The sequence below is a fragment of the Microcoleus sp. SVA1B4 genome, from assembly GCF_036700545.1.
Taxonomy (GTDB): domain Bacteria; phylum Cyanobacteriota; class Cyanobacteriia; order Cyanobacteriales; family Microcoleaceae; genus Microcoleus.
The window spans coordinates 1-47,700 of record NZ_JAUBPB010000039.1; the positions used below are offsets into that span (position 1 = coordinate 1).

Sequence of the window (47,700 nt, forward strand, 5' to 3'; positions counted from 1 at the left end):
CCTACCCCAACCAAGGCGGGGCAACCACGGGGGGTTTGCCCCTACAAGAATTACACGAATCATTTAGGATTGCTATATATCTCCTTTTAAATTGCTATTAATTCCGATAGTTAAATATTTTAGCACCCTCATTTAGGCACTATACAAAACTAGATTATTGGGAATTAGGCTAAAAAAAAATACGTAGAATATCCGGCTTTTGTCTGGCTAGGGAGCTTTCTACTGAGAGCAGTTGGTTTCAAAACAGCGAATTAAGCTGTCGCGCATTTAAATTGTAGGTTCAGGGCGGGCGGGACGCCCAACCCCTACTCCCCACAATAGTTTGATTATTTTTTGACATCCAATTTAAATGCAGAACAGCTTACCACGAATCAATTACTAATTGCCGATTAATTTATTCAGAGCGATTCTGTTAGTCAAGTAAATTTTTATCGTTTTTTATCGCTGACAGCTAACCTTCAGCCCTAGGATCGGCTATATAATGTATTTGGAAGTACATTAATTTGTCCGCAAAGCGGTATAGTCCCATCGCCGCCGATCGCGTCAGCTTCTAAATAAACATAGTCCGCTGTCAATAACAGCAAGGAAGTGGGGAATCATGTCCAAAATTTTAGTAGTGGACGACGTTAAGAGCGAACTAGAAATTATCTGCCGCATTCTTCAAGATGCCGGATTGGATGTGATGCGGGCAGGTGACGGCGAAGAAGCGATCGCCCTGATCCGCAAAACCCCTCCGGCTTTGGTCGTTTTAGATGTAGTGATGCCACGAATGAACGGGTTTGAAGTGATCAGAGAATTGCGGGGCGATCGCACAACTGCCAAATTGCCCGTAGTATTTTGTACTCATAAAAACACCGAGATCGATAAAGCTTGGGGAACTGATTTAGGGGCCGACGCTTACGTCAGCAAACCCTTTGAACCTCAACAACTCGTCCACATAGTGCAGCGCCTGCTTTCAGCGTAAACCGAATATAAAGCGATCGGCCGCTTCCCAAAAAACATTATACCGACAAACCCCGTTTTTTTTAATAAACTGGGTTTTTGAATTCCATAAAACTTTATGTTTAATGATAAAAACCTGCTTATTTGCCCAACCGCGATTTATTTAACGGAAACATTTGAGGCGCCCAAAGTGATGCTGAAAAACTCGATGGGCGATCGGCTTTAGGGTCAAAGCAACACTCTAATTTGTAAGCTACACTAGAAACTAAAAATAAGCCATGAAAATAACGGCTCCCCCCGCTGGGGGGAATCAGACAAGTGCAACAAAGCAATTTCTCCTGTTCGGTCAAGGAGGCAGTCTGTTCGGCATAGAATTAGAGGCAGTGCGGGAAGTCCTTTCCCTCAAGGAACAACCGATTTCCCTGGTTCCCAATACCCAGCCATTTTTGCTGGGATTAACCAACTTGCGGGGCGAAATCTTAGCAGCGGCAGACTTTGGACTGTTTGTAGGTATTGAGTCGGTTGACACCTACCACCCAAACAGTCGCATCTTAGTGGTAGAAGCGCCCGATCCACGAGACGTGAGATTGTTGTCGAAAATGCGCCTGGGATTAGCCGTCTCCCGCGTCGAAGGAGTTTTACCTCTCAATCCTGATCGCATTGTCTCAGCACTAGATGTGAGTCCCGACCTAGCTCCATTCTTAAAAGGTCTGTACAATTCCGAAGGACGCTTGCTAATGATTGTCGATGTAGAAGCGATCGCCCATTCCGAACGCTGGTAAAAATCAACAATACAGATAAGTCTGCAACGGCTGTGCATGAATAAATTTAACTAACGATCGCCCGCATCCGATTTGCCCATCCTTAATCTTATGATCGAAATTCTCTATACCTGGATCGCAACGACTTTCACCCTGACGTTGCCTGACTTCTCCCAATCGGTGGTAACTGGAGCTGCTAATTGCATCATTTGTGTGTGTTACTTTGCCATCGCCTGGATAATCAGCTTAGGTTTGTGGCGAAACCGTCAATTCGGGTTCGACATCTTCGCCACAGCCACAGCAGGCATATTTTGGAGCTGCGCTTTCGGCCACAGCGGCCACGCCGCCGAATACCTAGGGCTGCCCCACTCTCAGGTGGCACAAAGTGTGTTCGATTGGATAACTGTAATGGTGGCGCTCGTTTTTTTGAGTTTGTCCAACCGTTACGGATTCTTAGTAGGTTCCAAGCAAATCTTGAGCTCTAAAAAAGAAACAGAACAAGCACTGAGCGAAACTACCCAGCGATTTCACGCAATCTTCGACCAAGCTTTTCAAGCGATCGCAGTATTAGATCCAGACGGTACTCTGATCGAAGCAAATCAGACAGCGCTAGAATTGGGCGATTTCCAAGCATCAGAAGTGCTGGGGCTGAAATTTTGGCTGACACCAGGGTGGGCATCATCTCCAACCAACCAGCAGCGCCTAAAAATGAACATTAAACAAGTCTCTGCAGGCAAGTTTGTCCGGGAAGAATACGAAATCACCGGCCCCAACAACCATGTGACAGTAATTGACGTGTCCTTTAAGCCCCTGTTAAATGAAACAGGAGAAGTATTTCAAATCCTCGCCGAAGGCCGCGACATTACCCAGCGCAAACAGACAGAAGCGACCTTGCAGCAGCTAACGGCAGAACTAGAGCAGCGAGTGAATGAAAGAACCGAGCAGCTCCTGCAAACTAATGCACAATTGGAACAGGAAATTCGCGATCGCACCGCAGTACAAGAGCAATTAAAAGCCTCAGAAAAATTTTTAAACAACATCCTTAACAGCATCCCCGACCCGATTTACGTCAAAGACAAACAGCACCGCTGGTTAATATTAAACGATGCTTTTTGTCAACACCTAGGTCACAGCAGAGAAGAACTAATTGGCAAATCCTACGACCAGTTTTTGCCCAAACAGGAAGCAGAGACATATCGAGAAAAAGACGAATTAGTTTTCTTGACAAATACCAGCACCGAAATCCAAAAAACTATCACAGACCAAGCAGGAAACACCCGCTTTGTCTCCGCCAAAAAATCTACCTTTGTAGATGCCGACGGTAGACAATTTCTCGTTTGCGCGATTAGAGATATCACCAATCGCGTGCAAATGGAAGAACAACTGCGGCAGACACTGGCAGAAGTAGAAAGCTCCCAAAACTTGCTGCGAACAGTCATTGACGCTACGCCAGACTGCATTTTTGTCAAAGATCGAAACTTGCGCTACACCCTAGTCAATGCAGGTTTCGCCGCCGCCTTCGGCAAAACCCAAGCAGAAATTATTGGCAAAGACGACGCAGAAATTGGTATATCGGTCGATCGAATCTTCGCCAACTTCCACGCCGAAACCGATTCCGAGAACCAAATCCAAAACTTCCGGGCCGGCAACCACCGGGAGCATCCCGGTTACAACGACTTAGCCACCTTAGCCGACGGCAAAGTACACAGCTTCGACACCCAGAAATTCTCCCTCAAAGATGCAGAAGGCAACATTTTAGGAATGCTCGGCTTGGCGCGCGACATCACAGATCGTCGCAAATCTGAACAAGAACTATTGCGGTTCAAAGCAATTTTAGAAACCACAACAGACTGGGTAGGCATCGCCGACACCCAACAGCGCACCATTTATATCAACCGCGCAGCCAGAGAAATGTTGGGAGTTGGCTCTGACGCCGATTTAACCGGAATCCGCATTTCTGACCTGACATCCCCCAAAAGTATCGACACTCTTGTGAACGTCGGCATCCCCGCAGCTTGCCGGGACGGGGTGTGGAGTGGCGAGACAGTTTGGCAGAGTTTAGACGGCGAAGAAATACCAGTTTCTCAAGTAATTGTTGCCCACAAATCCGAGAATTCAGAAGTTGAATTTATCTCAACGATCGCCCGCAACATTACAGAACGCAAGCGCGTAGAAGAAGCCTTGCAGCAGAACTTGCAAATGCTCGACCTTGCCAGCGATGGCTTGATCGTTCGGGATATGGACGGCACGATTAATTATTGGAGTCAGGGAGCCGAACGGATGTACGGCTGGACAAAAAAAGAAGCCTTGGGGAAAATCACCCATACTCTATTGCACACCATTTTCCCCCAGCCTTTAGCCGCTATTTCGGCACAGTTAGAAGAGCAGGATTATTGGGAAGGAGAAGTAATTCACACCACCAATTATGCTACCAAAATTACCGTATTCAGTCGCTGGAATTTGCAGCGAGATGAACAGGGAAAACCGAAAGCAATTTTAGAAACTAACAACGACATCACGGAGCGCAAGCAAGCAGAAATCGAAAAGCAAAGATTGATTTCGCTCGTAGAAAGCAGCTCGGATTTTATCGGCACTGCCACCATGGAGGGAGAGGCAACATACCTGAATGTCGCGGGAATGAAACTAGCAGGATTGCCAAATATTGAAGAAGTCAAAAGCAAAAGTATGTATGACTTCTTCTCAGTAGAAAATGGTAAGATTTTCCAAGAAGAAATCGTGCCTGCTACTGTGCGAGACGGTTTTTGGCAGGGCGAATTCCGCTTGAGGAACTTTCAAACCGGCGAAGACTTTCCCGTTGACTTCACCCTATTTACAGTCAAACACCCAGAAACCGGCGAGCCGATGGGGTTCGCAACAGTTACTCGCGACATCACCGATCGCAAACGTGCAGAAGAGATGCTGCGCGATCGCGAAAGACTGTTCCGAGCCATTTTTGACCAATCGTTTCAATTAGTGGGGCTGCTCAAACCAGACGGAACCGTTTTGGAAGCCAACCAAACAGCCCTCGACATCGCCGGAATGGAGCGCGAAGACTTCGTAGGCACGCAGTTTGTAGATAATTTGTGGTGGCAAATTTCCCCAGAAGCCAAGCAAAAAGTGCAAGCAGCGCTCACAAAAGCCGCCGCCGGCGAGGTTGTCCGCTACGAAGCCGACGTACTCGTTGCTGGGGGTGCTGTGATAACTGTGGACTTCTCCCTCAAGCCGATCGTAGACGACAGCGGCAAAGTCGTGCTGCTGATTCCCGAAGCTCGCGACATCACCGATCGCAAAGCCCTAGAACGAGAATTAGTTTTGCGTCAAACCCGGTTTGACGCATTTTTCACAGCCGCCCCGGCCTCAATGTTTATTTTTGACGAGCAGTTGCGCTTCGTCCAAGTTAACGAGAAATTAGCGGAAACCACAGGCGTCTCAGTTGCCGAACACCTCGGCAAGACGGTGAGGGAAGTTGTACCCCAAATGGTCGATACCCTACAGCCGATGTTGCAGCAGATTCTCGCCACCAACCAACCGTTTTTAAACGTTGAGGTGTCGGGTACAACCGTCAACGAACCGGGCATCGTGCGAGATTGGCTGGCGTCATATTTTCCTTTGCCCGGAGCTGACGGCAAACCCATCGGTGTCGGCGGTGTGGCGATCGAAATTACCGATCGCAAAAAAGCAGAAGAAGAGCGCGATCGATTTTTTACCCTTTCCCTAGACTTGGTTTGTATTATAAGTTTTGAAGGCAAATTCAAGCGTATCAATCCCTCTTGGGAAAACACACTCGGCTACAAGGCGCATGAACTCGAAGACAACTATTATATCGATTTAGTCCATCCAGACGATCGCGAATCAACCCGAAAACAAGCGGAAAAAGTAGCTAGTGGCGCCGAATTAAAATCTTTTGAAAATCGCTACCGCTGCAAAGACGGTTCCTACAAGTGGCTGTCGTGGAAAGTGCGACCTGAAACCGAACAACAGCTCATGTATGCAGTCGCTCGCGACGTTACTGAAAGCAAACAGGCGATGGTGCAACTGGAAAAAACAACAGCCCAATTAGCCCGTTCCGAAGACCAATTTCGGCAACAAACCAATCTCTTGCAACTGCTAATAAATAGCATTGGCGACGGCATAATTGCTGCCGACGAAAAAGGCAATTTTGTGTTGTTCAATCCCGCCGCCGCAGATATCTTTGGCACGGGTTCGACAGATACTCTTCCCGACGAATGGTCGGCAAGATACGGTTTATTCTTGCCCGATACGGTAACTCCCTATCCCACAGCCGAGATCCCCTTAACACGGGCAATTAGAGGAGAATCTCCTGAGAACGTAGAGGTTTTCACCCGCCACGCAGGGAATCCAGAGGGCCTGTGGGTGAAAATTACCGGCCGGCCGCTCAAAGACGAAACGGGCGCACTCAAAGGCGGCGTAGTAGTTTGCCGCAACGTCACCCAGGAAAGATCGTCCCAGCAGCAAATGCAGCAGTTGGCCGAGACACAGGAACGCTTGCTGCAAGAACTCAAAACGCGGCAAAATGCCCTAGACGAATCGGCGATCGTCAGCGAGACTGATCTGCAAGGCATGATTACCTACGTCAACGACGGATTCATTGAAATATCGGGTTACAGCATGGGAGAACTCCTGCACCGCAACCACCGCCTCGTCAATTCCGGCTACCATCCCAAATCATTTTTTGAAGAAATGTGGGTGACACTTTCTCGCGGTTTGGTGTGGAAAGGGGAAATCAAAAACCGACGTAAAGATGGCTCGTTTTACTGGGTAGATTCGACGATCTCCCCCATCTTTGATACCAGCGGCACAATAGTCAAATATATCGCCATTCGCTTTGACATTACCGAGCGCAAAGAGGCAGAAGAACGACTAGGAAAATTAGCAGCAGAACGTAAAGCTGAAGCTGATTCTCTGACGCAGCAAGTCCTTAAATTGTTGGGAGAAATTAAAGGCGCGGCTCAAGGCGACTTGACAGTCAGGGCGGAAGTGACTAACGATGTTTTAGGTGCTGTCGCCGACTCTTTCAACTTCTTAATCGGTTCTCTGCGGAAAGTAGTAACGGGAATTCAAACTTTAGCCGAACAGGTAACATCTGCCACCGACGAGTCAATTAACAATACCAGTCAACTCACCCAACAGGCAGAAATTCAAGCAGCAAAAATATCTGCCATCATGCGCGAAATAGAGCGGATTGTGAATTCGATCCGCGACGTGCGAGATGTTTCGGTGCGGGCCGAAACAGTGGCTCAGCAGTCTTCTCAAACGGCTGAAGTCGGCGGTATGGCGGTCGATCGAGCTGTCGAAGGCATTAACGGGCTCCGGTTGACGATCGCCTCTACCTCGAAAATGATGAAGCGTTTGGGCGAATCTTCGCAGCAAATTGGCAAAATTGTGACTTCGATTTCTCAACTTGCTTCGCAAACTAATTTATTAGCTCTGAATGCTACTATTGAGGCGGCGCGAGCCGGCGAACAAGGTTTAGGCTTTGCAGTTGTTGCCGAAGAAGTGCGGAAATTAGCAGAAAGATCCGCCGGCGCTACGGAGGAAATCTCGGAAATTGTCGGTACAATTCAAGAAGAAATCAGCCGCGTGATGAAGGCAATGGAATCGGGGACGCTGGAGGTAGTGGAAGGCACTAAGCTAGCAAGCGAAGCTAAAACCCACCTCAATGCCATCATCGAAGTTAGTCGAGAAATGAATGCTTTGGTGCAGAATATTACTATTGCATCTGCCAAGCAAACTGTTTCGGCTGAGGGAATTGCTAACAGTATGCAGCAAGTCAACGAGATTGCGAATACGACCGCACAAAAAGGTGCGGATGTCAAAGCATCTTTGGACGAGTTGTCTGGTTCTCTGGGCCAATTGCAAAAGTCCGTGGCGAATTTCCGTTCGTAATTTTAGAACCCCGACTTATTGAAGAAGTCGGGGTTCTAGGTATTGTGGCAGTGTGCGATGATGAATGGTAAGATGGCTGAGTATTTGAAATATTTTTAGGTTGTGGCGATCGTGTTTGAGATTGAGTTTACAGACCAAGCGATTGAGGATTTGCAGTGGTTTAAGAAACACGAACAGAATGTAATTGTTGACGGTATTGAGGCTAACCTTTGTTATGAACCCACTACCGAGACGCGCAACCGGAAAGCCCTGCGTCCAAATAATACAGCAGAATGGGAATTGAGATTGGGCGTATATCGCGTTTTGTACAACGTTGACAAGCAAGTTAAAATTGTCAGTATAGAGCGCATCGCTGGCAAGCAGGGGAATAGATACATATTTCAAGGAGAAGAGGAAGAACTATGATGAACTGGGATTATCGAGTATTTTTTGAGGAGGGCGGGTACACAATTCGCACGGTGTATTATGACGATAAGGGTGCGATCGCAGCCTGCTCTGAAAAAGAAACCGCACCTTTTGGAGAATCAGTGGAAGAACTTCAAGAAGAATTAAACCAACTCCTTGCTGCTCTAAAAAAACCAGTTATTTCGGCTGACGATGTGCCGCCTCCAAGCGATCGCCCGAAGGCAAAAAGAGGAAAATCATTGCAAGCAGTGCGGCAACAACTTGGCTTGGGATCGGAAATAACGAAAGAAAATTCCTTAGAAAATTCCTTGAGTTCAAACGATTAGCAAAGAACCGAGGTTATCGGTAAGAGTTCAAAACTACTGGCCGCTTATCTTGGCCGCTCATATGAATGATGACGATTTAAACGAATTAATAGATGCTTTTACCGCAGAATGCGAAGAGTTTCTTCAGTCAATGGAGACGAATCTGCTGGGGATGGAAGCTGCGGGTTTGAAAGAGCGACAAGCGGCAGTTAAAGAAATGTTTCGGGCCGCTCACTCGATTAAAGGTGCGGGTTCGATGTTGGGCTTTCAAAACGTATCGGCGGCGGCTCACACGCTGGAGGACTGTTTTGTCATTTTGCGCGATCGCACAGACTTGGCGGCCCTGGAACCGACTACTGTGAGTGTTTTGCTGCAGGGGGTGGATGCTCTCAAAAAGATTACGATCGAATCAGTTCAACACTCCGATGTCACAACTCCGGATCAAACGGAAAACTTGGAGGCGATCGCCCAAATTTTCGATCAGTTCCAGGCCAAGTACGGCAACTCAGAACCGTCGCCAGTCCCCACAGTCAGCCAATCGACCGCCCCGGAAACCCTGAAACAGATTTTTGAACACCAAGTGCCGGCACTCTTCAATCGCCTAGAAACCGAGCTTTCCCAAGCTCCCGAGGCAGATTTGGCAACAAGCGTCACCGCCCTCAACCAGGTTTACTACCAACTCTCCGGTTTGGCTGGAATGCTGCAATTGCCGGATTTTGGGAAAGTCGCCGCAGCCCTCAGAGATTTGATCGACTCTCCAAACTTGACTCTACAACGGTTGCAATCCGAGGGTTGGGCGATCGCCCAAAACTTGCAAACCGCACGCCAACAAATATTGGAAGGAAGGGCGATCGACATCCCCGACATCTCCCCCTCTCCCACTCTCCCACTCTCCCCCACTCCCACTCCCCCCGAAATCTCCCCCTCCTCCACTCTCCCCGAAATCTCCCCCTCTCTCCCAGTCCCCAACCCGCAAAGGCCGACAATCCGGGTAGACTTAGAACGCTTAACTGAATTGGTGAATCTAGTCGGGGAATTAGTCATCAACCGTACAAATTTAGAACTTCAAGAATCCGAACTGCGGGGCGAAGTCAAGCGCATCCGCCGCAACATCGTAGATTTGAACCAATTCGGCGGTCAGTTGCGAGAAGAATACGACAGACTGAGCTTTGCAGAGTGGAGAGGGGGAAACGGGAACTCTGGATTGGGAAAACTTGCAGCCGCAGAAACAGAATTCCCCATGATTGCTAACGGCAAATCCTCTCCGGCCCATGCTCACTTCGATATCTTAGAGATGGATCGTTATACAGAGTTCCACTCGACAGCCGCCGAAGTCATCGAAACTGCCCAAGCAATTTCTCACTCCGCCACCAAATTAGACACTTTAGCCATGAAATTCGAGCGCAGTACCGACCAACTGCGCCGCATTACCGAACAACTACGCAGCCGCGTCATGCAGTTGCGAGTCGTGAGTTTCAGTCGCGCCGTCGATCACTTGCCCAGAGCCCTGCGGGAGATGTGTATCACATACGATAAAGATGTCAACCTGCTGCTAGTGGGAAGAGATACCAAAATAGACGAAAGTTTGCTCGATGCTTTGCGCGATCCCTTAATACACTTAGTGAGAAACGCTTTCGACCACGGCATCGAAATTCCCGAAGTTCGGAAAGCAAGCGGCAAGCCGGCCAGCGGTCAAATAGAAATAGAAGCCCGCCACCAAGGCGGCCAAACTATTATTACTGTCGCCGATGACGGCAAAGGCATTGACCCGGAAATGATTCGCCGTAAAATTGTCACAAAGGGTTTGGCTACGGAGGAACAAGCTCAAGAATTTTCCATTGCCGAACTCTACGATTTTCTGTTTTGGCCGGGTTTCAGCACTACAGAAGGGGTCAGCGACCTTTCGGGGCGGGGAGTCGGGCTCGACGTGGTGCGAACAAATTTGCGGACTGTGCGGGGGACTGTGAAGGTAGACTCTCGCCTGGGAAAAGGTACGAGTTTTATCATTAAACTGCCACTGCTGCTGTCGATTACTGATGCTTTGATGGTGAAGACAGATCACAATAAAATAGCAGTGCCGCTGGATGCAGTCGAGGAAATTCTGCACATTAAAGCCTCGGAAGTTCACATTGCCGGCAATCAGCCGATGCTGTGGTGGCGGGAGGAATTTATTCGTTTGGTGAGAATGCAAGATTTGCTCGAATACAGCGTCGTCGGGCCGGATGCCCCCTCTCCCGACCCTTTGACCCAAGAGGAAATTCCTGTCCTGGTTTTGGCTTCTACCGAAGGAATGCTGGCGGTGGCCGTGGAACGGCTAATCGGTCAGCAGGAAATTGTGGTTAAACCTTTGCCACCGCCTCTATCCAAGCCTCGCGGCGTTTTGGGGACTACGATTTTGGGGGACGGGCGCGTGGTGAATATTCTGGATGTGGACGATTTGGTGGGTCAACCTGTGGTAAATAGTTCGATCGCCGCTGTCTCCGGTAAAGTGCAGGAGATGCCGGCGAGTGCGAGTCAGTCACCGCAGATTTTGGTAGTGGATGATTCCTATACAATTCGCCAGTTGTTGTCTCTGACGCTGACTCGTGCTCGCTACCGGGTGGTACAGGCTAAAGATGGTGTGGATGCCCTGGAAAAGTTGCAAAATGGTCTTGATTGCAGTTTGGCGATCGTGGATATTGAAATGCCTCGGATGGATGGATTTGAATTGTTGCGATCGATCAGATCGACCCAGCGGTTTGCTAAGATTCCCGTAGCCATGCTGACATCCCGTAGCGGGGCCAAACATCGGCAAATGGCAATGGAATTAGGCGCAAATCAATACTTCACCAAACCTTACAGCGAAGCCCAACTTTTACAAGCTATCCCCAAATTAATCCACCACTCAATAATTTAATCCACAATCTCAAATTTCTAATCAAATAATTGCTAACCTCAAACGAAACTTAGACCAAAAGTAATTGCACCCGCTAATTATAGTTAAAAGCTACGCAGCCGACTCACCTACTAAAATCCCATAATCTTCTATTTAAAACCTAATATCTATTCTGGTTGTATCGGAATGATTTAACCGCAGAGGACGCAGAGGATACAGAGAAAGGGAAGAGAGAGATGAATAATTCAGATCCCAAGGGAGTTGATATAAAATGAATAATCTTCAATCTAAAATCAAATAATCCTCAATCTAAAATCTAAAATCTAAAATCTAAAATCGAATGACTCACGCCAATTACAATCGCCGCTTTCGGAGCAAGAAACACGCCACTGTTAGAATTGCTCCTCATAAGTTTGTTTCCTTTGAACTAGGAAATATTTACTATGCTGTTCCTATTGAGCGAGTGGAACGCATTGTTAAAAACTTTAATGCCTACGGTCTTTTACCTAACGGTAATAGTTTACTGCGGCATCAAGAAGAACTGATTACCATAATTAATTTATCCACAATATTTCCCAGCAGTCCGATCATTGCTGAGTGCAAATACCTGATTATTTGTACTTTAAATAAAAGCGATCGGTTGGGAATTCCCCTTCCTGATATGCCAAAAATTTTGGAAATTACCGAAGAAAGCTTCTGCGAGATTCCCGAATTGTACCGTCAACAGCAACTGCCTCCGGTAATAGAAAAGTTAATTCGCGCACCTGATGGTTCCGAAGTTTTTTATCTGAATTTCGATTTATTTACCGAAATGTAGGGAATTCACTTTTCGAGGTATTATACCATATAAATGGTATTTTTGCAAACAAAAAGTTATTGATTTATGAAAAAACTCACAATAATGTCGATCGCCCTACTAATTTTTGCAGCAACTCTCGATTTGCCGAAGGTGGGGCTGCAACTAAGTGCGATCGGGCAAATAGAAACACCCCAACCAATCCCAACACCCCAACCAATCCCAACACCCCAACCAATCCCAACACCCCAACCACAAACACCCCAACAAATCCAAACACCCCAACAAATCCAAACACCCCCAATCCAAACACCCCAACCAAAAGCAAACGACCCCAAAAAGCTCGGCTACGTCTCCCCACAATTTGCCGAAAATTTCTCCCAGCAACAAATCGACCAAATCAACGCCAACGTCGAAACGCTGCTGCTAACTCAAAGCTGCTCCCGCTGCGACCTCCGAGCCGTAAAATTAGTTAACCTTAACTTAAAAAATCCCATCCTGACAGGATCGGATTTATCAGATGCCAACCTCAGCGGTAGTCGCTTCGAGATATCAGATTTTGTCAACACCAATCTAGCTCGCACAAACTTAAGCGGAGCCGAATTAGTAGGAGCGAGAATCAGCAACGCTAACCTTAGAAAAGCTAACTTGACAAAGACAAATCTAGACGGTGCAGACTTGCGATTTTCCGACTTGAGAGATGCCAATCTTTCCGATGCCAACCTCCGCAATGCTAATATAGATGGCGCTACTATCGATCGAGCAAGTATGGCCGGCACCACAATGCCCGACGGCAGAAAAAATAATTAATAATAGAGGTAGTCTTATGTCGCCGATTAAACAACGCCTTCTCGAAGCGATCGAACGGACTCCTGAGCCACTTTTAGAGCAAACGCTGGCATTTCTGGAATTTTTGACCAGTCGGACACAATCCGCGATCGCCCCAGACTTCGACTCAGATTTTGACTCAGATACCGACTCCAACGAGCAAATCCTCGCCGATCTGAAAGCCTCCCTCCACCAAGCCAAAGCGGGACAAACCTTTCCCATATCGGAACTCTGGGACGGTATCAATGTCTGATATGTCAGTTCTAGTCACATTCACGGTACTTTTCAAACGTCGCCTCAAAGGACTCGCTAAAAAGTATCGCCAAATTCAAACCGATATTCAGCCAGTCCTTGATGAGCTTATCCAAGGAAACTTCATAGGAAACCAGATTACAGGGACTCAATACACCGTTTACAAAGTCCGGGCTAAAAACAGTGATTCCCAAGTTGGTAAAAGCGGCGGTTATCGCTTGATTTATCAAGTTGAATCACCGACTCAAGTTGTTTTACACCTGATTTACTCGAAATCAGAACAAGCAAATGTCTCCGCCGAGGAAATCCAAACTGCGATCGCAGAATACCAAGCGAACCCAGACGAATAAGCCATTTTTCAAATCTAAACGCTTGCCCTTCTTGCTCTTTGAGTCGCTCGCTGTCATCGTCAAAATCCGTGTCGTGCCTTCCTTCAATTCTATTCAAACAGCCAAAAACCTCTGAATCACCTCATCACTTAACTCGCTAGTGCTTCCAGAAGCCACAATCCCGCCTTTTTGCATAGCATAATACCAGTCAGCTTGCCGCACAAAATGCAAATGTTGCTCCACCAACAAAACAGAAATTCCCCTAGTCGCAACCACACGGCGCACCGCAGCTTCTATGTCTAAAATAATAGACGGCTGAATCCCCTCCGTCGGTTCATCCAAAACCAGCAATTTCGGCTCTCCCATCAAAGCCCTAGCAATAGCTAACTGCTGCTGCTGTCCCCCGCTCAAATCACCTCCCAGGCGATCGAGCATAGTTTTCAAAACCGGAAATAACTCAAAAATTTCATCAGGAACTTCAGGATTTTTGGTTTTGGTTGGTTTCGCTTCCAAACCTAACAAAAGATTTTCTTTTACAGTCAAACGTGGAATAATTTCACGCCCTTGAGGCACATAACCAATGCCTAATCTAGCCCGCTGGTAAGTCAACTTAGAAGCAATAGATTCTCCGCCAAAAGCAATAGTGCCACTGCGCGGTTGCAACAACCCCATAATCGTTTTTAGCATAGTAGTTTTGCCCACACCATTGCGGCCGATCAAGCAAACCATTTGCCCAGCATTTACGCTTAAATCGACATCGCGCAAAATGTGACTTTCGCCGTAATAAACATTCAAATTAGAGACTTGTAGCATATTCTTTGGAGTAGTAATGAATAATTGGTAATTGGCAATCGGTAATCGACAACAGTCAACTAACTAATGACTAATGACTAATGACTAATGACTAATGACTTCTTACTCTTCAGGTTTTCCCAAATATACCTCAATTACTCGATCGTCATTTTGCACCTCATCCATAGTCCCCTCACACAAAACCGTACCCTGATGCAACACCGTCACCTGCCGCGCAATTTGCCGCACAAACTCCATATCGTGTTCAATTACCAACACCGAATGACTTTCGGCCAACGAAATCAGCAACTCCCCAGTTAACATCGTTTCCTCATCCGTCAAACCCGCCACAGGTTCATCTACCAACAACAAATCAGGAGATTGAGCCACCAACATTCCAATTTCCAACCATTGCTTTTCCCCGTGAGAAAGCAAACCAGCCGAAATATCAGCCTTAGCAACTAAACCAATGGTTTCTAACAAACCGGAAACCGTGCGTTTTTCAGCAGCAGAAGCTGGCTGGAACAAAGTTGAAAAAACATTTTTGTGGCGGCTGCAAGACAATTCCAAATTTTCGCGCGGCGTTAAATTTAAGTAAACTCGCGGCGTTTGAAACTTGCGGCCAATTCCCAAGCGCGAAATCCTATCTTCCGACAACTTGCGTAAATTTTGTCCCTTAAATAACACCCTGCCCTCAGTCGGCTGCACCTTCCCAGTAATTGAATCGAGAAAAGTAGTTTTCCCCGCACCATTGGGCCCAATAATAACTCGCAGTTCGCCCGCATCCATGCTGAAATTTAAACCGTTGATGGCTTTAAAACCATCAAAACTCACAGTCAAGTTTTCTATTTCTAATACTTTGCCATTCATAGGTAATTTCTCCGGGTAGGGTGCGTCAGTTAAAAGTCTCTCGGTAAGCCAGAAAATCTGTGGGCTGACGCACCTGAGAGCGCTGATTTTCTCTGAGAAGGTGCGTCAGTTAACAGTCTCTGGGTAAGCCGGAAAATCTGCTAGCTGACGCACCCTACACAAGCAGATAAATGGTTATTTTACTCTAAACTAAAACTGCTAGAGCTGCTCGAAATAGGAGGTGGAGAAGCAGCTAAAATCCGTTCAGCTAACTTCGAGAGTGGCAAACTTTGCACGTATACTTTTCCCGGCCCAGTCATCTTTGCCAAAAACAAGCCTTCACCTCCAAATAAAGCATTTTTAAACCCGCCAACAAATTGAATATCGTAGTCTACTGTGGAGGCAAAAGCTACTAAACAGCCGGTGTCTACTCGCAACACTTCGCCAACTCCCAAATTTTTCTCAACTATTGTTCCTCCCGCATGAACAAAAGCTAGCCCGTCACCCTGCAACTTTTGCAGAATAAAACCTTCTCCGCCAAAGAAACCGGCACCGAGCCGCTTGGTGAATGCTACCTCAATGTCAATGCCGTTGGCCGCACAGAGAAATGAGTCTTTTTGACACAAAAATTTACCGCCAAGTTGGCCTAAATCAAGAGGAATTACTTTACCCGGATAGGGGGCGGCAAAAGCTACGCGCGCCTTGCGATTTCCGGCATTGACAAAGGTGGTAATGAAAAAACCCTCTCCTGTCAGCATTCGTTTGAAACCTTGAAATAAGCCGCCGCCTGTGGATGTTTGCATTTGGATGTCGCCTTCCATGTATGTCATGGTTCCAGCTTCAGCCCTGACGCCTTCTTTGGGGTCGAGTTCAATCTCGATGAGTTGCAAATCGTCGCCGTAGATTTTGTAGTCAATAATATCTGCCATATCTTGCCCCTCAAGTTAAAGAACGAAGCTACTTGCTACGGATATCTAAGTAGGTGGACATATATATTGCGTCTCCTCAGAGAGAAACGCAGATTTTCCCAAGTCTATTGCGATTGCTTTGTTTGTCTGTTGTAGGTGACATTTATTTATGTCAGCCTACTTATAAATTACACGATATTTTTGCACTCAATGTTCAAGTTCTTCTTTTTCGAGCTGCACTTGGGGGTCTTGTTCCAGGCTGGGGTAAGTAGATACGTACTTCGGTTTTCTGAACAAGCTGCGGATTTGGTCGAAACTTTGATCTTGCAGCCATCCGACTATGCCGTCGGGCAGGACTGTGACTACTATTAAAAATAGCGCGCCTTGGAAAAATAGCCACACTTCGGGAAATTGTTCGCTCAAAAAACTCTTGCCAAAGTTGACTAGCAGCGCTCCTAATATTGCTCCCGATAATGTGGCGCGGCCTCCGACGGCGACCCAGATTACCATTTCAATTGAAAAGGCAATATCCATTGCTTTTGGCGAAATGATTCCGGTTTGTACGGTAAATAATGCGCCTGCAATCCCGGCTAAACCGGCGGAAATTGCAAAGACTAAAACTTTATATCCTGTGGGATTGTAACCTGAGAAACGCAGGCGCACTTCGTCGTCGCGAATTGCTACTAACAGGCGACCGAAGCGTCCGCTGGTCAGCCATCGGCAGAGGGCGTAACTTGCTGCTAGAAATAGTATGGTGAGAATGTAGAAAATATATTGAGTATCTCGGTCATTGACTGTGGCTCCGAACAAGGTTTTAAAGTCGGTGAGTCCGTTGGTGCCGTTAATCAGTTTTTGCTGACCGTTAAAGAAGTTGAAAAATACAATGGTTGCTGCTTGGGTAAGAATTGAAAAGTAAACGCCTCGAATCCGATTGCGGAATACTAAATAACCTAAAAGTGCACCCAAGATGGCGGGGATGAGAACTATTGCTAATGCTGAGAAGGGAAATGAATAAAATGGTTGCCAAAACCAGGGGAGTTCGGTAACGCCGTAGAGGTTCATAAATTCTGGCAATTGACTGCTGGCGGTTGGGGGAATTTGCAGTTTTAGGTGCATGGCGAAGGCGTAGCCGCCGATCGCAAAAAACACCCCATGCCCTAAACTAAGTAAACCCGTGTATCCCCAAATCAAGTCTATGCCGAGGGCGGCAATTGCTAGTGCTAAAAATCGCCCTAATTGATTGAGCCGAACGTCGGGGAGTATTCCTGGGAGGAGTAAGATGAATGTGAGGGCGATCGCGCTGACAATTGCCGCTTCTTTTACCCAGGGTTTTTGATGTTTTTTCTGCATTTTTCGCTACACTCGCAGTTGTAATTTTTAATTTTCTACCGTCCGCCCTTTTTGCGGGAAAATCCCTCCCGGCTTCACTTGCAGAAAAGCCATAATTAAGGCGAATACCATTACTTTTGCCATGCTGGTTGTGGCGAAAAATGTGAAAAAGTCGGCTAAAGGCTTGATAGGAGCGAACATTAATGCTAAGGTTCCAGAACCGATCAGGTAATTTGCAGTGCCGATCGCGATCGCAGCAACTACACTCCCCACAATCTTGCCAACACCGCCCACAACCACCACCATAAACGTATCGACTATATAATTTTGTCCGGTATTTGACCCTACGGAACCAATCAAACTAATCGCGCACCCAGCGACACCAGCCAAGCCTGAACCCAAAGCAAAAGTCAGCGCGTCTACTTGTTCGGTAGGAATACCCAAACACGCACTCATGCTGCGATTTTGCGTCACGGATCTAATCCGCAATCCCCACACCGACTTTTGCAAAAATAGGTAAATTCCCGCCAAACAAATTCCGGTGAGGAGAATAATAAAAATTCGCGCGTAGGGCAACTGAAAATTGCCCAGCGGTATGCCACCGCGCAGCCATGCAGGCGCAGTCACGTCCACATTTTGAGCGCCAAACCAAGGTTGAGTTACTGCCAGTTTGTAAGTTTGCCCTAAAAAGGTGCTCACCGCCCAGGAAATACCCAAAGATAAAGGCAAAATTAGGGCGATAATTTTGCTGCGAATGCGATCGAAATCCAGGCGCGATTTCAGCAACCGCAAACCGCCAAAAAACAGCAAACAAAACACCGCAATCCCAATTACCAGCACCCAACTGACGCTGCGGACAAACTGCTGCAAAATTAAACTTACGCCCCAAGTTGCCAGCAGAGTTTCTAGTGGCCGCCCGTAAAGATAGCGAATCACTCCCCGTTCGAGAATTAATCCTACCAATGCAGCGACTAGAAAAGCTAGGGGAATTGCAAATAAAATGTAGGTTTCAAAAGCAAATCCTCCGATACCTTTGAAGACATTTTGCACTACGAAAGTTGTATAAGCCCCCAGCATCATCAACTCGCCATGAGCCATATTAATTACGCCCATCAGCCCGAAAATAATCGCTAGTCCCAGGGCTGCAATTAGTAAAACAGCGCCGATGCTAAGGCCGTTAAATAAACCATCTAATATCGCCAATTTTGTTACTCCTGCATCAAGTCGGTTAACTTTGTTCGCGGATAATTAGGGGCGGATTTTACCCCATTGGTGTCAAGTTAGAACTAAAACCCTCTGTATATTTCGCTTGTAGCCGAGTCTCGATCCCCCTAAATCCCCCTTAATAAGGGGAGTAGGGGTTGACTTTGAAGAGTCCAGTTCCCCCTTATTAAGGGGAGTAGGGGGTGACGCAAGAACACTCTTGTCCCCCCCTTCTTAAGGGGGGCTAGGGGGGATCGGGCTTAACCCAAGCGTATTGAAATTGGTATTACCTACTTATCAAACTTTGAATTTGCCACCTTTTGCGGGGTCTGACCAATCGCAAGCAAAGCCTTGTGTTTCAGCAACAAATTGATTCCAAGGCACCGGCTTCACTGCTTCGGGTGTAGCAAAAGCGATGTTAAATAAACCGTCGTCTCTAACTTCGCCCAACCGCACAAATTTAGAAAGGTGATGGTTAACATCCATCGTTACTGTGCCCCCCGGCGCGTCAAAGGTTTGACCCAAAGCCGCTGCCCGTACTTTTTCCAAATCGTCGGCTGTCCCTGCTTTCTCGACAGCTTGCTTCCACAGGTAAACCATGATGTAAGCTGCTTCCATCGGGTCATTAGTGACTCTATCTTTGCCGTATTTTGCCTTGAAAGCTTCCACAAATTTTGTATTGGCAGGAGATTCCACAGTCATGAAGTAATTCCAGGCGGCGTAATGGCCTTTAAGATATTCTACGCCGATCGCCTTTACTTCTTCTTCTGCAATACTGACTGACATTGACGGATATTTGTCCGGGCCCAAACCTGCACCCTGCAACTGTTTGAAAAATGCTACGTTGCTGTCGCCGTTGAGGGAATTAAAAATGACGCCGCCGTCTGGCAAAGCTGCCTTAATTTTACTAATAATTGGCGTGACTTCTGTCCCACCCAAAGGAATGTAATCTTCCCCAACTAATTCGCCACCTTTGGCTGCTAGCTGGGCCTTGATAATTGTATTGGCAGTGCGGGGAAAAACGTAGTCAGACCCGACTAAGAAGAATTTTTTGCCTTTATTTTCTAGCAGCCAGTCCACTGCGGGTTCGATTTGTTGGTTCGGGGCTGCCCCAGTATAAAAGATATTTTTGGAACACTCTTGGCCCTCGTATTGTACGGGATACCAGAGCATATGATTTTTTTCTTCAAATACTGGCAATACTGCTTTGCGGCTAGCGGATGTCCAGCATCCGAAGACGGTGACAACTTTATCTTGGTCGATCAATTTTTTGGCTTTTTCGGCAAAAGTCGGCCAGTCTGAGTTGCCGTCTTCTATTACTGCTTCGATTTGTTTTCCGAGAACGCCACCAGCTTTATTGATTTCTTCGATCGCTAATTGTTCGGCATCGACAACGCTTTTTTCGCTGATGGACATCGTGCCGCTCAAGGAATGCAAAATTCCTACTTTGATCGTGTTTCCGCCCCCGGCTGCTGCTGGTGTAGTTCCTGTTGATGTGGGAGAAGCGGCTGGAGTTGCTGTTGGAGTTGGAGTTCTACAAGCTTTTAGAAATAAACTTGATGTTAGGGTAGCAGAACCGTATAAAAGGAATTTCCGCCGATCGAATCGCTTTGTCATTTTTTCTTGTTACTCTTGAACAGATGAGTCTGATGATTGAGAATAATAACACATAGCGACTTGATATTAAGACTCGCGTCAGCAGACTGTTGTATTTTTAGCTACAAAACTTATTGTTTTTGACAAAATGAATGTTTTGTGGGGATTGAGGGCAACTGCGGCAGAAACCGGGCTGATACCATTTTAGATTTTAGATTTTAGATTTTAGATTGACTGATGACATCAGGGTTGGGATCGCGGGCGTAGCGGATTTTTTTGGCAAACCTGGTTTAGACGCCCAAATACGTCTTTTCAGGAATTAGTGTGACATTAGAAACCCGGTTTCTTTACATAAATTATCTTATTGATGCTACCAGTTAGGCCGCAACCGGGTCGATCGCACTTGCATAGGCGAGTATCAAAGCAGGTGACGATCGCACTTCGCTTTAAGTACGATCGTCACCTGTAGAAATGCCCCTAATTTATGGAGAATAGCGGACTCGAACCGCTGGCCTCTGCGGTGCGATCGCAGCGCTCTACCAACTGAGCTAATTCCCCTGATTGAGTTTTAATTTAGCATTTTAGATGCGAGATTGCCGAATCTAAAAGGCTGACAGGTCTTGCTTGCTCTCACGTTCGCAGACCGTCACTTACACTAGCACGTAACTGCTAAAAAGGTCAAGTGTTTTCCGCAGCCGGCTCAGTGGGGGCGATCGAGCAAAATGCCGCCACTCTATCCAACTCTAAATCAGCAAAATAGTCCACCGTCCAATTAGCTTGGCGCTGGATCATGTGAAACGGGTAAGTGTGAGTCACACCCGCAACCTGAATCCCCGCTTTTTTCGCCGCTTCAATCCCAGCAAAAGTATCTTCTAGCGCCAAACACTCGATCGGTTGCAGGTTAAAGTCGGGATATTTCTGGTTGAGAAGTTCCACAGCCAATAGATAGCCGTCGGGTGCTGGTTTGCTCGCCGTCAAGTCGTCGCCTGCAACAATTAACTCAAAGTTTGCAGCCAAACCGGCCCGATCTAACACCAATTCTATATCCGATCGCATTGCCCCGCTAACTACGGCCATTTTCAGTCCGGCGGGCCGAATTTTATCAATAAATTCTGCCAAACCGGGATAAATCGGCAGTTTCTCCAAAGTATCTATTTGAGCTTTGTAAGCTTCGGCCTTGCGCTGCAGCAGTCGATCGAGATATGTTTCTGTTAGATATCGTCCCCGGCGCTTGAGTAGTTCGGTAATGCAAGCGCGATCGCTCCTTCCCAAACAAACTTCTCGAAACTCCCCACGTTTGAGCTGGAGATTTTCATCGAGCATCAATTGATCGATGATTTTCTCGTGAATTGGCTCGTCATTAACAATCACGCCATTAAAATCAAATAAAACTGCTTTTAGAGTCATTAGTCATTAGTCATTAGTCATTAGTCATTAGTCATTAATCATCAGTCATTAGCAAGTTAGTAGGGGCGGGTTTTACCAACCATCTCAACCTAAAACTAACCATCTATGAAACCCGCCCCCAAAGGGCGAAAAATACACCTCAACAATAAATCAAGCCGGAGCTGGAATGCCCGGTAAATCGCCATCAAAATCAGGAGTTCGATCGCCCCAATTCCACCCCCTCGCCACCTTGGCCTGTTCCAAATCTTCCCCCGGCAAAGGTTTCACGCCCTGCGTCACCTGATTCACCCACCAGTGTTCGTGAGTTTGCACCGCGGCGAATCCTGCAGCCCCCACCCAAGCATCGAGGCTGCCAGCCGCGTAAGACTTAATATAAGGCTCTTCAAAGATATCAGTCAGCCACTCTGTTTGCTGCAAAGTTTTTTGGTTTCCGTCCAAAATTGCCACTTGTCCCCCAACCTTGAGCAGTCGGAAGCTTTCTCGCAAAATTGCCCGCGATACAGCAGGTGGCGTCTCGTGAAACAGCAAGGAAGCTGCGACTAAATCGAAGCTAGCATCGCCAAAAGCAACCCTTTCGGCATTTCCGTGCAACCACTGGATATTTAAGCCGGCTTTTTGCGCTTTCATGTCGGCAACTACCAGCATATAAGGCGACAAATCCAGCCCGACTACTTCCGCTTCGGGAAAAGCCTGCTTGAGCATGAGCGTTGTCGAACCGGTGCCGCATCCCAAATCGATGATTCGGCGCGGTTTCACCCGCACAGCGTCAATTAAGCCTTGCCTGACGACTGTTTCGTGGGGAGGCAAAACATATTGCGTGATGGGATCGTAGGAAACGGCGGCACTGGGGTTGAGATAGCCGCGTTTAATGCCGTGAAAGTTTTGGCTGCTGTAATATTCGGGATAAACTAAGTCGGGTTGTCGGTAGCGATCGCCCGCTGTTTCCCAGTCGATACCTTCGTAGAGTCGTTTCAGCGCTTCTTCGTCGATCGCCAGTCGCATCAGGGGCGACAAAAAGCGCTCGAAAATTGTATCCTTGCCAACAGCCATAAAACACCTTTAACAAAAACTCTTCTAATTTTAGCCAACCGCCGTAAATTTAGCATTTATTAAAACTGTTTAGCCCCCTCTTCCCTCTTCCTTCTATCCCTTACCTCCGTTAAAACGTTACAAAATCTGCGGGCTTCCTTTCCCACTTCCTACTTGTACGAGTTTAAACAAGGCAACTGTAGACAAGCTATAAACTCTTATTTTATCAGTCCTTCCCAAATCTAAAATCTAAAATCTAAAATCTAAAATCTAAAATCGTTTTACTTTCCGTTACTAATAGGAATTTTAACCAAAAATTCCGTTCCTCCCCCCGGAGGTTTAGCAATTGTGATGCTACCACCATGTCCATCTACTACAATTTTGTAGCTAATTGCTAACCCCAAACCCGTGCCTTTACCCACATCTTTAGTAGTAAAAAATGGGTTAAAAATTTGGTCTTTAACGCTGTCGGGAATGCCGGGGCCGTTGTCGGCGATCGCCACTTTCAGAAATTTACCGCCATGTTCGCGAACTACGCCCGTGGAAATAGTAATAATTTTATCCAGGCGATCGAGCTCGTTCAAGGCATCGATCGCATTACTCAGCAAGTTCATAAACACCTGATTGAGCTGAGACGGATAGCACTCGACTGAAGGCACTTTTCCGTATTTCTTGACTATATAAATTCTATTTTTAATGCGGTTGGAGAGCAGCAGCAAGGTATTTTCTATACCTTCGTGAATATCCGCTAGCTTTTTGTCAGATTCATCCAGGCGAGAAAAGTTCCGCAAAGAAAGAACTATGCTGCGAATGCGTTCGCTTCCTATTTTCATAGAATTCAATATATGCGGCAAATCCTCCTCGATAAATTCTAACTCGATTTCTTCGCTAAATTCTGCGATTTCCTGGGGAACCTCTGGGAATGCTTCTTTGTATAAACTCACCAACTCTAATAAATCTTTAGTATATTTGCTGGTGTGAGGCAAATTAGCCGAAATAAAGTTAACGGGGTTGTTGATTTCGTGCGCTATTCCAGCCACCATTTGACCTAGGGATGACATCTTTTCGCTCTGCACTAAATGAGTTTGAGTTTTTTTCAGTTCATTTAAGGCACTATTAAGCAGTTTTACTTGGTCTTGGGTTTGACTGTAAAGGTGAGCTTGAGTAATTGCGATCGCCAATTGGTCTGCTACAGCTTTTAACAGTTGAATTTCCTCCCGACTCCAAAGCCAATGAGTAGCGTGGCTGCAAATTAAATAACCCTGCGGCTGGTTCTGAGTCTGGACAGGTACGGCTAAATAGCTATTAGCTTTAAGTTCCGGCGGTTGAGTTACACCCTCCGCCCAAGTGTCGCTCGAAAGAATAATTGGTTCGCCTTGACCACTCCGTACTAACACATTTTCGATAAAGTAAGACTCAAACTTTAGGGCTTGTGTCGGAGAATCAGATGGGCAATATTCCCACAGGATTTGTAACGTTTTTTCTTGCGGTTTGTACCAACCAAAAGCCGCCCGTTCTAGGTGCAGCAAACTTACTATTTCTTCGACTGTACTTTGCACAATCTTGTCTAATTCAAGAGAAGCGCGAATACGTCCAGCAATCCGGTTGAGCATGGCTTCTCGCTCCGCTTGAGCGCGATTGTTTTCGGAGGAGTAAATTAGCCAAATGGCTGCTAGCATTGCCGGGATGAGCAGTCCGGCGACTACGGATGTCAGCAAATTTAATGCTTGCAGTTGGGATTCAATATTTTCGCGGGGAATTACTAAAGCCATCGACCAGTTAACTTCCTTGAGGGGAGCATAGGCTACATACACCCATTTGTTATCTATTTTTACCAGTTCGATGTTCGTCTGGCGGTCGATCATCTGCCGCGCAATTGTGGAGAGAGCGGGGTCTTTTGACTGTAAAAAGCTTGGGGCCTCCTGGTCGATATTTCCGATTAAGTTATTGTTGGGATGAACAATTGGCACTCCTTGTGAATTGAGCGCAAAAGCATAACTTTCGGAACCGTACAGTAAGCTGTTAGCGACAGATGTTACTCGGTCTAATTTAATGCTGCCCGATAGGACTCCAATTACTTGATTGGGAGCGGGAGGTAAGGCCCAAATAGGAGCTGAAATAATAATCGTAGAAACTTTTGTACTGCGGCCGATCAGCGGGTCGGAAACGTTGAGCTGTCCGGCCATTGCTTTTTGAAAGTGTTGGCGGTCTTTGCTGTTCGCGCGGTTGCCTAGAGTATTGATAAATGAGCCGTCGGGTTGAATTAATGACAGGATGAAATACTCTTTTAACCGGTATATTTCTCCTTGCAACCGGGGTTCGACTAATTGCCAATTGAGAGTGCCAACCGTAGGATCGTAAGCAATGGTTTCTATTTCTGCTTTGCGGCTGCTTAGCCAGCGGTCGATTTCATCGGTGCCTTTTTCTAGTTTTAATAGTGCTATTTGCTTTAAATTGTCGAGAATTAGTCCGCGTACAAAAAAATAGCTGATGCAAGCTGTTGTGCTAATGGTTAAAGCGGTGGTACCCAGAATTAGCAGGGTCAGCAAATGGCGGCGCTGCCGTCTGTGTTGCCAAAGACTGTGCGCTTGCTGCCACTGCGATTGAGCAGAATTGCTGATGTTGTCCCAGATTTGGCGCAGCTTTTTTGTTTGGTGTGGCGGCGGCGCAGACACAGATCCGGCTTGATTTGCTGGGTTTTGCATCATCAAATGTTCTCTCCGAATCAAATTCATCAAACTGTATTGGTCATTCGGCAGAATTAATATCAGCCAAGTCGTGAAACCAGTTTCAGAAAATAATGCAACTGTAGACCGGTGCTGCCAACCCTGGTGGTCATCAGTCATTCCCAATCTAAAATCTAAAATCTAAAATCTAAAATGGTAAGACTTACATTCGGGATTGCAAACAATTTTTCTTATGGTTGGGCACTCGCCTTCTATTTTGGCATCAATTTTATATTTCGACGTTCGATTTACCTATTTGAGGTTTGTGCTTTACGATATCTTTAATATCTATCTCGTTTGTATAACAAAATAATTGTAAATAACACAGAGAAAATACGGAGTTTTTTAGATTTCTAATGTATTATAATGTATGAGCAAAACTCTCTTGACAATTTTACTGATTTGTGCTTTGGTTTCAAGGGGAAATTTTTTCGTCTAAAGCTTTTTTAGCCAAGCGGGTTGCATAAACGGTGAGGGCGATCGTTGCTACCAAACCAATGCCGTAAAGAGTCCACTCAGCAGCAGTGCGCGATCGCCCGCTAGATCCAAGTGCAGCCAAACTCCCAGCCAGGGAACCGATATAAACATACATGACTGTTCCGGGAATCATGCCGATCCAAGATGCCAAAAAATAATCTTTTAGAGATACCTGCGTGACTCCAAAAGCATAGTTAAGCAAATTAAACGGAAAAATGGGAGAAAGTCGCGTCAGCAGCACAATTTTCCATCCTTCAGAAGCAACTGCGGAGTCGATCGCCTTAAATTGTTGATTGCCCTCTATCTGTTTGGAAACCCAGTCGCGAGTTAAATACCGCCCTACCAAAAAAGCGCAAGTTGCGCCTAAAACTGAGCCGATGGAAACACAAACCGAACCGCCAACGACTCCAAACAAAACGCCCGAACCTAGAGTCAGCAAAGAACCGGGGATAAATAGAACGGTTGCGACAATGTAAATGAGAATAAAAGCTGCCGGGCCCCACGGGCCGAGACTCGCGATCGACTCCAAGGCATTTTTCAGAATTCCTTGAAAGTTAAAAAACCTAGTCGCTGCAATTAAAGCCACAGCTAAACCAATCCCTAAAATCAGTTTCCACCTATTTGATGGCGGCGGATTTTCATCGGGCGATCGCGAATCATTCATTACCTAAACTCTCCACTCATTCATTGCATACACCGTAAGGTCTATAGTTGCGCTTTAGCGCTAAAAAACTTTGTAATAAAGCGCAACTTTTCCCTTAAATTAAATCAAAGTACCGCCACAGCTAGAACCGCTACCCGCCGTACAGCCGTAACAATAAGCAGCCGTTTGCACATCTTGAATCACATCTAAACTGCCAGATGCAAGCAATTTAGCAGTATTTATCTTTTCCCCACTGCCAGTTTTCGCCGGCAGATTTTCCATTTGGTTAAAATCGCAGTCGTAGACATTGCCCAAATAGTCGATCGACAATTCGTTACGGCACATTAAATGTTCCAGAGTACCGGGATTAAAATTATCCTCCAAAAACCCCAGATAAGGCTTGTGAAGTTTCTTATGTTCCAAATGAAACTTAGTCCGTCCCACCGGCAAATTAGTAATCGCGAACAATTGATTAAAACAAATCCCAAAATCTTCGGCTAAATAAACCTTGTAATCTTCCTCTAACTTGCCTTGTTCCGGTGTTAGCGAAAACTTGTCTGTTGCCGGCACTTGTGGATTGTACACCAAATCCAGAATTAAATTTGGCTTTTTTCCGTATCCCAACTGATTTAGCTTTTGCAGCGCCCGAATCGAACTGTCAAAAACACCGTTGCCACGCATTTTGTCCACATTGTCAGCTTGGTAGCAGGGAAGCGACGCCACAATTCTGAGTTGGTTCTGGGCGCAATATTCAGGAATATCTTCAAAACCTTTTTCAAAGTAAATAGTCAAATTAGAACGAACAATTACCTCTTTACCTGCAGCCCTGGCAGCTTCCGCTAGCGGTTTAAAACCGTAAAGCATTTCGGGAGCACCGCCGGTGAGGTCAACAGTTTGAATTTGAGGAAAGCGGCGAATGATTTCAATTAATTGGTCGCAAATTTCCGGGGAAAGTTCTTCTGTTCGTGTCGGGCTAGCTTCTACGTGGCAGTGAGTGCAAGCGAGGTTGCAGCGTTTGCCGAGATTAATTTGTAAAACTGTAATCTGCTTTTTAGTTAAAGCTGAGTGAAGTTTGTTTTTGAAAGGCGTGACTGCGGTCTGAATCATGTGCTAAACTTTTTAGTCTCTGCTCGCAACGGATTTAGAGGCGTTCCGGCGGAACGCCTCTCATAATTTAGCACTAATTCTTTGGATGCGAAAGCGACAAATTTTAACTGTCGCTACAAAGTTAATTGAAACTCACATCTTGCACCATTCTTAGAAACAGGCTTTTCGGCCTGTTCCACAGGAGATTAATTTTCTTGTGGAACAGGCCGAAAAGCCTGTTCATAAAAGCCTTATTGACAATACTGCAACTCAGTTAAAGCTGACATCTTACACCATTCTCAATAACAGGCAAGATGCCTGTTCCACAAAAGAGGAATTTTGTTGTTGTGGAACAGGCCGAAAAGCCTGTTCAGAAAAGGCTTATTGACAATACTGCAAGAGCTGAGTTAAAACCGACAAGGCAAGAATTCTCATTTTGACAGTCATCTTACTTTAGAGAGTCCACTAATTTCTCAACTCGTGCTTTAATTTCATCTCGAACGCGGTGAAAAGTTTCGATGGGTTGTCCGTCGGGATCGTCGAGTTGCCAATCTTCAAACACTTCTCGCAATACCCACGCTTCGGGTAAATTCACGCCGCAGCCACAGAGAGAAATTACTGCATCGTAGTCTTCTGCATTGAATTCGTTTAATGGGTTGGATGTTTGATCGGTGATGTCAATGCCGATTTCTGACATGACTTGAATTGCTGTCGGATGAACTCTGCTTGATTCTAACCCGGAACTGGTGACTCCAATCTTGCCGGCGCCGATGGTTTTAGCAAATCCTTCTGCCATTTGCGATCTGCAGGAGTTTCTTTTGCACACAAACATTACTTTTTTCATGGTTTTTGTTGGTTGTTAGTTGTGAGTTGTTAGTTGTTAGTTAGATGTTTCAAGGGCGCGATTTGCTAGGGCGATCGCCTCTTTAGCTGCTTGTTCCTTGCGTTCGCTGTAGCGATCGGTCAAATATTCGGTTTGCTCCCGCAACAGCAAGGTAAACTTGTACAGTTCCTCCATTACGTCGATCGCGCGATCGCGATAAGGCGAATCCTTCATCGTCCCATCTTCATTAAATTCCTGATAAGCCTTAGCAACCGAAGACTGATTCGGAATCGTAAACATCCGCATCCAGCGGCCCAAAATTCTCAAAGTATTGACAGCATTAAAAGACTGCGAACCACCGCTGACTTGCATCACCGCCAAAGTTCGACCTTGAGTTGGTCTGACAGCCCCAATATTTAAAGGAATCCAGTCAATTTGATTTTTCATAATGCCAGTAATATTACCGTGCATTTCTGGACTAGACCACACTTGACCCTCCGACCACAGGCTCAATTCCCGCAACTCTTGAACCTTCGGATGCGTATCGGGAACGCTACCATAAATCGGCAATTCTAGAGGATTAAAAAACCTAAGTTCGGCACCGAAACCCTCAATAATTCGAGCAGATTCTTCCGCCAACAAGCGGCTGTAAGAACGCTCTCTTAAAGAGCCATATAAAAAAAGAATTCTGGGTTTATGAGTGAATTCGTTCATGAGATTCTAGCAATTGGAATTGGGAAGACAACGAGGGTCTCGCAGCGAGGCAGTTTCTGGTTTTCTGGGGAACCAAAATGCTGTTCGCTTGCAGATTTCTACTAACATTAACATCACTGGAACCTCAATTAAAACACCGACAACTGTAGCCAAGGCTGCACCTGAGTTTAAGCCAAAAAGCATCACAGCCGTAGCAATCGCTACCTCAAAATGATTGCTGGCCCCAATCAGGGCGGCCGGTGCTGAATCTTCGTAGCACAGGTTGAGTTTTAAAGCTGCTACATAAGAAATCAGGAAAATGAAGTTTGTCTGGATAAACAGAGGCACAGCAATTAAAAGAATGTGCAGAGGATTGTTAACAATCAACTCTCCTTTGAAGGCAAACAAAAGAATTAGCGTAATCAAAAGGGCCGCCGTAGCAACTGGACTCAGATATTGCATGAACTCTCGTTCAAACCATTCTCGCCCTTTATGTTTGAAAATCCAGAAACGGCTATACATTCCGGCCGCTAAGGGCAAACCGACATAAATGAATACAGACAATACTATTGTCTGCCAAGGAACAACTAAATCATTTGCTGCTAACAGCCATCTGCCTAATGGTGCATATAAAAACAGCATTGCTAGGGAATTAATGGCAACCATAACGAGGGTATGTCCTTGATTGCCGTAGGACAGATATCCCCACATTAAAACCATCGCAGTACAGGGGGCAATTCCTAATAATATTGTACCTGCAATGTAGGAACTAGCGATGGAGACTTCACTGCCACGAATTATTTCGGTGCCGGTAATGAGGGGGCGAAATAGCCAACCTAAGAAAAACTGAGAAAATGCTACCATTGTAAATGGTTTGATAACCCAGTTGACGACTAATGTTAAAATCACTGGTTTGGGCGTTCGCGCTGCATTAGCCGCCTGGGTAAAGTCTATTTTTACCATGATGGGATACATCATAAAAAATAGACAAATGGCAATAGGAATTGACACCTGGTAAAAGCTCAGAGCATCAAGGGTGACGGCGACGCTAGGGAATAATCTACCGAGAATAATACCGGCTAAAATGCAAAGAAATACCCAAAGGGTGAGGTATCTTTCAAAAAAACTGAGCTTGCTTCCTGCTTGGACAGGTGAGTTAGTTGCTTGAGGATGGTTCATTTAGTTAACTGGTAAGTGAAACTTTATGAGAAAAGATTAAAATTTTGCCTCTTTTCGTAATAACTCTCCAATGGTTAAGTCAAACCTAGCTTGACCCTCGAAGAAAGTCCCAACTTTGCCATTGTAGAAATTCTTGTAAATCAGTTGATAGCCTTCGCTTGGTAGGGGAATGTAACCGACCGACTGGACTAAACTTGGTGCTTTTTTCATGTAGAATTGCACAAACTCGCCCACCTCTGGTTTATTTTGGACAGCGGTGTAACTGACATAGATAAAAAGAGGTCTACCGAGGGGTTGATATTGAGCGTTTTCTACAGTTTGTATGCTGGGTAGAACTGGCCCTTTACCATTGTCTATTCCTAATGCTTTTAATTGATTTTGATTGGTTTCGTAATAGCTTAATCCAAAGTAACCCAAGGCATTTGGATCTTTGATAACTCCTTGGGCTAAAACATTATCATCTTCACTAGCTGTATAGTCGGTACGGCTGGATTTCGCAGTACCTACTGTTGCTTCTGTGAAGTAGTCAAATGTACCGGAATCTTTGCCTGCACCGTAAAGGGTTATAGGTTGATTTGGCCAATTAGGTCGAATCTGATTCCAGCGGGTAATTTTTCCTTGGGCGGCGGGTTCCCAAAGTTTTTTTAGTTCGGCTACTGTGATGTCTTTTGCCCAGCTATTGTTGGGATTGACTACTACTGTGAGCGCGTCAAAGGCGACTGGTAATTCGTAGTAGCGGATGCCTGCTTTGTTGCAGGCTTCCATTTCCCCTGCGCTGATGGGGCGCGAGGCGTTGCTGATGTCTGTTTCGCCAGCACAAAACTTTCTAAATCCTCCACCTGTACCGGAGAATTCAACAGTAATTGATGCTTTTTTGGGATTGGTATTTTGATATTCTTTGGCGATCGCATCCGTAATTGGATACACGGTGCTGGAACCGTCTATTTTAATGCTTTGCGATTCTGGCGACTGGACTTGTCCGCAGGAGCTGAGAAGCCCGATCGCACCTATGGTCAAAGCAATTATACTTAGTGCGGAAACCTTGGCCTTTTCTGCTCGGTTCATTGACCTCACCCAATGCCATAACTAAGGGGTACACTGGAATCATATCAATAAAATTTGATATGTCAAGTATGAGGGAAGACAAACAGGCAATCAACACATTAAGAAATGTTGATGGGTTAATCTGCGTCAGAACAGGGGCGTGCCGGCAGGATCTGGCTGAAGCGGCGGTATTCGGCGAGGTACTGTTCGAGGGCGACAAACTGAGCTAAATTGAGGCTGTAGTAAATCCAGCGGCCTTCTTGGCGGCTGCGGACTAAAGCTGCATCCTTCAAGGCTTTGAGGTGAAAAGAGAGTTTAGGCTGAGGGACAGAAAGCCGATCGCACAATTCGCAAACGCACAACTCCTGTTCTCGCAGCAACTCCAGAATCTGAATCCGCAGGGGGTCAGAAAGAGCGTGAAAGCCTGCGGAGACAAGTTTTTCCGAAATCTGTCGCTGTGAAATGCGATCGGGCGCAGCCGTAGAATTTTTAAGCATCAATTATTTAGAAAACATCCATACAAAACATTATAATTTCTCAAGCTTAATCCCAGAAAATCAGTGCATTCAGCATCGACAGATTCTTCGGAGTTGATTACTTGGGATTCTGTACCCTTGCCGGCACATCAGTGAGTCCGGCTTTCTGCATCAGCGAAATCACCCCTATAGATAGAATTCCCCCAATAATTGCCCCGACAACTACCAGGATGATAAAGACTTTTTGCAGAGTTTTTTTAGTTGCCGGGTGGTACTGTTTCGGCAATGCTTCACCTTGCTCGTCAACTTCTTGCTCCAAGGGGTCTAGCGGATTGGAGGGATTTGAGTTAAAGGGATTGGGCGCTTGATTCATGGCTGGCTTTGGTTAAAGGATATCAAGAACTATTTTAACTTGCGATTTGCCGTCGCAGCTTATATAATACATTCTGGTTTCACTCAAGACTCTATAAAATTTATCAAGATACCGAGAATTTTACCAACATTATTAATAAAATATTCGCTTGTGTCAATCTCGATCGCAATTCCTTCTAGTTTGAAAAATTTCCAAATACTCCCAGTTGTGATCACTCCATAAATTGTCTGAATGTCATTTTCTTGCCGCTGGTTAAATATTTGTGCTGCGATCGTTTCTGCCATGCACTGTCCTAAGCCGGATTGGATGTTGTCATTTTTGGCTTCAACCAAGGCGATAACTGGGGATTCAATGACTAGCTGTTCCGGCGATCGGCTAATTAGAAAATCGCAATAACCGCTCAAACCCCTAGCAGCGTCTACATTGAATTCTCGACCTGAAAATAAACTCATCCGTTGCGGCAGCAGTTTTTTAATCTCAACTAATATTGGCGCGACAATTAGCTCGGAGCGAGCTTTCTCGGAATTAATTTCTAGTGCTAAAGGCAGATTGAATTGCAAAGTTTCTTGCAAAAAACTGCTTGGTTCTATTTCGGGAATGTCAGCAAACAAGCCCATCTTGCTCGAAAAGGCGATGCCGAAAGTTGCCTTAATTTGTTCTATGCTAAATTGACTGTAGGGCATTTAACTCCCTCTCTCAAAACAATAATTTTTTCAAACATCGCAGCCGGGGCGGGTTGCTCTGATTTTACTACTTAAATTACAGATTTTAGTGAACCCGCCTCTACAAATTTTTACACTTCTGCTTTTGACAGGCGATCGAGAGAAATTGTTGCCGCCTCAGATACTTGAGAATTACTATCTTTTTCTAAGTATTTCAAAGCCGAAACGCTCTTAATACTCGGCAAATTGCCCAAAGCTTCAGCCAGCCTCTGGCGGATCAGCCAATCTTCCGACTGAGCAAAATTGAGGATGCGATCGATCGCCCCAATATCTTTAATTTCCCCCAAAGCCGAAATTGCCGCCTGCTGGATCACCACTTGATCGCTGTCGAGAGCTTTCAGCAGCACATCGCGAGCCCGGGGATCTTTGAGATTCCCCAGAGAAACAGCAGCGCTGAAGCGCACCAGCCATTGAGTATCTTCGTAAAAAGCGCGCACCAAAGCATCAAAAGCTCTGATATCTTCGAGATAGCCCAAAGCACCCGCAGCGTCAGCGCGAATGCCGTAATCCGGGTCTGTTTCTAGCAATTTGACTAGAATAGGATAGCACTCTGCTGTCGGTTTGACCCCAAGAGCAAACACAGCCATCGATCGTACTTGCAAACTTTCGTCGTTCAACACCTTTTTAATCAAAGGCACCGCCTCTGCGGCAGGCACATTCCGCAAGTTGGCCAAAGCCACCATGCGATCGGCGGAATTTTGGCTTTCTAACTTGGCTGCAATTTGCTCTAAGCTTAAAGTTGTCATTATGGATAAATCTTGTAGTAAAACTTTACATTCGGGTTATTTTGATTATAGGGGAGTCTCAGGGGAAAAGCAGGCCGTAAAAACCGCCCTGCGTATTTGAGATGAATGAGATTGCGGATTATTTCCATTAATCTGAAGCTCAGATTAATGGAAATAATCAATTAGAAAGTCTATTATTTAAGTCGCAAGCACAGGCGAGGTGTTACACTATATCGGATAATCCCTAGACTTTATTGTACAGTGCTTAACAAAGCAACAAAAAACTTTTCGTTTATCCCCCAAAAAAATTATGATTGTCGTTGAAAGGCATTACATAGATCGGCAGCATCAGTTTTTTAAACAGTTTGATGACTTATCTTTCCTGTCCAAAAATCTCTACAATCATGGTAACTATTACATGAGGCAACACTTTTTTAACTCTGGGTCAAAAGTTGGCGCTGCCAAGAGTCTAAAACAGTTATATGCCATCCTAAAACCCACAGCCGACTATAAATCCTTACCTGCTAAAATTAGCACTCAAGTTCTCAAACAACTTATTCACGACTGGGAGGACTGGAAAAAGTCAATCAAGGCTTATTACCGAGATATCCATCAATTTTCATCCCCCCCCCGAATTCCCAAATACAAACATAAAACCTGTGGACGTAACTTGTTAATTTATGATAACCAATCGATAGAACAAAGGGAAAAAAATAAAAATAATGGGCTACTTCATTTATCTCAAAGTGACATAATAATTGCTACAAAAGCCCAAGATGTCATAGAGGTAAGGATAGTTCCTGCCACAGCGACCTACGTTGTTGAGGTTGTTTATAAAAAGCCTGTAACGTTGGTGGATTTAAACCCTCAACTCATAGCAGGTAGAGATTTAGGGATTGATAACCTCGTCGCTTTAGCATCAAATAAGCCAACATTTACTCCAACTCTCTATGATGGAAAACATCTCAAATCAATCAATCAAGGTTTCAATAAGCGCCGAGCCTTTTTACAGTCAAAACTTGAGAAAGGGAAATATACCACACCTCAAATCCAGCAAATCATCTTTAAGCGAAACAAGCGAGTTGAAAACTATCTTCATCAAACCAGCAGTTTGATAGTCAAGCGGTTGGTGGACGCTCAAATCGGGCAGTTAGTTATTGGGAAAAATGTGGGGTGGAAACAAAATTTACAATTAGGAAAAAAAACGAATCAGACGTTTGTAGCAATTCCTCACGCCAAGCTCATAGAAATGATTACTTACAAAGCTGAGTTAGTGGGGATAAAGGTAACAGTTACAGAAGAATCTTATACAAGTAAGTGCCGCTTTTTGGATTTAGAGCCTGTCGGTAAGCAAGAGTCTTACCAGGGTAAGAGAGTTAAACGTGGGTTGTTTCGGTCGGGGAATGAAACGCTGATTAATGCTGATGTGAATGCAGCACTAAATATGATTAGAAAAGTAAACGGAAACTCACCCTTTGAGGAGTGCAGCAACCGTATAGAGGTGTTTGCAGTTTCACCTGTACGGGTTTCACCTGTACGAAAAGAGCCACAAAAAATCCGGTAATGTCAAGTATTGCCCGGTTTTTTGTGAACTGTTTCTGCCGTTCCCCAAGGCTTTGCCCGATCGTTAGCCGCCCTCTGACAACCTGCCATCCACTATGCCGTTCTACCACCCGCCCTTTTACTCCTCAGCCTTAGAACAAGCGATAGATCGCTACCCCCTCACTGCCGGGCCAGAAACTTCCTTAGCAGTGGCGATCGCGCTGATGAGTCAGTTGCAAAACAGTTGTCCCCTAGTCAAAACACCTGTACCCTCAGACCGGGGGGCGATGACCGAAACATCCGCGCCGGAAAAGGTGCGGGCCCGCTGCGTGTTCGTCGTCCAGAACCAGCAGACTATTACCACAGGCAACTTATCCGACAACCCCAGCCGCGGACTGTTAATCGGCATATTAACTCCCGCCGACCTAGTGAGGCTGATAGCTTCTGGCACAATAGACAGCCAGCACAAAGTAGCCCTGCACAAAATACCAATTTCCGAAGTGATGTCCCCGGTGTCGGTCTCCCTCACAGAATCCGACGACCAAGACGTGTTTACCGCCTTATCCTTATTTCGCCAGCACAAGATTCGCTATTTGCCGATCGTCAATCAATTTCGCCACTTGGTAGGAGTGCTGACACGGGAAAGAATTCGCCAAGTATTGCAGCCTTCAAACATTCTTAAATTGCGGCGGGTAGCAGAATTAATGACTACGCCAATTACAGCGCCTCACACTGCCTCGCTGCTGAGCATAACCGAACTGATGTCAGAGCATCAAGTCAGTTGCGTAGTGATTACAAAAAACAAAGAATTAACAATGGAGAAACCCAAAGATGACTATACCTCCATTTTTCACTATTCCTTTCACCAACCCCTGGGAATTATTACCGAATATGACATTGTGCAGGCACAGTTTCTTGAACTAAATTTCAAGCAAACCCCAGGTCAAAAAATCATGAGAACTCCCCTGCAATTTCTTCAACCCTCCGATTCCCTATGGACGGCGCACAAAGAAATGCAGCAGCAACAAGTGCAGCGGTTAGTCGTGTGCGGGGGGCGCGGAGAACTGTTGGGCATTATTACTCAGACCAGCTTGCTCAGAGTCCTCGACCCCACGGAAATGTATCGAGTTGTCAAACAGTTGCAGCAGTCGGTTTATCAATTGCAAGCCGAAAAAGTGGAACTGTTGCAAAGCCGCAACGCCAAACTGGAACAGCAGGTGCGGGAACGGACGGCAAAACTCCACGAACAATTGCAGCGCGATCGGCTGTTAACTCACATTTCCTTGCGGATTCACCAATCCTTAAACCTCGAAGAAATTCTCAACGCCAGCGTCGATGAAGTCCGCCAAGTTTTGCAAGCTGACCGAGTAGCCATCCTGCATTTAGAGTCGAGCAATTACGGCATTGTAGTGGCAGAATCAGTTGCCGAAAATGGGCCTTCAATCTTAGGAGAAATCCTGCCCGATAATATTTGGCAAGAATCTGCTTCGGTGATAGAACAGGAAATTTATGCCGTCCCCGACATCGACCAAGCCCGTTTGAGTGCCGAAAAATATGCCTGGTTCCACCAAGCGCAAATCAAAGCTTATTTGATTGTACCAATTTTGCAAGACGGCAATTTGTGGGGGATGATGTGTGTTCATCAGTGTTCCCAATCCCGTCAGTGGCAGCCTTCGGAAGTGGATTTGCTGCTGCAACTGGCAACTCAAATCGCGATCGCCATTCAGCAAGCCCAACTCTATCAGCAAGTCCAAAATCTCAACACCGACCTCGAACGCCAAGTCCAAGAACGCACCGCAGAATTGCAGCAAAAAGTTCACGAACTCCAGCATTTAAATGTCCTTAAAGATGAATTTCTCAGCACAGTTTCTCACGAACTGCGGACGCCTTTAGCTAATATAAAAATGGCTATTCATATGTTGAGAATTTCTCCCACGCTAGATCGACGCCAGATTTATCTAGAAATTTTAGAAACAGAATGTACTAGAGAAACAGACTTGATTAATGCTTTGCTAGATTTGCAGCGGCTCGAAGCTGCAACTTGTCCGATCGACCTCGAACCAGTAAACTTAGAACTCTGGCTGCCTACTATTATCGACCCGTTTTACACCCGGGCCCACGACCGCCACCAGGATTTGCGAGTAGAGTGCGATCGTCACCTCCCCACGATCAGTTCCAACCGCGCTAGTTTGGGACGAATTTTAGCCGAACTCCTCAACAATGCCTGCAAATATACTGCCAATGGCGGCGAAATTTTTCTGAAAGTTGAGTGCAAAAACGGAGAGGGGGAACAAGGAGAACAAAGGACAAATTCGCGACAAGCAAGTGCTGTGGCTTCAGAAATCCAATTTACACTCAGCAATCAATCGTCCATCTCAATAGAGGAATTGCCTCGAATCTTTGAGAAATTTTATCGAGTTCCCAACGCAGATCCTTGGAAACAAGGAGGTACAGGTTTGGGTTTAGCTTTGGTTCAAAAACTTGTGGAACAGTTGCAGGGAAAAATTGAGGTTGAAAGCAGCAATGGCTGGACTAATTTTATCGTTACATTTCCTACCAACCCCGATGGAAATTAGTCCGCACTCAGTCAATTTGAGATTTGAGATTTGAGATTTGAGATTTGAGATTTTAGACTTGGGCCTAAGAGGTTGGGCGAGCGCGAGCTTCAAGTCGCGCTCAGTCCAAGGATTTTTGATTTTCGATTTACTCCACAGACGAATCTGGGAGATTGAACAAGAATCTAAAATTTTGGGAGTTCCATGACCACGAATTTCAAATGTGGTATCCGCCACGTGATTTATCCGTGGAATCAATCCCAAATCGAAAATCAAAAATCCTCAAGAAAGAGCATTTATCTCGCGCAAGTCAATCTAAAATCTAAAATCTAAAATCTAAAATCGATTGACTCATGTCGAGGGCTGGTATCCTTTTTTTGGGGGTCTTTTTTGTTGGGTTTCACTCTTTTTTGGGAGCTAGTTTGCGGATACGAGACGGTGCTGGTGTCAAATTCAAATATTCACTTTTATCTTCAACAACTGATGCTCTCGATGCTGGATACTTCTTGCGTTTAGGGGCATGATTCGCAACTGTGCCCAAGCATGGTATGCCAAAATTTTCTAATTGACTGAAAACTTTTTTGACTACAGAAAAGGGAACCTGGCGAATTGCTACAACCATCAGTATGCCATCGGTGCGCGCTGCTAAAAAATTCGTATCTTTACTGTCAGCGAGCGGCGGCGTATCGTAGATAACTAAGTCAAATTTTGCCTGAAGTTCTTCCATTAAATACTGCATCTGAGATGATGCCAGCCGTCTGGCAGTACCAGGATTCGGGATACCAGCAGTTAATACAAAAAGATTATCTGCTAGATGCGATCGTTGGATAATTTCATTGGGTTCGTTTTTATGGTCTAGCAAGTTGCTCAATCCCTTGACATTAGGCACTTCCAACAGCAAGTGCAGGCTGGGGGAATGCAAATTCGCGTCTACTAACAGCACTCGCTGACCCGCCAGCGCTGCCACGTGAGCTAAGTTTAAAGCAACGGTAGATTTGCCTTCGCCAACTGTAGCCGAACCAATTGCCACAGAGCTAATCGTTCGATTTGAAGAAAGAAAGCGGATATTAGTATAAAGAGAGTCAAAAGCTTCTATAAATTCCGCAGCAATTTTCTTATTACCCTCTTTTCCTTCAATATAAGCATAGGCATTAGCAATAGAAGGCGGCAATTTTCTAGCATTTTTGTCCAGAGGAATTGCTCCCAATAAAGGCACATCAACCGCATCTTTCACGTCATCAGCACAGTAGAAAATATTGCGGATTTTTTCAATGAGGATAGCAGCTCCCAGACCCAAAACTAGCGCTCCAACAACTGCCATCACTAATTTGTTTTTAGCTTTCGATGGAACTGGCATCAGGTTGCCCTTCTCATCTAGCGGTATCCGTGGTTCAGAAATTATTTCCCAAGGTACTTGGCTTTGAGCTGCTTGGACGCGCAGAGTTTCCCGCTGGCTTAGAAGTTGATCGCGGGTGCGGGCGGCTACTTCTAATTGCTGTTGCAGTTCGTTGTAGCGGCGGGCTATGGTGGGAAATTCTGTTGCTTGCCTGTTTAAATTGTTTTTAGTTTGGCTGATTGCCTGACGGCGAGCTTCTAAGACCTCAACTTGGTTAGCAGTATCAACCAATTGTTTAATCAAGCCTATGCGAATAGAATTTTGAAAATTCTGAACTTTAGAATTGGCTTGGGTACCGACTAAATTTTGCCCCAAAATTCTATCAGTTTGCTGGTTGAGCAAAGCTACTAAATTTGCCCGCTTGCGCTCTAAAGCTTCCACTATAGGGTTAGCAGATTTAAAACGAGCTGTTTCTACAGCAATCTGACCTTCTACTTCCTTAACCTTGGTCAGCAACTCTTTATATTGAGGTTCTTCGCTTAAAGCTGAAGCAGCAATAGCTTCATTTGGTGTAAAATCTAATTGTTTTTGCAAGTTAGCGTACAGCGTTTTCTGTTCTTGCAGTAGCCTTTGAGTTTCTAACTCTAAAGTTTCTACGGCACGAACTTGCTGGATTAATTGCGCGCCTTGTTCTTGAGGATTGGTAATCTGTTGCTCCTGCTGTATCACCTGTAACTCCGATTTCAGGTCGTTTACGCGCTTATTGAGTCCCGGAAGCTGGTCTTCAATAAATTTAACACCTTCACCAATCCGAGTCTTGCGTTCATCAAGACTGTACTTTAAATATTTCTTTTTAGTTTCTTGTAAAACGAACTCAACAAATTCAGGCTCATTCCCCATGAAGCGAACTTCCAAAATTTTAGTCATCGTCATCTGATCTTCTCCGAGCCGCAAAACGACTAATTCTTTTTGAAGCATTTTCTCAGTGAATTTTGGATATCGTTTTTGGACTTGTTTAACAATAGCTGACAGCATCTGAGGACTCTGGAGAATTTGAAGTTGAGTTGCGTAGTCCAAACTAAAAAAATCTCTACTAGGTACTCCTCCCCCCTCGCTGCGATTGGCTAGGGCAGAGGGGTCAGCAATTCTTGCCTCCGTTGTCACGGGTTCCACTAGCATCCGAAAATCGCCTTGATATGTTTTCTTGGCTCCCTTGATCTGATAAACAACTCCGCCGACTACTAGACCTATAATCCCAATAATGATTAGGGCTTTTCGCTGAACAGTCCTCAACAACGGCTTTACATTCAATCCTTTCTGAGGCTGCGCGCTTAAATCTTCTCCCTCGTCAACGGAAAATTGCTGCACCTGTCGGCTCTGGTTGCTAATGGGTACGATATGAGCGTCCTGTTCTCTTTCCATGTTGACCTCTTTGATATTTTGTGGGTAAAATCAGCTTTCTTCTGCGAGCCTTCAGGTTGATACTTTGAGCATTGGCTTAAGGATATCACACGAAATTATTGGTTGGTCGATCCCACTTCCTTCTAATAGTTCTCACTACTTTCACATAGTATACAAAAATCACTAAATCCTTATGCTATGCCGGCGGTAAAAGTTCTTTTACAACTGCTGGAGAGTTAGATCAGACTGCATTTGGCTCGGCTGCGTTGTGCTTGTATTTAGGGTTTCCGGGCGACGAAGCCAACTTTTTCAGGTGTTGCTCAGCTTCGCGACAGCGGGTTCCATAACTTTACCAAACTTTTACAATTGACCGTAACACCTCAGCCGCCGCTTGCGCTGGTATTGGTTTGTCCTCTATGCCATTTTTCGGTTCGGAGTCAACGACAAAAGCACTTGTTAACTTACGCGCTAACTGAGCGGCTAAAAAGTGTTGCATTTCCCCTGTAGATATAATTAGCCACATTCGGCAGATTTTTGGGAACGGCAACTAATCGAATCAATTTCCGAAAAAAATCTGTTTCTTCTTTTAATTATAAACTTTTTGAGGAGTTAGATGAATGATTAAGTGTATATACTTATTTTACCGTGGTAATTATATCGCAAACTCATTTCGATAGTGCGCGAGCGACATAAAATTTAATAATTTGTGTTCTCAAGCTCGATCGACATTTAGAACAACTCAAGCATTCGGGGTTTTTCTACTGGGGCGGATGGCGCGGCGCGATTTATGTATTTTCGTAAAAAAAACTAGGTTTCTGCGTTCCGGGGCTATTACTAAAACTATCGCTTTTATTCGCCCTCCGAGCAAGCTATAGCAATCCTTTCAGGAAACGCGCAACGTTTTTTTTAAATTAACCGATGCCATAAGAAGATGACACATTGTTCAAGAAAAAAATAGTTTGCATAGGATGGGAGGATTGCTATTAATATCGCCCGGATTAGCTATCGGTAGTTGTTATTTTTCGATTTTACGAATTACCAACTATTGGTTATTAGCGCTTACTGATTTTGTGCTTTTCTTTCTCGCAGCTTCAACAATATTTCTGCATGAACTTCGCGGGTTATGGGATAAAAGTATGTGAGAATCATCCCAGCAATTAAAGCAATTGTGGGGAGCGGCCCGATCGCAACTCGAATCGCAAACAGTGCAGACTCTGGCTGTACGGGTGCAGGCTGTCCCGGAACTGTAGATAGAAATCCAGCTCCTTCTAATGCTTGACCTACCAACCACAAACCCCCTGCTAATCCGATTTTTTGCAGCAGTACCATAAACGAATAGAAAACCCCTTCGCGTCTTTCTCCTGTTTGCAGTTCGTCGAGTTCGATCACATCCGGTATCATCGACCAAGGTATTAGATAAGCCGTGGAAACTCCGATACCTGCCATGACTGCTAATATGTACATTTGCAATACTTGTCCTGGTTGCAGGAAAAACAGTCCAGCTTGGGCAATAATCCACAAACTCATGCCCATAAAATATACGGCTTTTTTGCCGTATCTCTCGCTGACTTTACTCCAAACAAATAGCATGATTAATGCAGTGCCTTGAACGGCGATCGCCACCAAGCTAAAAACGTACTGTGGCTGTTGCATCCAGTTAACAACAAAGTAGGGAATAATAGTAGCCGTCAACTGCACTCCCAGCCAAGAAAAAAGATAAATTCCAATGACGTACAAAAAAGGGCGATTGCTAAATGCAATCTGCAACTGTTCTTTCAGTGGCAAGGATGTAGAATTATCGAGTTCGGCGTTTTCTAATAGTTGGGCTGCGACGTGCTTGCGAGTTCCCAAAACGCACCAGTACAAAGGCAAGACAGAGATAACTGCACAGATTGCACCTAATACTAAATATTGTTGATTCGGGTCTTTTTCAAATACACGAAAGATAATTAGAGCTAAGATTAATGAAAAGATGCTGCCGCCAATGGAGAAAGCAAACCGAAAACTATTAAGGCTAGTGCGTTCGTTGTAGTCTTGAGTAAGTTCTGGAGTCAGGGCAGTGTAGGGAAGATTGACAGCCGTGTAGGCGGTGTTGAACAAAATACTGATTGCAACATAGTACCAAAATAACACTGTGTGATCCGTGCTAGGTACAATCCACTGCAATAAGAAGAATATGCCGAAGGGAATGCCACCATATATTATCCAAGGATATCGGCGGCCCCAAGGATGAGAAGTGCGATCGCTCAAAACCCCCACAATCGGGTCATTTATAGCATCCCAAATCTTGCCAACTACCAAAATATTACTGGCTAAGCCGGCAGGTAAACCAGCAACATTGGTAAAGAAAACTAGGAGGTAAAATGCCAAAACATTAGCGGTAATTGCCGGGCCGAGGTCGCCGGCACCGTAAGCTAATTTTGTTGAGAGGCTGAGTTTTTGTGTTTTGGGGTTGTCGGCTGCAGGTCGAAGCCCGGAAGTGTTGCTCATAAACTTTGATGTCGAGATTTTTTGGCAGTCACAGTCTTTCCAGTAGGAGTATAACTCGCGCTACGCCCTAATACTAAGTTTTTTGTAGCGATCGGGATTATTCTGAAGAATTGGTAATTGGTAATGGGTAATTGATAGATTTGTAGGGGCGGGTTCACCAACAATAATCGCCCCAAAAAAAACAATTTCAAAAACCCGCCCCACCCAACAAACAAGCCAAATGTACGTTTAGATTTACGGTGGGGTGGGGGCGGGTTTATATGAATTGTCGGTCATTGTTATGTATGGTTTGTGAACCCGCCCCTACAACGTTGTGGTAATTCGAGCGATATCAATATACACAATACCCGTAGATACCGTAGCAGCTACGCACCATACAAGGGGATGGTTTTAGCCGAAATATCGATCCGTAGCTAAAGATATCGATAAACCCGCCGCCCACAGACTTAAGGAAACAGTTGCGAAATCTGAACTTCTATTTCTGGAAAGGCCGGCATTGACAAAACATCATCTTCATTAAATACTGTTTCTTGTTGGTAGTTTGCCTCGCCCGGTTCGCGAAAAACATAGACTTGCCGCGTGTTAACATCAAGTATCCAATAATCACTAATTCCCGCCTTAGCATAAGCCGGTGCTTTCCGCTGGCGGTCTGTTTCTAAAGTCGTATCAGCTATTTCTATTAATAAGAAAATATTGTCTGGTGCGGGATGAAAATCTTGGTACAGCCGAGGGTCGATTTGCACTACAGCAATATCGGGTTCTGGTTCTGAATTATAACTTAGAGCGATCGGGTCTTGAATGCGAATTAAAGCAAGTCCTGCCAGCAGATTTCTCAGATAGTCGGCTGCACAGAGATTAGTTGCTGCGTGGGGAGGATTTTTTGCACTGCTTGAAATAATTTGCCCGTCAATTAATTCGACTCGTTCATCGGGATTGAGAATGCCAGTTTCGGTCATGCGGCGGTATTCGGCTACAGTCCACAAGCGTACATCTGTTACAGTCATGGCACAATTTCCTTTGGCGATATTATCTATTATCGATGCACATTCTAGTTTTGTATTAAATTGCTAGGTCAGCAATCTAGATTTAGCTGTAATTGCTCCCACACACCACAAAATAGCATTGACAATTTCCGAGCGCTGAATATCTTCTGCGTCTAAAAAACTTGCAAACTCTTCCTCAATATTCAAATGATCTGCAAAATCATAAAGTATGCGCTTGTATTCAGTGGGCATCGGTATTAAAGTAGCTTTCACTAAATCGAAAAGCGCGTTCAAACAGTTGAGGATAGTAGCTGACTCGTCAAAATCTTCGGCATCGAGCAAGTATAGCGTTTCTGCAATGTCGCAAATAGCGTCTATTTGTGTGGGTGGCTTTCCCAGTTTGCTGACATCGATATTGCACAATTGGAGAGCGTTAATCGCTAGTTCTGGACGGGTAAAAAATACAAGTTGACCGCCGGCTACTAAGGGCGGCTCTTGTTCTCCATAGACAATTAGAGTATATAGATTTGGTATTTCGGTGCCAGGGTCGATCCGCAAACCAAACAGCCACAACAATTTTTCTGTATTTGGGTTTGCTGTTTGCAGTGTTGTTGGGAAAATATTTGGTTCTGACATTAATTTTTAATCCCTATAATACGCTCTTAAACTCGGTTTCTACGCAAATTTTTTGTATTTTAGGACTTACGCCATCATTCCAGGTATGGGGGCAACCACGGGGGGTTTGCCCCTACAAAACACTATATATTGAGGCGGTGCGTAAGTCCTGTCTTTGTGAGAAATCTAGAGATAAACCGGGTTTATAAGGCAAAAGTGCGTAATTTTTTTCCTATAAATTTTGCTGGATTATGGCGTAGCATTCGGCAACACTTGCTCTTTTTTCCATGGCTGCTACTAGGGCTTCGTAAGCTGATTTGTGGCTTTCGATCAGGTTTTTTGCTCGCAGCAAACCCCAGTTTTGTTTGAGTTGAATTTCGGAAATTGGACGGCGCAGTTGTGTTAAAATTGCACTAATTTTGGTGCGGTCTTCTGCTCCTCCTTGTGCGCTGCCGTAAACAAATTTTTCGGCGACTATTCCGGCCATCCACACGGTACAATATTGGTCTAAAAGTTGGGCGGAAAGAGTGCCACTTTGGAGTTGAGATGCTAATTGCTCGTCTTCAAATCGGACGCCGCCTTGGGCTGTTTGACCTTGTTTAAATGCTTCCCAAGCGTTGAGGGCGTAGCTGGTTACGGGAATTCCCAACAGGTGCGCGACTAGGAAGTGTCCGGCTTCGTGGTGAAGGATACGATCGCGCTTTTGTTTGGAAGTTCCTCCCAACCAATCTAATAAAATAGTACCGCCTTGACCTTGCCACTGGAAACTGTCGAGGGTGGCTAGCCCCAACAGGCAAAAAGTGGCGATCGCAGGTACGGCTTCTGGCAAGTTGAATAGGGGGCCCAACAATATTGAAACGGTGATGGCAAAGATAGAAATAGCGATAATATTCAAAGAAGTGTCTTTCATAATCGGGAATTGGTAACTGGGAATTGCTAATGGGGAATTTGTAATAGGGAATTGGTAATGGGAATTGGTTTTAGAGGTAAACTCAGGTACGATCGCGCGATCGGTTTGGCAGCGTCGGGTCGATCGCAGCAGCCGGGACTTCCGACAAAAACACCACCTTCCAGTTTGACTGAAAATTGTCCCTCCGAAGCCACCGATATTAAAAAGATATTAAAATAAATCAAAGTCCAGTAAAAGTGTTAGTGGAATCCTTCATGTCAGTTTTGGCAGCGATCGCAGTTTTAGGTATCTTGATTGTCGTTCACGAACTCGGCCACTTCTTGGCGGCGAGACTTCAACACATCCATGTCAACCGCTTCTCCATCGGTTTTGGACCCATCCTCTGGAAGTACCAAGGCCCGGAAACTGAATACGCCCTCCGCGCCTTTCCCCTGGGAGGTTTCGTGGGTTTCCCGGACGACGATCCCGACAGTACAATTCCCCCAAATGACCCGAATTTGCTCAAAAATCGCCCCGTGCTCGATCGGGCGATCGTCATTAGTGCAGGGGTAATTGCCAACTTAATTTTTGCTTATTTCCTGCTGGTGGTGCAATTGAGCACTGTCGGCGCTGCAGAAATGAACTACCTACCGGGAGTTAAAGTCCCGGAAGTCGCTGCGGAAGTCAGTTCGGCCGCGAAACAAGCCGGAATTCGATCGGGCGACGTTGTTCTGTCTGTTGACGGCAAGGAATTGGGCGCTTCCGGCGAAGCAGTCAAATTATTGGTCGCAGCAATCCAAGATCATCCCAACCAACCCCTAGCGTTGGAAATTCAGCGCCAAGAACAAAAATTTGTGGTGACAGTAACTCCTGAAGAGTCGCCCGACGGCAAAGGTCGCATTGGCGTGCAACTAACTTCTAACGGCACTGTGGTGCGGCAGAGGGCCGGATTTGTAGAGGCGTTTAGCAAGGCCGCCAAAGAATTTGAGCGGATTGTGGTGCTGACGGTTCAAGGTTTCGGGCAGTTACTTAGCAATTTCAGCCAGACTGCCGACAAGTTGTCCGGGCCTGTGGCGATTGTGGCGATTGGTGCAGGGATTGCCAAATCGGATGCTGCGAGTTTGTTTCAGTATGCGGTGCTAATTAGCATCAATTTGGCTGTGATTAATATCTTGCCTTTACCTGCTTTGGACGGCGGTCAGCTAGCTTTTCTGTTAATAGAAGGACTGCGGGGCAAGCCTCTGCCGAACCGCATTCAGGAAAATGTCATGCAGACTGGTTTGGTGTTGTTGCTGGGTTTGGGAGTTTTCTTGATTATTCGCGATACAGCTAATTTGGCTGGGTTCGATTTGCGAAATTTCATGCAATAGTAAATGAAGGAAGGAGGAAGAATTATGTCTAGTTTTCCTTTTTCCTATTTTCCTATTTTTCCATCTTCTTTTTTTCCTACGCAAGCGAGGTAGATCATCGGGTTCTGGGTTCCCCGGTCGTGCCGGGGAAGCAGTTAAAAACAAATAACAAATGACTAATGACTAATGACTAATGACTACTGACTAATGACTAAAAAGTTAAGTTTAAAACAACGATCGCTCGAAATTCTGATTCGCCTCAAACGCCTCTATCCAGAAGCTCCTTGCACTCTCAACTACGAAACTCCCGTGCAGTTGCTGGTGGCGACGATTCTCTCGGCTCAGTGTACGGACGATCGAGTAAATCTGGTAACGCCGGCTTTGTTTGAGCGTTTTCCCGATGCGGTGGCTTTGGCAAATGCTGATTTAGAAGAACTCGAAAGTCTGGTGCGATCGACTGGTTTCTACCGGAATAAGTCTAAAAATATTAAAGGTGCTTGTCAGGCGATCGTCAATAAATTTAACAATCAAGTGCCGCAGCGGATGGAACTGCTGCTAGAATTGCCCGGAGTTGCCCGCAAAACGGCTAATGTCGTTCTCGCTCACGCTTTTGGTATTAATATGGGGGTGACGGTAGACACTCACGTCAAACGTTTGAGTCAGCGGTTGGGATTGACCGAACATACCGATCCTATAAGGATCGAGCGGGATTTGATGATATTGTTACCGCAGCCGGATTGGGAAAATTGGTCGATTCGGTTGGTTTATCACGGCAGGGCAGTTTGTAATGCGAGAAATCCGGCTTGCAATATTTGCGAACTTGCAGATTTGTGTCCTTCTGCTAATAGTTAGGTCTTCCACCAATGTTAACTACAGGCAAGATGCCTGTACCACAAAAAAATTGAGTTATTGCAGATTTTTACCCTTCTGCTAATAATTAGGTGTTGCACAAATGCTAAGTACAGGCAAGATGCCTGTACCACAAAAATGTAGAGTTATTGTGGAACAGGCATCTTGCCTGTTGCTAAAAATGTAGAGTTATTGTGGAACAGGCATCTTG

General features: G+C 45.5%; 40 protein-coding genes and 1 tRNA gene. 15 read left to right on the forward strand and 26 right to left on the reverse strand.

The annotated features are described in order from the left end of the window. Positions 1-598: 598 nt before the first annotated feature. The 10 genes from QT987_RS18000 (at position 599) to QT987_RS18045 (ending at position 13,421) form a co-directional block, all read left to right on the forward strand. Positions 599-964, forward strand: coding sequence for a response regulator (locus QT987_RS18000; RefSeq protein WP_333058429.1), 366 nt, complete (start codon positions 599-601; stop codon positions 962-964). A gap of 256 nt (positions 965-1,220) precedes the next feature. Next, a complete protein-coding gene (locus tag QT987_RS18005) occupies positions 1,221-1,724 on the forward strand; it encodes a chemotaxis protein CheW (protein ID WP_333058426.1) in 504 nt (167 codons plus the stop codon). 90 nt (positions 1,725-1,814) lie between these two features. Then, entirely contained in the window at positions 1,815-7,610 is a 5,796-nt protein-coding gene (locus QT987_RS18010; protein WP_333242417.1) for a PAS domain S-box protein, read from the forward strand. A 102-nt stretch (positions 7,611-7,712) separates the two neighbouring features. Then, the gene (locus tag QT987_RS18015) at positions 7,713-8,015 is read left to right on the forward strand and encodes a type II toxin-antitoxin system RelE/ParE family toxin (protein WP_333242420.1); all 303 of its coding nucleotides are present in this window, start codon (positions 7,713-7,715) and stop codon (positions 8,013-8,015) included. Further along, complete coding sequence (locus tag QT987_RS18020) at positions 8,012-8,341, forward strand: hypothetical protein (RefSeq protein WP_333242422.1); 330 nt, start codon at positions 8,012-8,014, stop codon at positions 8,339-8,341. Before QT987_RS18015 ends, QT987_RS18020 begins: the two co-directional genes overlap by 4 nt. A gap of 61 nt (positions 8,342-8,402) precedes the next feature. Then, positions 8,403-11,216, forward strand: a complete 2,814-nt coding sequence (locus QT987_RS18025) for a hybrid sensor histidine kinase/response regulator (protein WP_333242425.1) — start codon at positions 8,403-8,405, stop codon at positions 11,214-11,216. A 319-nt stretch (positions 11,217-11,535) separates the two neighbouring features. Then, positions 11,536-12,012, forward strand: coding sequence for a chemotaxis protein CheW (locus QT987_RS18030; RefSeq protein WP_333242428.1), 477 nt, complete (start codon positions 11,536-11,538; stop codon positions 12,010-12,012). A gap of 66 nt (positions 12,013-12,078) precedes the next feature. Further along, positions 12,079-12,801 (forward strand): pentapeptide repeat-containing protein, encoded by a 723-nt coding sequence (locus QT987_RS18035; protein ID WP_333242431.1) that lies wholly within the window; start codon positions 12,079-12,081, stop codon positions 12,799-12,801. A 16-nt stretch (positions 12,802-12,817) separates the two neighbouring features. After that, on the forward strand, positions 12,818-13,072 hold the full coding sequence (locus tag QT987_RS18040; protein ID WP_333036453.1) for a hypothetical protein: 255 nt from the start codon (positions 12,818-12,820) through the stop codon (positions 13,070-13,072). A 1-nt stretch (position 13,073) separates the two neighbouring features. Further along, positions 13,074-13,421 (forward strand): type II toxin-antitoxin system RelE/ParE family toxin, encoded by a 348-nt coding sequence (locus tag QT987_RS18045; RefSeq protein ID WP_333242433.1) that lies wholly within the window; start codon positions 13,074-13,076, stop codon positions 13,419-13,421. Positions 13,422-13,514: 93 nt separating this feature from the next. Here QT987_RS18045 and urtE read toward each other — a convergent pair whose 3' ends face one another. The 20 genes from urtE to QT987_RS18145 all read right to left on the reverse strand — a co-directional run bounded on the left by urtE (position 13,515) and on the right by QT987_RS18145 (position 33,501). Continuing rightward, positions 13,515-14,213: an urea ABC transporter ATP-binding subunit UrtE gene (gene urtE / locus QT987_RS18050; protein ID WP_333242436.1), complete on the reverse strand. Its 699-nt coding sequence runs from the start codon at positions 14,211-14,213 to the stop codon at positions 13,515-13,517. A 102-nt stretch (positions 14,214-14,315) separates the two neighbouring features. Continuing rightward, positions 14,316-15,062 carry an urea ABC transporter ATP-binding protein UrtD gene (gene urtD, locus QT987_RS18055; RefSeq protein WP_333242438.1) on the reverse strand — a complete coding sequence of 249 codons (747 nt, stop codon included), beginning with the start codon at positions 15,060-15,062 and terminating at the stop codon, positions 14,316-14,318. Between the two features lie 179 nt (positions 15,063-15,241). Next, positions 15,242-15,970: a TIGR00266 family protein gene (locus QT987_RS18060; RefSeq protein ID WP_333242441.1), complete on the reverse strand. Its 729-nt coding sequence runs from the start codon at positions 15,968-15,970 to the stop codon at positions 15,242-15,244. 186 nt (positions 15,971-16,156) lie between these two features. Then, positions 16,157-17,299 carry an urea ABC transporter permease subunit UrtC gene (gene urtC, locus QT987_RS18065; RefSeq protein ID WP_333055599.1) on the reverse strand — a complete coding sequence of 381 codons (1,143 nt, stop codon included), beginning with the start codon at positions 17,297-17,299 and terminating at the stop codon, positions 16,157-16,159. Between the two features lie 27 nt (positions 17,300-17,326). Then, positions 17,327-18,481, reverse strand: a complete 1,155-nt coding sequence (locus QT987_RS18070) for an ABC transporter permease subunit (protein ID WP_333242444.1) — start codon at positions 18,479-18,481, stop codon at positions 17,327-17,329. A 297-nt stretch (positions 18,482-18,778) separates the two neighbouring features. Continuing rightward, positions 18,779-20,098: an urea ABC transporter substrate-binding protein gene (gene urtA / locus QT987_RS18075; RefSeq protein ID WP_333242447.1), complete on the reverse strand. Its 1,320-nt coding sequence runs from the start codon at positions 20,096-20,098 to the stop codon at positions 18,779-18,781. A gap of 464 nt (positions 20,099-20,562) precedes the next feature. Next, a tRNA-Ala gene (locus QT987_RS18080) sits at positions 20,563-20,635 on the reverse strand. A gap of 120 nt (positions 20,636-20,755) precedes the next feature. Next, positions 20,756-21,484, reverse strand: coding sequence for an HAD family phosphatase (locus QT987_RS18085; RefSeq protein ID WP_333242449.1), 729 nt, complete (start codon positions 21,482-21,484; stop codon positions 20,756-20,758). Between the two features lie 150 nt (positions 21,485-21,634). Continuing rightward, on the reverse strand, positions 21,635-22,534 hold the full coding sequence (locus QT987_RS18090; protein WP_333242452.1) for a class I SAM-dependent methyltransferase: 900 nt from the start codon (positions 22,532-22,534) through the stop codon (positions 21,635-21,637). Between the two features lie 260 nt (positions 22,535-22,794). Continuing rightward, complete coding sequence (locus QT987_RS18095; protein WP_333242455.1) at positions 22,795-25,359, reverse strand: ATP-binding protein; 2,565 nt, start codon at positions 25,357-25,359, stop codon at positions 22,795-22,797. A gap of 295 nt (positions 25,360-25,654) precedes the next feature. Further along, the gene (locus tag QT987_RS18100; RefSeq protein ID WP_333242459.1) at positions 25,655-26,380 is read right to left on the reverse strand and encodes a TVP38/TMEM64 family protein; all 726 of its coding nucleotides are present in this window, start codon (positions 26,378-26,380) and stop codon (positions 25,655-25,657) included. 99 nt (positions 26,381-26,479) lie between these two features. Then, entirely contained in the window at positions 26,480-27,466 is a 987-nt protein-coding gene (gene arsS, locus QT987_RS18105) for an arsenosugar biosynthesis radical SAM (seleno)protein ArsS (RefSeq protein ID WP_333242462.1), read from the reverse strand. 427 nt (positions 27,467-27,893) lie between these two features. Continuing rightward, positions 27,894-28,289, reverse strand: coding sequence for an arsenate reductase, glutathione/glutaredoxin type (gene arsC, locus QT987_RS18110; protein ID WP_333145636.1), 396 nt, complete (start codon positions 28,287-28,289; stop codon positions 27,894-27,896). A 36-nt stretch (positions 28,290-28,325) separates the two neighbouring features. Then, the gene (gene arsH, locus QT987_RS18115; protein WP_333242465.1) at positions 28,326-28,982 is read right to left on the reverse strand and encodes an arsenical resistance protein ArsH; all 657 of its coding nucleotides are present in this window, start codon (positions 28,980-28,982) and stop codon (positions 28,326-28,328) included. Between the two features lie 6 nt (positions 28,983-28,988). Further along, a complete protein-coding gene (gene arsB / locus QT987_RS18120; protein ID WP_333242468.1) occupies positions 28,989-30,140 on the reverse strand; it encodes an ACR3 family arsenite efflux transporter in 1,152 nt (383 codons plus the stop codon). A 36-nt stretch (positions 30,141-30,176) separates the two neighbouring features. Further along, complete coding sequence (locus tag QT987_RS18125; RefSeq protein ID WP_333242471.1) at positions 30,177-31,205, reverse strand: PstS family phosphate ABC transporter substrate-binding protein; 1,029 nt, start codon at positions 31,203-31,205, stop codon at positions 30,177-30,179. Positions 31,206-31,321: 116 nt separating this feature from the next. After that, a complete protein-coding gene (locus QT987_RS18130) occupies positions 31,322-31,681 on the reverse strand; it encodes an ArsR/SmtB family transcription factor (protein WP_242721630.1) in 360 nt (119 codons plus the stop codon). A gap of 97 nt (positions 31,682-31,778) precedes the next feature. Next, positions 31,779-32,033 carry a hypothetical protein gene (locus tag QT987_RS18135; protein WP_333075830.1) on the reverse strand — a complete coding sequence of 85 codons (255 nt, stop codon included), beginning with the start codon at positions 32,031-32,033 and terminating at the stop codon, positions 31,779-31,781. An 83-nt stretch (positions 32,034-32,116) separates the two neighbouring features. Further along, positions 32,117-32,716 (reverse strand): hypothetical protein, encoded by a 600-nt coding sequence (locus QT987_RS18140; RefSeq protein ID WP_333242474.1) that lies wholly within the window; start codon positions 32,714-32,716, stop codon positions 32,117-32,119. A 110-nt stretch (positions 32,717-32,826) separates the two neighbouring features. Next, complete coding sequence (locus QT987_RS18145) at positions 32,827-33,501, reverse strand: HEAT repeat domain-containing protein (RefSeq protein WP_333242477.1); 675 nt, start codon at positions 33,499-33,501, stop codon at positions 32,827-32,829. Positions 33,502-33,790: 289 nt separating this feature from the next. Between QT987_RS18145 and QT987_RS18150 the strand changes: the two genes are divergently transcribed. Next, positions 33,791-35,044 (forward strand): transposase, encoded by a 1,254-nt coding sequence (locus QT987_RS18150; protein WP_333242480.1) that lies wholly within the window; start codon positions 33,791-33,793, stop codon positions 35,042-35,044. A gap of 94 nt (positions 35,045-35,138) precedes the next feature. Next, a complete protein-coding gene (locus QT987_RS18155; RefSeq protein ID WP_333242483.1) occupies positions 35,139-37,598 on the forward strand; it encodes a CBS domain-containing protein in 2,460 nt (819 codons plus the stop codon). 379 nt (positions 37,599-37,977) lie between these two features. Here the strand turns inward: QT987_RS18155 and QT987_RS18160 are convergent, their stop codons facing one another. From QT987_RS18160 to QT987_RS18185, 6 genes are all read right to left on the reverse strand, one after another. Next, entirely contained in the window at positions 37,978-40,335 is a 2,358-nt protein-coding gene (locus tag QT987_RS18160; RefSeq protein ID WP_333242486.1) for a polysaccharide biosynthesis tyrosine autokinase, read from the reverse strand. A 328-nt stretch (positions 40,336-40,663) separates the two neighbouring features. Continuing rightward, entirely contained in the window at positions 40,664-40,837 is a 174-nt protein-coding gene (locus QT987_RS18165; protein ID WP_333242489.1) for a hypothetical protein, read from the reverse strand. A 536-nt stretch (positions 40,838-41,373) separates the two neighbouring features. Beyond that, positions 41,374-42,804, reverse strand: a complete 1,431-nt coding sequence (locus QT987_RS18170) for an MFS transporter (protein ID WP_333242492.1) — start codon at positions 42,802-42,804, stop codon at positions 41,374-41,376. A gap of 446 nt (positions 42,805-43,250) precedes the next feature. After that, on the reverse strand, positions 43,251-43,808 hold the full coding sequence (locus QT987_RS18175) for a Uma2 family endonuclease (protein WP_333242495.1): 558 nt from the start codon (positions 43,806-43,808) through the stop codon (positions 43,251-43,253). Between the two features lie 63 nt (positions 43,809-43,871). Beyond that, positions 43,872-44,423: a hypothetical protein gene (locus QT987_RS18180; protein WP_333242497.1), complete on the reverse strand. Its 552-nt coding sequence runs from the start codon at positions 44,421-44,423 to the stop codon at positions 43,872-43,874. Between the two features lie 211 nt (positions 44,424-44,634). Further along, entirely contained in the window at positions 44,635-45,312 is a 678-nt protein-coding gene (locus QT987_RS18185; RefSeq protein WP_333242500.1) for an ATP-dependent Zn protease, read from the reverse strand. Between the two features lie 57 nt (positions 45,313-45,369). Between QT987_RS18185 and QT987_RS18190 the strand changes: the two genes are divergently transcribed. The 3 genes from QT987_RS18190 to nth all read left to right on the forward strand — a co-directional run bounded on the left by QT987_RS18190 (position 45,370) and on the right by nth (position 47,492). Further along, positions 45,370-45,531 (forward strand): hypothetical protein, encoded by a 162-nt coding sequence (locus QT987_RS18190; RefSeq protein ID WP_333105714.1) that lies wholly within the window; start codon positions 45,370-45,372, stop codon positions 45,529-45,531. A 35-nt stretch (positions 45,532-45,566) separates the two neighbouring features. Beyond that, positions 45,567-46,661, forward strand: a complete 1,095-nt coding sequence (gene rseP, locus QT987_RS18195) for an RIP metalloprotease RseP (protein ID WP_333242503.1) — start codon at positions 45,567-45,569, stop codon at positions 46,659-46,661. Between the two features lie 186 nt (positions 46,662-46,847). Then, positions 46,848-47,492, forward strand: a complete 645-nt coding sequence (gene nth / locus QT987_RS18200) for an endonuclease III (RefSeq protein WP_333242506.1) — start codon at positions 46,848-46,850, stop codon at positions 47,490-47,492. The last annotated feature ends 208 nt before the right edge of the window (positions 47,493-47,700 follow it).

What these genes read in the sequence shown, in the direction of transcription:
- QT987_RS18000 (WP_333058429.1), top strand. Translation starts at nt 599, where the DNA reads ATGTCCAAAATTTTAGTAGTGGACGACGTTAAGAGCGAACTAGAAATT.
- QT987_RS18005 (WP_333058426.1), top strand. Translation starts at nt 1,221, where the DNA reads ATGAAAATAACGGCTCCCCCCGCTGGGGGGAATCAGACAAGTGCAACA.
- QT987_RS18010 (WP_333242417.1), top strand. Translation starts at nt 1,815, where the DNA reads ATGATCGAAATTCTCTATACCTGGATCGCAACGACTTTCACCCTGACG.
- QT987_RS18020 (WP_333242422.1), top strand. Translation starts at nt 8,012, where the DNA reads ATGATGAACTGGGATTATCGAGTATTTTTTGAGGAGGGCGGGTACACA.
- QT987_RS18025 (WP_333242425.1), top strand. Translation starts at nt 8,403, where the DNA reads ATGAATGATGACGATTTAAACGAATTAATAGATGCTTTTACCGCAGAA.
- QT987_RS18030 (WP_333242428.1), top strand. Translation starts at nt 11,536, where the DNA reads ATGACTCACGCCAATTACAATCGCCGCTTTCGGAGCAAGAAACACGCC.
- QT987_RS18035 (WP_333242431.1), top strand. Translation starts at nt 12,079, where the DNA reads ATGAAAAAACTCACAATAATGTCGATCGCCCTACTAATTTTTGCAGCA.
- QT987_RS18040 (WP_333036453.1), top strand. Translation starts at nt 12,818, where the DNA reads ATGTCGCCGATTAAACAACGCCTTCTCGAAGCGATCGAACGGACTCCT.
- QT987_RS18045 (WP_333242433.1), top strand. Translation starts at nt 13,074, where the DNA reads ATGTCAGTTCTAGTCACATTCACGGTACTTTTCAAACGTCGCCTCAAA.
- urtE (WP_333242436.1), bottom strand. Translation starts at nt 14,213, where the DNA reads ATGCTACAAGTCTCTAATTTGAATGTTTATTACGGCGAAAGTCACATT.
- urtD (WP_333242438.1), bottom strand. Translation starts at nt 15,062, where the DNA reads ATGAATGGCAAAGTATTAGAAATAGAAAACTTGACTGTGAGTTTTGAT.
- QT987_RS18060 (WP_333242441.1), bottom strand. Translation starts at nt 15,970, where the DNA reads ATGGCAGATATTATTGACTACAAAATCTACGGCGACGATTTGCAACTC.
- urtC (WP_333055599.1), bottom strand. Translation starts at nt 17,299, where the DNA reads ATGCAGAAAAAACATCAAAAACCCTGGGTAAAAGAAGCGGCAATTGTC.
- urtA (WP_333242447.1), bottom strand. Translation starts at nt 20,098, where the DNA reads ATGACAAAGCGATTCGATCGGCGGAAATTCCTTTTATACGGTTCTGCT.
- QT987_RS18085 (WP_333242449.1), bottom strand. Translation starts at nt 21,484, where the DNA reads ATGACTCTAAAAGCAGTTTTATTTGATTTTAATGGCGTGATTGTTAAT.
- QT987_RS18090 (WP_333242452.1), bottom strand. Translation starts at nt 22,534, where the DNA reads ATGGCTGTTGGCAAGGATACAATTTTCGAGCGCTTTTTGTCGCCCCTG.
- QT987_RS18095 (WP_333242455.1), bottom strand. Translation starts at nt 25,359, where the DNA reads ATGACTGATGACCACCAGGGTTGGCAGCACCGGTCTACAGTTGCATTA.
- QT987_RS18100 (WP_333242459.1), bottom strand. Translation starts at nt 26,380, where the DNA reads ATGAATGATTCGCGATCGCCCGATGAAAATCCGCCGCCATCAAATAGG.
- arsS (WP_333242462.1), bottom strand. Translation starts at nt 27,466, where the DNA reads ATGATTCAGACCGCAGTCACGCCTTTCAAAAACAAACTTCACTCAGCT.
- arsC (WP_333145636.1), bottom strand. Translation starts at nt 28,289, where the DNA reads ATGAAAAAAGTAATGTTTGTGTGCAAAAGAAACTCCTGCAGATCGCAA.
- arsH (WP_333242465.1), bottom strand. Translation starts at nt 28,982, where the DNA reads ATGAACGAATTCACTCATAAACCCAGAATTCTTTTTTTATATGGCTCT.
- arsB (WP_333242468.1), bottom strand. Translation starts at nt 30,140, where the DNA reads ATGAACCATCCTCAAGCAACTAACTCACCTGTCCAAGCAGGAAGCAAG.
- QT987_RS18125 (WP_333242471.1), bottom strand. Translation starts at nt 31,205, where the DNA reads ATGAACCGAGCAGAAAAGGCCAAGGTTTCCGCACTAAGTATAATTGCT.
- QT987_RS18130 (WP_242721630.1), bottom strand. Translation starts at nt 31,681, where the DNA reads ATGCTTAAAAATTCTACGGCTGCGCCCGATCGCATTTCACAGCGACAG.
- QT987_RS18135 (WP_333075830.1), bottom strand. Translation starts at nt 32,033, where the DNA reads ATGAATCAAGCGCCCAATCCCTTTAACTCAAATCCCTCCAATCCGCTA.
- QT987_RS18140 (WP_333242474.1), bottom strand. Translation starts at nt 32,716, where the DNA reads ATGCCCTACAGTCAATTTAGCATAGAACAAATTAAGGCAACTTTCGGC.
- QT987_RS18145 (WP_333242477.1), bottom strand. Translation starts at nt 33,501, where the DNA reads ATGACAACTTTAAGCTTAGAGCAAATTGCAGCCAAGTTAGAAAGCCAA.
- QT987_RS18150 (WP_333242480.1), top strand. Translation starts at nt 33,791, where the DNA reads ATGATTGTCGTTGAAAGGCATTACATAGATCGGCAGCATCAGTTTTTT.
- QT987_RS18155 (WP_333242483.1), top strand. Translation starts at nt 35,139, where the DNA reads ATGCCGTTCTACCACCCGCCCTTTTACTCCTCAGCCTTAGAACAAGCG.
- QT987_RS18160 (WP_333242486.1), bottom strand. Translation starts at nt 40,335, where the DNA reads ATGGAAAGAGAACAGGACGCTCATATCGTACCCATTAGCAACCAGAGC.
- QT987_RS18165 (WP_333242489.1), bottom strand. Translation starts at nt 40,837, where the DNA reads ATGTGGCTAATTATATCTACAGGGGAAATGCAACACTTTTTAGCCGCT.
- QT987_RS18170 (WP_333242492.1), bottom strand. Translation starts at nt 42,804, where the DNA reads ATGAGCAACACTTCCGGGCTTCGACCTGCAGCCGACAACCCCAAAACA.
- QT987_RS18175 (WP_333242495.1), bottom strand. Translation starts at nt 43,808, where the DNA reads ATGACTGTAACAGATGTACGCTTGTGGACTGTAGCCGAATACCGCCGC.
- QT987_RS18180 (WP_333242497.1), bottom strand. Translation starts at nt 44,423, where the DNA reads ATGTCAGAACCAAATATTTTCCCAACAACACTGCAAACAGCAAACCCA.
- QT987_RS18185 (WP_333242500.1), bottom strand. Translation starts at nt 45,312, where the DNA reads ATGAAAGACACTTCTTTGAATATTATCGCTATTTCTATCTTTGCCATC.
- QT987_RS18190 (WP_333105714.1), top strand. Translation starts at nt 45,370, where the DNA reads ATGGGAATTGGTTTTAGAGGTAAACTCAGGTACGATCGCGCGATCGGT.
- rseP (WP_333242503.1), top strand. Translation starts at nt 45,567, where the DNA reads ATGTCAGTTTTGGCAGCGATCGCAGTTTTAGGTATCTTGATTGTCGTT.
- nth (WP_333242506.1), top strand. Translation starts at nt 46,848, where the DNA reads ATGACTAAAAAGTTAAGTTTAAAACAACGATCGCTCGAAATTCTGATT.